Source organism: Lysinibacillus sp. UBA5994 (assembly GCF_002429725.1).
GTDB lineage: Bacteria > Bacillota > Bacilli > Bacillales_A > Planococcaceae > Lysinibacillus > Lysinibacillus capsici.
The window spans coordinates 57,672-115,342 of record NZ_DJAU01000061.1; the positions used below are offsets into that span (position 1 = coordinate 57,672).

General features: G+C 38.2%; 55 protein-coding genes and 3 other annotated features (2 of these 58 cut by a window edge). Of the genes, 5 read left to right on the forward strand and 50 right to left on the reverse strand.

Annotated elements, in window-relative coordinates; all coding sequences use genetic code 11:
* Together trpD and B3D98_RS21005 are read right to left on the reverse strand one after the other, a co-directional pair.
* A protein-coding gene (trpD, locus tag B3D98_RS21000; RefSeq protein ID WP_288585887.1) for an anthranilate phosphoribosyltransferase crosses the window boundary here: on the reverse strand, positions 1-323 show its beginning. It extends 706 nt beyond the left edge of the window; only the first 323 of its 1,029 coding nucleotides appear in the window; the start codon lies at positions 321-323; the stop codon falls past the left edge of the window.
* Positions 323-1,651 (reverse strand): chorismate-binding protein, encoded by a 1,329-nt coding sequence (locus B3D98_RS21005; RefSeq protein ID WP_288585889.1) that lies wholly within the window; start codon positions 1,649-1,651, stop codon positions 323-325. The genes trpD and B3D98_RS21005 overlap by 1 nt, the downstream gene beginning before the upstream one ends.
* 98 nt (positions 1,652-1,749) lie before the next feature.
* Positions 1,750-1,991 (reverse strand) — a binding site (T-box leader).
* A gap of 320 nt (positions 1,992-2,311) precedes the next feature.
* On the opposite strand from B3D98_RS21005, the gene B3D98_RS21010 reads away from it, so the two are divergent.
* Positions 2,312-4,000, forward strand: a complete 1,689-nt coding sequence (locus B3D98_RS21010; protein WP_288585891.1) for a methyl-accepting chemotaxis protein — start codon at positions 2,312-2,314, stop codon at positions 3,998-4,000.
* Positions 4,001-4,105: 105 nt separating this feature from the next.
* On the opposite strand, the gene secDF is transcribed toward B3D98_RS21010, so the two are convergent.
* Positions 4,106-6,373 (reverse strand): protein translocase subunit SecDF, encoded by a 2,268-nt coding sequence (gene secDF / locus B3D98_RS21015; RefSeq protein ID WP_054550034.1) that lies wholly within the window; start codon positions 6,371-6,373, stop codon positions 4,106-4,108.
* 346 nt (positions 6,374-6,719) lie between these two features.
* A complete protein-coding gene (locus B3D98_RS21020; protein WP_004226703.1) occupies positions 6,720-7,028 on the reverse strand; it encodes a post-transcriptional regulator in 309 nt (102 codons plus the stop codon).
* 93 nt (positions 7,029-7,121) lie between these two features.
* Here B3D98_RS21020 and B3D98_RS21025 point away from each other — a divergent pair, with 93 nt between their 5' ends.
* Positions 7,122-8,639, forward strand: a complete 1,518-nt coding sequence (locus B3D98_RS21025) for a putative polysaccharide biosynthesis protein (protein WP_048395180.1) — start codon at positions 7,122-7,124, stop codon at positions 8,637-8,639.
* Here the strand turns inward: B3D98_RS21025 and B3D98_RS21030 are convergent.
* Complete coding sequence (locus tag B3D98_RS21030; RefSeq protein WP_066036504.1) at positions 8,636-9,271, reverse strand: DUF421 domain-containing protein; 636 nt, start codon at positions 9,269-9,271, stop codon at positions 8,636-8,638. The two genes, B3D98_RS21025 and B3D98_RS21030, sit on opposite strands and share 4 nt — an antisense overlap.
* Before the next feature lie 138 nt (positions 9,272-9,409).
* On the opposite strand from B3D98_RS21030, the gene B3D98_RS21035 reads away from it, so the two are divergent.
* Positions 9,410-10,261 (forward strand): polysaccharide deacetylase family protein, encoded by an 852-nt coding sequence (locus tag B3D98_RS21035; RefSeq protein WP_048395178.1) that lies wholly within the window; start codon positions 9,410-9,412, stop codon positions 10,259-10,261.
* A 73-nt stretch (positions 10,262-10,334) separates the two neighbouring features.
* Here the strand turns inward: B3D98_RS21035 and yajC are convergent, their stop codons facing one another.
* The 7 genes from yajC to B3D98_RS21070 all read right to left on the reverse strand — a co-directional run bounded on the left by yajC (position 10,335) and on the right by B3D98_RS21070 (position 16,785).
* Positions 10,335-10,601, reverse strand: coding sequence for a preprotein translocase subunit YajC (gene yajC / locus B3D98_RS21040; protein WP_004226696.1), 267 nt, complete (start codon positions 10,599-10,601; stop codon positions 10,335-10,337).
* Positions 10,602-10,854: 253 nt separating this feature from the next.
* Entirely contained in the window at positions 10,855-12,000 is a 1,146-nt protein-coding gene (gene tgt, locus B3D98_RS21045; protein WP_016991901.1) for a tRNA guanosine(34) transglycosylase Tgt, read from the reverse strand.
* A 57-nt stretch (positions 12,001-12,057) separates the two neighbouring features.
* A complete protein-coding gene (queA, locus tag B3D98_RS21050) occupies positions 12,058-13,098 on the reverse strand; it encodes a tRNA preQ1(34) S-adenosylmethionine ribosyltransferase-isomerase QueA (protein WP_054550032.1) in 1,041 nt (346 codons plus the stop codon).
* 17 nt (positions 13,099-13,115) lie between these two features.
* Positions 13,116-14,120 (reverse strand): Holliday junction branch migration DNA helicase RuvB, encoded by a 1,005-nt coding sequence (ruvB, locus tag B3D98_RS21055; protein WP_288585908.1) that lies wholly within the window; start codon positions 14,118-14,120, stop codon positions 13,116-13,118.
* Positions 14,121-14,138: 18 nt separating this feature from the next.
* Positions 14,139-14,759 carry a Holliday junction branch migration protein RuvA gene (gene ruvA / locus B3D98_RS21060; protein WP_048395174.1) on the reverse strand — a complete coding sequence of 207 codons (621 nt, stop codon included), beginning with the start codon at positions 14,757-14,759 and terminating at the stop codon, positions 14,139-14,141.
* A gap of 111 nt (positions 14,760-14,870) precedes the next feature.
* Positions 14,871-15,749, reverse strand: coding sequence for a phosphotransferase (locus B3D98_RS21065; protein WP_310794744.1), 879 nt, complete (start codon positions 15,747-15,749; stop codon positions 14,871-14,873).
* Positions 15,739-16,785 carry a LysM peptidoglycan-binding domain-containing protein gene (locus B3D98_RS21070; protein WP_048395169.1) on the reverse strand — a complete coding sequence of 349 codons (1,047 nt, stop codon included), beginning with the start codon at positions 16,783-16,785 and terminating at the stop codon, positions 15,739-15,741. Before B3D98_RS21070 ends, B3D98_RS21065 begins: the two co-directional genes overlap by 11 nt.
* Before the next feature lie 141 nt (positions 16,786-16,926).
* Between B3D98_RS21070 and B3D98_RS21075 the strand changes: the two genes are divergently transcribed.
* A complete protein-coding gene (locus B3D98_RS21075) occupies positions 16,927-17,460 on the forward strand; it encodes a transcription repressor NadR (protein WP_054550028.1) in 534 nt (177 codons plus the stop codon).
* 132 nt (positions 17,461-17,592) lie between these two features.
* Here the strand turns inward: B3D98_RS21075 and B3D98_RS21080 are convergent, their stop codons facing one another.
* The 22 genes from B3D98_RS21080 to B3D98_RS21185 form a co-directional block, all read right to left on the reverse strand.
* Positions 17,593-17,985, reverse strand: a complete 393-nt coding sequence (locus tag B3D98_RS21080) for a thiol-disulfide oxidoreductase DCC family protein (RefSeq protein ID WP_048395166.1) — start codon at positions 17,983-17,985, stop codon at positions 17,593-17,595.
* Positions 17,986-18,011: 26 nt separating this feature from the next.
* Positions 18,012-18,890, reverse strand: coding sequence for a prephenate dehydratase (gene pheA / locus B3D98_RS21085; protein WP_048395164.1), 879 nt, complete (start codon positions 18,888-18,890; stop codon positions 18,012-18,014).
* 165 nt (positions 18,891-19,055) lie between these two features.
* The gene (locus B3D98_RS21090; RefSeq protein WP_004226679.1) at positions 19,056-19,511 is read right to left on the reverse strand and encodes an ACT domain-containing protein; all 456 of its coding nucleotides are present in this window, start codon (positions 19,509-19,511) and stop codon (positions 19,056-19,058) included.
* A 24-nt stretch (positions 19,512-19,535) separates the two neighbouring features.
* Entirely contained in the window at positions 19,536-20,825 is a 1,290-nt protein-coding gene (gene obgE / locus B3D98_RS21095; protein WP_066036507.1) for a GTPase ObgE, read from the reverse strand.
* A gap of 5 nt (positions 20,826-20,830) precedes the next feature.
* Entirely contained in the window at positions 20,831-21,358 is a 528-nt protein-coding gene (locus tag B3D98_RS21100; protein ID WP_048395160.1) for a Spo0B domain-containing protein, read from the reverse strand.
* A gap of 177 nt (positions 21,359-21,535) precedes the next feature.
* On the reverse strand, positions 21,536-21,835 hold the full coding sequence (rpmA, locus tag B3D98_RS21105; protein ID WP_016991892.1) for a 50S ribosomal protein L27: 300 nt from the start codon (positions 21,833-21,835) through the stop codon (positions 21,536-21,538).
* The gene (locus B3D98_RS21110; RefSeq protein WP_016991891.1) at positions 21,832-22,188 is read right to left on the reverse strand and encodes a ribosomal-processing cysteine protease Prp; all 357 of its coding nucleotides are present in this window, start codon (positions 22,186-22,188) and stop codon (positions 21,832-21,834) included. Before B3D98_RS21110 ends, rpmA begins: the two co-directional genes overlap by 4 nt.
* A 16-nt stretch (positions 22,189-22,204) precedes the next feature.
* Positions 22,205-22,513: a 50S ribosomal protein L21 gene (gene rplU / locus B3D98_RS21115; RefSeq protein WP_004226667.1), complete on the reverse strand. Its 309-nt coding sequence runs from the start codon at positions 22,511-22,513 to the stop codon at positions 22,205-22,207.
* A 14-nt stretch (positions 22,514-22,527) separates the two neighbouring features.
* Positions 22,528-22,605: a sequence feature (ribosomal protein L21 leader region), on the reverse strand.
* A 45-nt stretch (positions 22,606-22,650) separates the two neighbouring features.
* On the reverse strand, positions 22,651-23,262 hold the full coding sequence (locus B3D98_RS21120) for a stage IV sporulation protein FB (RefSeq protein ID WP_048395158.1): 612 nt from the start codon (positions 23,260-23,262) through the stop codon (positions 22,651-22,653).
* Positions 23,252-23,806, reverse strand: coding sequence for a peptidoglycan DD-metalloendopeptidase family protein (locus B3D98_RS21125; RefSeq protein ID WP_016991889.1), 555 nt, complete (start codon positions 23,804-23,806; stop codon positions 23,252-23,254). The genes B3D98_RS21120 and B3D98_RS21125 overlap by 11 nt, the downstream gene beginning before the upstream one ends.
* 93 nt (positions 23,807-23,899) lie before the next feature.
* Entirely contained in the window at positions 23,900-24,697 is a 798-nt protein-coding gene (gene minD / locus B3D98_RS21130) for a septum site-determining protein MinD (RefSeq protein ID WP_004226660.1), read from the reverse strand.
* 1 nt (position 24,698) lies between these two features.
* Positions 24,699-25,367 carry a septum site-determining protein MinC gene (gene minC / locus B3D98_RS21135; RefSeq protein ID WP_004226657.1) on the reverse strand — a complete coding sequence of 223 codons (669 nt, stop codon included), beginning with the start codon at positions 25,365-25,367 and terminating at the stop codon, positions 24,699-24,701.
* A 27-nt stretch (positions 25,368-25,394) separates the two neighbouring features.
* Complete coding sequence (gene mreD / locus B3D98_RS21140; RefSeq protein WP_054550026.1) at positions 25,395-25,919, reverse strand: rod shape-determining protein MreD; 525 nt, start codon at positions 25,917-25,919, stop codon at positions 25,395-25,397.
* Positions 25,919-26,833 carry a rod shape-determining protein MreC gene (gene mreC / locus B3D98_RS21145; protein WP_048395155.1) on the reverse strand — a complete coding sequence of 305 codons (915 nt, stop codon included), beginning with the start codon at positions 26,831-26,833 and terminating at the stop codon, positions 25,919-25,921. The genes mreD and mreC overlap by 1 nt, the downstream gene beginning before the upstream one ends.
* A gap of 13 nt (positions 26,834-26,846) precedes the next feature.
* On the reverse strand, positions 26,847-27,866 hold the full coding sequence (locus B3D98_RS21150) for a rod shape-determining protein (protein ID WP_048395153.1): 1,020 nt from the start codon (positions 27,864-27,866) through the stop codon (positions 26,847-26,849).
* 580 nt (positions 27,867-28,446) lie between these two features.
* A complete protein-coding gene (radC, locus tag B3D98_RS21155) occupies positions 28,447-29,118 on the reverse strand; it encodes a RadC family protein (RefSeq protein WP_175400705.1) in 672 nt (223 codons plus the stop codon).
* A gap of 33 nt (positions 29,119-29,151) precedes the next feature.
* Complete coding sequence (locus B3D98_RS21160) at positions 29,152-29,745, reverse strand: Maf family protein (protein ID WP_066036508.1); 594 nt, start codon at positions 29,743-29,745, stop codon at positions 29,152-29,154.
* A gap of 98 nt (positions 29,746-29,843) precedes the next feature.
* On the reverse strand, positions 29,844-30,488 hold the full coding sequence (locus B3D98_RS21165) for a hypothetical protein (RefSeq protein ID WP_004226648.1): 645 nt from the start codon (positions 30,486-30,488) through the stop codon (positions 29,844-29,846).
* A gap of 168 nt (positions 30,489-30,656) precedes the next feature.
* Entirely contained in the window at positions 30,657-31,907 is a 1,251-nt protein-coding gene (locus B3D98_RS21170; RefSeq protein WP_115674147.1) for a bifunctional folylpolyglutamate synthase/dihydrofolate synthase, read from the reverse strand.
* The gene (locus B3D98_RS21175; RefSeq protein ID WP_208644739.1) at positions 31,904-33,184 is read right to left on the reverse strand and encodes a bifunctional folylpolyglutamate synthase/dihydrofolate synthase; all 1,281 of its coding nucleotides are present in this window, start codon (positions 33,182-33,184) and stop codon (positions 31,904-31,906) included. The genes B3D98_RS21170 and B3D98_RS21175 overlap by 4 nt, the downstream gene beginning before the upstream one ends.
* 134 nt (positions 33,185-33,318) lie before the next feature.
* The gene (locus B3D98_RS21180; RefSeq protein WP_048395144.1) at positions 33,319-33,717 is read right to left on the reverse strand and encodes a hypothetical protein; all 399 of its coding nucleotides are present in this window, start codon (positions 33,715-33,717) and stop codon (positions 33,319-33,321) included.
* A 257-nt stretch (positions 33,718-33,974) separates the two neighbouring features.
* A complete protein-coding gene (locus B3D98_RS21185; protein WP_259419347.1) occupies positions 33,975-36,620 on the reverse strand; it encodes a valine--tRNA ligase in 2,646 nt (881 codons plus the stop codon).
* Positions 36,621-36,700: 80 nt separating this feature from the next.
* Positions 36,701-36,958, reverse strand: a binding site (T-box leader).
* Positions 36,959-37,060: 102 nt separating this feature from the next.
* Between B3D98_RS21185 and B3D98_RS21190 the strand changes: the two genes are divergently transcribed.
* The gene (locus tag B3D98_RS21190; RefSeq protein ID WP_036124009.1) at positions 37,061-37,255 is read left to right on the forward strand and encodes a hypothetical protein; all 195 of its coding nucleotides are present in this window, start codon (positions 37,061-37,063) and stop codon (positions 37,253-37,255) included.
* Here the strand turns inward: B3D98_RS21190 and B3D98_RS21195 are convergent.
* The 16 genes from B3D98_RS21195 to tig all read right to left on the reverse strand — a co-directional run.
* A complete protein-coding gene (locus tag B3D98_RS21195; protein WP_175400699.1) occupies positions 37,232-37,906 on the reverse strand; it encodes a valyl-tRNA synthetase in 675 nt (224 codons plus the stop codon). The two genes, B3D98_RS21190 and B3D98_RS21195, sit on opposite strands and share 24 nt — an antisense overlap.
* Before the next feature lie 170 nt (positions 37,907-38,076).
* Positions 38,077-38,523 (reverse strand): CoxG family protein, encoded by a 447-nt coding sequence (locus tag B3D98_RS21200; RefSeq protein ID WP_048395138.1) that lies wholly within the window; start codon positions 38,521-38,523, stop codon positions 38,077-38,079.
* Positions 38,524-39,070: 547 nt separating this feature from the next.
* The gene (hemL, locus tag B3D98_RS21205) at positions 39,071-40,363 is read right to left on the reverse strand and encodes a glutamate-1-semialdehyde 2,1-aminomutase (RefSeq protein WP_054550021.1); all 1,293 of its coding nucleotides are present in this window, start codon (positions 40,361-40,363) and stop codon (positions 39,071-39,073) included.
* A complete protein-coding gene (hemB, locus tag B3D98_RS21210) occupies positions 40,364-41,344 on the reverse strand; it encodes a porphobilinogen synthase (RefSeq protein ID WP_054550020.1) in 981 nt (326 codons plus the stop codon). It abuts the gene before it with no gap.
* Complete coding sequence (locus tag B3D98_RS21215) at positions 41,341-42,102, reverse strand: uroporphyrinogen-III synthase (RefSeq protein ID WP_288585936.1); 762 nt, start codon at positions 42,100-42,102, stop codon at positions 41,341-41,343. Before B3D98_RS21215 ends, hemB begins: the two co-directional genes overlap by 4 nt.
* Positions 42,092-43,024, reverse strand: a complete 933-nt coding sequence (gene hemC, locus B3D98_RS21220; protein WP_131520471.1) for a hydroxymethylbilane synthase — start codon at positions 43,022-43,024, stop codon at positions 42,092-42,094. The genes B3D98_RS21215 and hemC overlap by 11 nt, the downstream gene beginning before the upstream one ends.
* A gap of 18 nt (positions 43,025-43,042) precedes the next feature.
* The gene (locus B3D98_RS21225) at positions 43,043-43,870 is read right to left on the reverse strand and encodes a cytochrome C assembly family protein (protein WP_004226624.1); all 828 of its coding nucleotides are present in this window, start codon (positions 43,868-43,870) and stop codon (positions 43,043-43,045) included.
* Positions 43,871-44,052: 182 nt separating this feature from the next.
* A complete protein-coding gene (gene hemA, locus B3D98_RS21230) occupies positions 44,053-45,417 on the reverse strand; it encodes a glutamyl-tRNA reductase (RefSeq protein ID WP_288585941.1) in 1,365 nt (454 codons plus the stop codon).
* A 197-nt stretch (positions 45,418-45,614) separates the two neighbouring features.
* Entirely contained in the window at positions 45,615-48,533 is a 2,919-nt protein-coding gene (locus tag B3D98_RS21235; RefSeq protein ID WP_115674151.1) for a vWA domain-containing protein, read from the reverse strand.
* An 18-nt stretch (positions 48,534-48,551) separates the two neighbouring features.
* Positions 48,552-50,000 (reverse strand): S-layer homology domain-containing protein, encoded by a 1,449-nt coding sequence (locus tag B3D98_RS21240; protein ID WP_004226619.1) that lies wholly within the window; start codon positions 49,998-50,000, stop codon positions 48,552-48,554.
* A 183-nt stretch (positions 50,001-50,183) separates the two neighbouring features.
* Complete coding sequence (locus B3D98_RS21245) at positions 50,184-51,845, reverse strand: hypothetical protein (protein WP_066036515.1); 1,662 nt, start codon at positions 51,843-51,845, stop codon at positions 50,184-50,186.
* 143 nt (positions 51,846-51,988) lie between these two features.
* The gene (locus B3D98_RS21250) at positions 51,989-52,162 is read right to left on the reverse strand and encodes a YjfB family protein (RefSeq protein WP_081011007.1); all 174 of its coding nucleotides are present in this window, start codon (positions 52,160-52,162) and stop codon (positions 51,989-51,991) included.
* Positions 52,163-52,297: 135 nt separating this feature from the next.
* The gene (yihA, locus tag B3D98_RS21255) at positions 52,298-52,879 is read right to left on the reverse strand and encodes a ribosome biogenesis GTP-binding protein YihA/YsxC (RefSeq protein WP_048395121.1); all 582 of its coding nucleotides are present in this window, start codon (positions 52,877-52,879) and stop codon (positions 52,298-52,300) included.
* A gap of 4 nt (positions 52,880-52,883) precedes the next feature.
* Complete coding sequence (gene lon / locus B3D98_RS21260; protein ID WP_048395119.1) at positions 52,884-55,208, reverse strand: endopeptidase La; 2,325 nt, start codon at positions 55,206-55,208, stop codon at positions 52,884-52,886.
* A gap of 230 nt (positions 55,209-55,438) precedes the next feature.
* Positions 55,439-56,710: an ATP-dependent protease ATP-binding subunit ClpX gene (gene clpX / locus B3D98_RS21265; RefSeq protein WP_036075657.1), complete on the reverse strand. Its 1,272-nt coding sequence runs from the start codon at positions 56,708-56,710 to the stop codon at positions 55,439-55,441.
* A gap of 682 nt (positions 56,711-57,392) precedes the next feature.
* Positions 57,393-57,671 carry the final stretch of a trigger factor gene (gene tig, locus B3D98_RS21270; protein ID WP_048395116.1) on the reverse strand. The gene runs 1,011 nt beyond the window's last position, so 279 of the gene's 1,290 nt are visible here — the last part of the coding sequence; its start codon lies off the right edge, out of view — the gene reads right to left on this strand; its stop codon occupies positions 57,393-57,395.

Here is a 57,671-nt window from a genome sequence, read left to right on the forward strand (position 1 = left end):
TGCTTGGCAATTTTGACACCTGCCCCAGCTAACACGAAAGCAGAAGCTGTACTGATATTAAAAGTATGAAGACCGTCTCCACCTGTACCGCAATTATCCATATAGCTACCTTCTTTTACGGCTATATCAAGAGCAAAAGATCGCATAATAGTTGCTAATGCGGCTACTTCATGTGCAGTTTCTCCCTTCGCAGCTAAAGCTGTTAAAAAGCTTGCTATTTCTTCTTTAGGAGTATCATCCTGAAATAACCATTGCGCTGCCTGTAGCATTTCTTCGTACATGAGATGTGTTCCCTGCAGTACTTTCCTTTGTAATCGTTCCATTAGTTTTGCCCCCCATTGTTCACCAGTAACTGTAAAAATGCCTGTTCTTCCTCTTGCACTTGATGTAAAACGTTTTGCACATTTGTATATTTGGTAACAGTTATTGTTGCTTGCAAATGCATGGTATCCTGTTTAACTACAATAGATTGACCTGTTAAGGCAAAATCCAAATGGCCATTAAATCCAATAAAGCCGAGAGCACCAAAATAATCAGCTGCATACGGAAGCTCCGTTGCTGAAAGTGGGGATATGGTTGCTGCTAAAACATCCAGGGCATGAAGCATTGGTAAAAGCTTTCCTTCCACCCTAGTCGTCATGTGCAGTGCCTTTTTGGACCGCTGGATACGCATAGCCTCCATGACCTGAACAGAATCTCGGAAACAAACCGACTGTAATTCTTGCTGAATAGCCCTAACAAGAAGTGCATGTGATTGCCTAATGCTTTCATGGTTGTATAATTTACGTTCATTTTCTAGTTCTTCATTTTTTGTTTCTCCTCGCGGATATGTTCCCTCTGTAGGAGTCGCAATAACGCTTTCACCTTTTACTCGGATTAGACTTTCAGGAGAAGTACCTAACACAACATGATCCTCAAATTCAATATAATACATATAGGCTGCAGGCTTTTTTTTACGTAGCTGTCGATACAAAGCCAACGTATCACCTTGAAAATTGGCTACATTGCGGTTCGGCAAAACTACCCTTGTTATGTCATCATGTAGGTTGGCTTGCATTGTCTGTAAAACCGTTGCAAATGATTGGTTTGTTGTAGTATCAAGCGGTTGATAACGATAAGATGCTTCGTCACTGATATGCCCGTTTACTATTTGTTGAGCCAATTCTTCCAAATCAGGTTCCTGCTTTTCTGCATCTATATTTGTATGAATCAATGTCACTTCATCTGTTTGATGATCGAAGACAATAATCGTTTCATAGACATGGAAATAAGCATCAGGCAGTTCTATTTTTTTATCTACGAACATCGTTGTACCGCCAAAGCCTATATATCCAACGGCACCTCCTGAAAATGGAAATTGCGTCGTATTGGAAATACGTGGCATGAGGCGTTTAAGAAGAACAATAGGTTCCCCTTGATGCACGTATGTTTTTCCTGTTTTATAGGAAACCTCTTGGATTTCTTGGCCCACACCTTTATATGTTTTTCGTGGATTAGCACCAATGAAGGAAAATCTTCCAGCTCCTTCGTGTTGGGCAGAACTTTCCAATAAAAATTTATGTTTTCCCTGTAAACGCCTAAAAATCAAAATAGGTGTTAAAGAATCGCCATTGATTGTTTTCATTTTTGTTCTTGAACTCGTTATTTGCATAGCTATTTGCTCCTTTTTCAAAGATTCCTTTAGCTAATGTCTAGACGAATGCTGAATGAAAATAAAAAAGCCCTCTGCAAAAAGGATTATTCCTAATTGCAGAGGACGATTATGACCGCGTTGCCACCTCATATTAGAGCATATGCTCTCACTTTTGTGCTTTACATCATGGCTATGGTAAACCATACCTTGAAAGCACCCCTATAACGTGGGGAATCACGTTCGCTTTTTTATAAGCGACTCTCATAAGTCCATTCACATAAGCTGTAAATCAGTTTACACCAGCCACTGACTCTCTTTATTACACACTTAGGCTACTACTCTTATTCAACAATTTCTCAGCTATTCTCATCTAAACTCAGCTCATCTGTTCTGTGGCTGACCTCGCTCCCGAGATCTTCTACCTTGACCGAACAAAAAGTTAGCCTTAATTCTATGCCAATCCAATACTATTGTCAATCAATTCTGACGAAAAAAGTTGAAATTCCTATTTTATCAGAGGAATCAAAAGTAGGTATATTATCCTTCTATAAAAACTTATTGGAGAATAAGATTTCCTACGATTGAAAATTCCTTGACTATTGACCATGTAAATATATCAAGTTATATTAATTTCAGAACATCAATTTTTTCCATATAATAAAAGAAAGTAGGAAGTTTATGTCCGTTCGCAAAAAATTAAATATAGGATTCATTTCCTTAACATGTTTACTTTTTATCTCAAGCATCGTATCATTTATTCAATTTAAAACAACTCAGAATGATTTAGAAGAAGTATTAAAGCATCGGATGGTGCAAATCCAATTAACAGATAAAATCCAACAACAACTTGCTTCTCAAGGTTTATTTTTACGCTCCTATATTTTAAATAAGAAGGACGAAACAGCTAAGGCCAATTTAGATCGCTATGAAAAGTTGTTACCTGAAACAGTTCATGAACTTTCTACTATTGTTCGATCAGATTATACAAAAAATATTATGCAGCAAATCACGGAATTGCAAAAAGAGTTATTGTCAAATTCACAGAAGGCTTTACAAGCGTTTAATAGTGGCAACACGGATCTAGCACTCTCAATCATCAATAATGATGTTACAAAATACAATAAGGACATTTTTAAGTTAACAACTGAATTATTAGCTTATCACGATGAACAGCTTCAAAATGTTGACCAATCTGTTAATCAAACCGTTTCACGCGCTATTATCATTGCTATTAGCCTTCTCCTTGCAAGTATTATTATTGGTTTATATTTTATGCATATGGTCAAAGCCTCCATTGTCCTGCCCCTACGCAAGGTTATTGGAGCAGCAGATACATTAGCACAAGGTGATTTAACAATTGCTGAGCTTGACCATCAATCAAAAGATGAGATAGGTACACTTGCCAATGCAGTCAATACATTAAAACAAAATCTAGCTGGTTTAATGACTAACATTCAAGATAGTGCATCCCATTTATCGGCTGTTTCAGAAGAGCTTTCTGCTAGCACTGAAGAAGTAACTGCAACTTCCGATAATATTGCTCAACGAATTCAAAATAATGTAACACATATCACTTCTTCTGCTAGTGCCTCTCAGCAAAGTGCTGTGGCAATGGATGAAACTGCATCAGGTGTCCAACGCATTGCGGAGGCGACTCAAAGTCTTCATCACAATGCAGAAAATCTGACTCAGCTTGCCCATACAGGTGGTGCAACGATTGCAACAGCAAAAGAACAGATGAATATGATCGCACTAGCAACTTCTGATATTGCAACATTAACGCAAAAACTAAGTAAGCAATCAGAAGAAATTGGGCAAATTACAACAGTGATTACAGCAATTTCAGAACAAACAAATTTACTGGCACTAAATGCAGCTATTGAAGCAGCAAGAGCAGGAGAACATGGAAAAGGCTTTGCAGTCGTAGCGGATGAGGTACGAAAACTTGCTGAGGAATCGAATCAATCTGCCAATCAAATCGTTGCTATTACAAAAGAAATTCTAACAGATACACAAAATGTTGCAGCATCAGTAAATAATGGTTTAGCTTCTGTAAAGGATGGTGTAGCCAAAATTCATGAGGCTGGAGATGCTTTCTACTCCATCACCTCTGCTGTTGCTGCATTCACAGAGCAAATTGAAGAAATTTCTGCCACATCTGAAGAAATCTCTGCTAGTGCAGAGCAGGTTGCAGCTTCTGTCACGGAAATTGCCAATGTTTCTAACGAATCAGCAACGAATTCTCATATGATTGCAGAATCTGTTGACGAGCAAGTTGCGACCATGCAGCAGGTAAATACTGTCGCAGAAGAATTAAGTGAAAATGCGCAACAGCTACAAGGCTTAATCCAGCAATTTAAATTGTAAATACTATATGAAAAATCTGCTGCTTTTTATAAAAGGCAGCAGTTTTTTTGCATGAAAAAAGCAGAGATTAGAAAACCATATGTTTTCCATTCTCTGCTCATTATATTATACAGTAGGCTCGTCTGTACCCCATTGTTTCTTCTCTTTTTTACGTAGCTTCCCATCTGATTTTTTCATTTCACGAATTTTTAATGAGTACCAGATTTGAGCTGCGATACAGATTGAAGAATACATACCTGTAATCAAACCAATCAATAACGCGATAGAGAAGTTTTGAATAGATGGTGCACCAAAAATTAATAGGGCTACAACAACGATAATTACAGTTAATACTGTATTAACCGAACGACCCATTGTTTGGCGTAGCGATTTATTCACGATATTCGCCAATACTTCACGGTCATTAATTGTATCATAACGATCTAAGTTTTCCCGCATACGGTCAAAGGTAACAATCGTATCATTGATGGAATACCCAACAATTGTTAATACAGCCGCAATAAACGTAATATCTACTTCTAAACGCATGAAGCTAAAGACGGCAACGATTAAGAATACATCATGCAATAATGAAACAATTGCACCAATACCCATGCGCCATTCAAAACGAACTGCTACATAAATGATAATCCCTATTGCTGCAAGAGATAAAGCCTTAATCGCATTTTTTACAAGTTCCTTACCAACTGTAGGCGATACAGTACTTACAGCTGGTTCATGACCATATTTTTCGCCAGCTTCTTTTTTAAATTCTAAAATTTCTGCTTGTGTAAGGTCATCTTTATAGCGAATGACTGCTGTATTACTTTTCTCACCAGAGAGTATGATATCTTCTGATGAAAAATCAATACTATCTAGATATTTGGACACTTCTTCTTTTGTTAATGTTTGATTCGATTCAATTTGGACACGAGTACCGCTTGAGAAATCGATACCTAGGTTAAGGCGGAAGATGCCAAGAACCACTAAACCAGCCACTAGAATGGCTAATGAGAACGTATAGAATTTCTTACGGTTGTGAACAAAGTCAAATCGATCGAATTTCGTTGATAAATCTAATGTACCAATATTTTCATCTAGACTATGCTGTTTAGATTTTGCAATACCAAACCATGCAGGACTGTTGAAATAGCCACTGTTTACAAGTAGTCCTAATAGGACACGTGAGCCCCAAACTGCTGTTAAGAAGCTCAATAAAATACTAATAATTAATGTTGTAGCAAATCCTTTAACAGAGCTTGTTCCCCATTGGAACAATACTGCTGCAGCTAATAAAGTTGTCAACTGCGCATCGACAATGGCTGATAAAGATTGTTTAGAACCAATTTGGAAGGCTTGTTTAGCGGAATAACCCACTCGTAGCTCTTCACGTATACGTTCTGCCGCTAAAATATTGGCATCTACTGCCATCCCTATACCCAGGACAATGGCCGCAATACCTGGGAGTGTTAATACCGCATTAATCCAGTCAAAGACCACTAATACTAGGAATGTAAACACAACCAGTGTAATGATGGAAATAAAGCCTGGTAAACGATAGTAGAATAGCATAAATAAGAAAATAACTACTACGCCGACAATACCAGCAAAAATCGTACTTTTCAGTGCTGCATCACCAAATTGAGCACCAACAGAAGTTGAATAAATTTCATCTAGCTTTACAGGCAATGCCCCAGCATTTAAAATATCTGCTAAATTTTTTGTTTCTTCAACAGAGAAATTACCGCTAATCATAACATCTGTTGTATTTAATGTTTGACTAACTGTTGCTGCAGATGCATAGCGAGGCTTTGCTTTTTGTGATTCCGCTTTATAGGAATCGACACCCTCTTCAAAGTCTAACCATACAACCAGTAAATTTTGACCTGCGGGTTTTGCTGCAATTTTACTTGTTATATCAGCAAATTTTTTCGCATCTTTTAAAGTTAAGGATACAATCGGACGATTTTGTTGGTCAAAAGAGCCTTTAGCACCGTTAGCTTTCAAATCGTCTCCATCTAATAATAAATTATCATCAACATCACGGAATGTTAAATTCGCAGAAGTAGACAATAACTTACGTGCCGATTCCTGATCCTCAACACCAGCTAATTGCACACGAATACGATTTTTGTCCTCAACCTGAATACTCGGTTCACTAACCCCCATCGTATTTACACGTTCACCAAGTGCAGTGGATGTTGCTGTGACAATTTCTGGTGTAATTTTTTGTCCTTCTTTTAATTCATTTACCTCGTAAAGCACTTCAAACCCGCCTTGTAAGTCAAGACCAAGCTTGATGTCCTTTAAGACGCCGTTTACAGTCGTACTAATACCTGCTGCCAATAGCACGATAATCAGTAGGAATGCAACTATACGACTTTTTAGTTTCATCAATAAATCCTCCTCGAATTGGTGTAAGGGCTGTCCTTACACGCCAAACAAGTAACTAGCAATACCTTTTGAAACGTTTAATCCTCCTTTTCATCTAGAATCGTGTTACCTGTGCTTCAAAAAGGTTGCTATACTTATTTCAATCGTTCATAACGCGCAAGTTTATCTTAGTATTATTAGGTACTAGCCTTCTAAATGTCAATAAAAGCAATGAAGACTTATGTAAGTAAGAACTTATTCAAAATAAAAAAAGCGCAACACACTTATTATGAAACAGGTTGCGCTTGGTGTCAATTCAACACGTATAGGATTCTTAGAATTATTGTAAAATTTGACACATCATTGATTACGTTCTGACTGGACCAAGCAGTAATTGTAACTCGTCTGTATTGACTTCTTCAAACCAATTATTACTTTGTAAAAACTCTACTTGATTAAATGAGACGATATCAGATGGTGATACCGAAAAAATGGTAGAAATGACTTCATGTAAACGTAGTTGCTCAACTTTCTTTTTACGCCATTTTTTTTCAATACAGTAGCGCCAGAGTTCTTCGGCTGTAATAGCATTATATTGATAATGCTGGAACTCTGCTATCTTACTATCAATTGCCGGACGAATCTTTTCAAATAGTTGCTCATATTGCATACTCATTTTGAATCATCTCCAATCAAAGTCGTAACGTAAGACATGCTTGCATACAAATAGTGTAAATGAATTTTTGCGGCTTGAGAAGGGACGGATGGCATGAGTTCTTTTGTACGAGGTACATTATTTTTAATGTTTGTGATTTTTTTATCTAAACTTTTTGGCTTCTTTTATAGAATGCAATTTATGCGGATTGCTGGTGAAGAGGCTGTCGGTATTTATATGACCGTCTATCCAGCGTTTATTTTCTTCATCTCACTCATTCAACTAGGACTACCTATCGCTGTGGCTAAAATAGTGGCTGAATTACTAGCAAAAAATAAACGTGAGAACATCTTTGGTGTCATGCGTACAGCCATTCTTTGGTCATTCATTGGCATGATCATTTTTATGCCACTCGTTGCACTAACAATACCATATATTTCAACAACTCTATTACATAATGAACAGACAACATTTACACTATGGATTGCACTCTTTGCTGTACCAGTATCAGTTGGATCTGGCTTATTACGTGCCTATTTACAAGGTGTTGCAAAGATTACACCGACAGCATGGGCACAAATGATCGAACAAATTGTACGTATTAGCTTCATTACTTTAATGCTACCCTATGTGGCTAATTACAATAATGCTGCTGTCACGGCTGCGGCGGCAATGGGCATTACACTGCTAGCCGAAGTTGTAGCATTCTTGTATTTATGGCTACACTATATCGTTTCCAAAAAGAAATTATTGACACGAAAAACTAAAATTGAAGGGTATCCTGCATCACCAATGTTGCGTATTGCCCTTCCCTCTGCAGGCAGTAAGCTTTTTGGTTCTTTCACTTGGTTTTTAGAGCCGATTATCTTTTTAAAGGCTTTAACTGTGGCCGGTTTAACCGCTTCTGCTGCCACTATTTTATATGGTGTCATCTCCGGTGTTTTGGTGCCACTACTGTTATTTCCTGCGTTTGTATCAACAGCCTTATCGATTGTGCTCATTCCAGCTGTTAGTGATGCCGTCGCTCGTCAGCACACCCCGCTATTACAGGAACGAATTTCGGTGTCCCTTAGATTGTCTTCGCTAGTGGGGTGCTTTGCTGCTACGTATTTCTTTGTGCATGGAGATGAATTAGCGATGAAGCTTTTCCATTTAGAAGAAAATCGTGGGTACGTTAAAATTTTAGCACCTATTTTTTATTTTTATTATATTCAAAGTCCTCTACACTCCATCTTACAGGCAATTGGTGAGGCAAGAGCTGCCATGATGAACTCCATCTATGGTGGGCTAGGTAAACTTTTCGTGATGTTTGTACTTGCCTCTCAACCAGGTATCCAAGAAAAAGGAGCCGTTGTAGCTATTGGCTTTGGGGTATTACTAACGTCATTCTTGCATATAGCAACAGTTAGACAACGTAAAAACCTGCGTGCTGGCTTTAGAATGTTTGTCGTGCCTTATAGTTGTTTTATTGCTGTTTGCGTCGCCCAGTATTTCCTTATTCCAATACTATCACTACCATTTATTTTAAGTAGTGGTGTGACATTATTTTTGCTATTTACCTTTTTATTATTTACCAATCAGTTGCGTATTACAGATTTCCGTTACATTAAAAAATTGGCGAAGAAAGTTTAGGATTCCTTTAATTGGATATGCAGCTTATTGTCTTCCCAAATACAAAAAAATACCGTTTCACTGTCAGTAATATTATTTTTTGCTAGCTCACCCATTAGCCAATCCACATCTTTATGCATGGTAAATAAATGTCTCTCTTGGATATCACCGTCGATAATCAATGGATACACAAAGGCTTTTTCATCTTTTTTATAGACAGAAAGATTGCCTGAAGGCTCTAAATACGCAAAGGCTACATCTGTCACAGATGCAATTCCGTTTTCTCGTAATTGCTGACATAAATCATCTAAATTATAGCGGTGTTTTCTCATCTCACTCTCTAAAATAACACCGTCTTTTACTAATAAAGCAGGGTCACCATCCACTAGGTCACGTATTTTTTTGAACTTTAATGACAAAAAGGCACTTAATATTTGAATAAAGAGCAAAATAATGATAGGTAGTATGGCATTAAAGAGAGGATTTTTATAATCGTCTAGCGCAAAGGCCGCTACTTCTGCAATTAATACAAATACGACCAAATCGATGACTGATAATTCACCTACTTCTCGTTTACCCATTAAACGGAAAACGATGATGATAAACACATACAAAAAGCAAGTTCTAAAAATAATATGGTAATATTCTTCCATATAAACACCCCCATACTATCAAGGTGACCTTACTTATTGTTTTTTATACAGTTTTCAAGGAATAGTCCCTACTTGTTCGTACACACTAACATAGAGCTTAGATGCTTATCACAATAAACATGCAAACAAGGTGAGGACATGACAAAAAAAATAATCGTTTTCGTTTTTGTTTATATCCTTTTTCTTATTAGACCTTATCCTATTTACGGGTATCAAGAACAGGAAATACCTATTCTTATGTACCATCATTTAGAGGACAATATAAACAATACTACAGTTATTTCACCCAAAAGCTTCGAAAATCAAATGAAATTACTTAAAATGGAAGGCTATCAGGCCATTTCTGCTCAGCAATTATATGATTACTTAAACGACCAAGCGCCGTTACCTCAAAAGCCCGTGTTAATTACTTTTGACGATGGGTATTTTAGTAATTATGAAAAAGCTTACCCGATATTGAAAAAATATGATATGCATGCAGAAATCTTTGTGATTGCAAGCCGAATCTTAGAGATGAATGGAAACAATTACCATCCAAATGAAACAGCAAAGATGAGTTGGGATCAATTAAAGGAAATGAAGGATTATATTACAATCCAGAGTCATACTTGGGACTTACATTATAAATTACCTTCAAAAAATGGTAAACTAAATGGCGCAGTATTTGGTCCTAGTATTGTAAATGGGCAACTAGAGAGTCAGGTTGAATATGAAGAAAGAGTAAGAAATGATTTTATTCATTCAAGAAAAATAATCAAAGAAAAGTTAGGATATGAACCAATAGCAATAAGCTATCCTTATGGGATTTACTCACCCTCCACCATCAAATTAGCCAAGGAAGCTGGCTTTAAGATGGCCTTTGTCATACAAAATAAACATGTGAAAAAAGGCGATTCCCTATTTACGTTAAGCCGAATAACGATTAATGGCAATGATACTGGTGAGGCATTCATTCATAAATTAAAAACTACAACTGCAAAAAACATCTAAACACTGCCTTCTAATATTGTATAAAAAAGACTTACAATATAGCTATCGCCTATTGTAAGCCTTTTCTTCTTTGTTACTGATTGTCATTGACAATTCGTCCAATTGCTTGACGGTCAAATTTCACTCGTACATTGTCAGCAATTTTTAATGTCACTGCTGTGTCTTCAATTGCATCAATAACACCGTGTAAACCACCAATCGTAATGACTTTATCTCCACGTTGCAAACTACTTTGCATATTTTGTGTTTCCTGCTGTCTTTTTTTAGCTGGACGGATTAAGATAAACCACATTGCAACGAACATTAATAATATTGGTGCTAATCCTAATAATTGATCCATAATAGCATCTTGCCCCCTTTCCAAATCTCACTTTTTTAGTATAGACTATTCCACCATTAAAAAGCGATGGACAAGCCCAAAAATTTTCTCAATTACTAATATTTTTTCTATGATTGACAATATTTTGCTAGAAATATTCACTTTTTACAAAGTTTTGAATGATTTGCAAAACTATTGCTATTGATTATGGACATTAGGGGATGCCTAATGCCCTTTTTTTAATTTAGCGCATGAATGATCCTATTCGTCTAGTTTAAAAGTTTTTTGCATCTGGCCCATTAAAGCCGTATTTTTCAAAGAACTCTTCACGGAAATCACCAAGGCGATCTTGACGAATTGCCTCACGTACTTGCTCCATCAATTTTAATAGGAAGTGTAGATTATGATAGGATGTTAAACGAATACCGAACGTTTCTTCCGTGCGAATAAGGTGACGAACATAGGCACGAGAATAATTTTTACATGTATAGCAGTCACAGTTCGGATCAATCGGCCCAAAGTCACGTGCATATTTTGCATTTTTCACTACTAGACGTCCTTCTGATGTCATCAGTGTTCCATTACGTGCAATACGTGTTGGCAGTACACAGTCAAACATATCGATCCCACGAATTGCCCCATCAATTAAAGAATCTGGTGAGCCAACACCCATTAAATAACGAGGTTTATTTTCAGGCATCATTGGCGTAGTAAATTCTAAAACACGGTTCATCACATCTTTCGGTTCTCCAACGGATAATCCACCAATTGCATAGCCTGGGAAATCTAGTTCTACTAACGCTTCTGCTGAGCGGCGGCGTAAATCTTCGTACTCTCCACCTTGAATAATGCCAAATAAACCTTGCTCCTCTGGACGCTGATGTGCTTCCTTACAGCGTTTTGCCCAACGAGTTGTTCGATCAACTGATTTCAGCATATAGTCATGTGTCGCAGGATATGGTGGACATTCATCAAAGGCCATCATTATATCAGAGCCTAAATCATTTTGAATTTCCATTGCCTTTTCTGGGCTCAAAAATAATTTATCTCCATTGAGGTGATTACGGAAATGAACTCCTTCCTCCTCAATTTTCCGGAATTGACTAAGTGAAAATACTTGGAAACCACCTGAATCCGTTAAAATTGGACGATCCCAGTTCATAAATTTATGAAGTCCGCCTGCTTCTTTGACAATATCATTACCTGGACGAAGCCATAAATGGTACGTATTGGACAGAATAATACCGGCATTCATCTCTTTTAATTCTTCTGGTGACATGGTCTTCACCGTTGCTTGTGTGCCAACAGGCATAAATGCTGGTGTTTCAAAGGAGCCGTGTGGTGTATGGACGATGCCAAGACGTGCTCCTGTTTGTTTACATGTATGAAGTAGTTCATATCGAATTGCTGGTTGTGTCATAAAATAAATAATCCTTTCTTATCTGAAGTAAAAACAGTACTCCGATTTTATCCACTATTATTTTTTGGGACGTATAAACATAGCATCACCAAAACTAAAGAAGCGATATCTTTCTCCTACAGCTTGCTGATAAGCACTTAAAATGGTCTCACGAGTGGCTAGCGTACTAACAAGCATGACTAGTGTTGATTTTGGTAAATGGAAGTTTGTGATTAACCCATCCACCACCGTAAAATTGTAGCCTGGATAGATGAAAATAGACGTCCAACCTTGTTCTGCTCGCACTTCTCCCTCATATTTAGAACCAATTGTCTCTAATGTACGAGTAGAGGTTGTCCCAACAGCTATTACCTTGCCACCGTTACGCTTTACGCGATTAATTGTATCTGCTGCTTGTTCTGTAACACTATAGAATTCCGCATGCATTTCATGGTTCTCAATCGAGTCTACACTAACGGGACGGAAAGTGCCAAGACCGACATGTAGCGTAATAAAGACAACCTCTACTCCTTTAGCCTTCACTTGAGCTAATAGCTCCTCTGTAAAATGCAGCCCAGCTGTAGGCGCTGCAGCAGAACCACGCTCTTTGGCATAAACGGTTTGATAACGATCTTTATCCTCTAGTTTTTCACGAATATAGGGAGGTAATGGCATTTCACCAAGTTGCTCTAATATTTCATAAAAAATACCATCATACTGAAATTCAAATGTACGTCCGCCATGTTCAAGCTCACCTGTACATGTAGCTGTTAATAAACCGTCACCAAATGTGATGACTGTTCCTACTTTTACACGCTTTGCTGGTTTTACAAGTGTTTCCCACTCATCTGTACCAGCCATTTGCTTCAGTAGCAATACTTCTATATGTGCACCTGTTTCTTCTTTTACACCCATTAAACGAGCAGGTAAAACTCTTGTATCATTTAGTACAAGACAGTCTCCAGCATGTAGCTCGTCTAATACATGGGCAAAATGGTGGTGCTCCACTTTATTTGAGCCCGGTGTCACGACCATTAATCTACTTGCTGTACGATCAACTAATGGTGTTTGGGCAATAAGCTCCTCTGGTAATTCAAAATCAAAATCTTCTACACGCATGAAAATAACTTCCTTCTTTATGTTTGTTGGGGATACTCATATCCAAAATGTTCGTAGGCTAAATGTGTGGCTACTCTTCCTCTCGGGGTACGTTGAATAAGGCCAATTTGCATCAAATAAGGCTCGTATACATCTTCTATCGTAACCCGTTCCTCACCAATTGATGCAGCAAGAGTATCTAAGCCTACTGGGCCTCCTCGGAATCGCTCAATCATATTGGTTACAAGTTTATGGTCAATATGATCAAGCCCTCTAGGATCTACTTGTAACAGCTCTAATGCTTGCTGTGCAAGACCCTCCGTTATCATACCATCTCCAAGCACTTGTGCATAATCTCGCACTCGTTTCAATAAACGATTGGCAATTCGAGGTGTTCCACGTGAGCGTCTCGCCATTTCCATTGCTGCTACTTGCTCTATTTCTACCTCAAATAAATGTGCACTTCTCACAACAATTTCAGCAAGCGATCGGTCATCATAATATTCTAGGCGCAGCAACACACCAAAGCGATCTCTTAGAGGAGCTGATAAAGCACCCGCTCTTGTTGTTGCACCTACAAGGGTAAAGGGAGGTAAATCAAGTCGTACAGTACGTGCTTCAGGACCTTTTCCTACCACAATATCTAAGCAGAAGTCTTCCATTGCTGGATATAATACTTCTTCAATAGCACGGGGCAGTCGATGAATTTCATCAATAAATAAAACGTCCCCAGGCTCTAGTGAACTTAAAATAGCTGCCAAATCTCCTGGACGCTCAATCGCAGGGCCACTTGTCATGCGTACGTTAACATTCATCTCATTTGCGATAACAGCCGCTAAGGTCGTTTTACCAAGTCCTGGAGGTCCATATAACAACACATGATCTAAACTTTCTTGGCGAAGCTTTGCCGCTTCAATGAATATTTGTAAGTTTTCCTTTACTTTATGTTGCCCAATATACTGTGCTAATTTTTGAGGACGTAAAGATAACTCAAACTGCTCATCATAGCTCCCTGCTTCACTTGCCATCATACGTTCAGACATGCACCTTTCCTCCTTTCCTTATTTTAATTTTAGCAGTAGTTGCAATGCTTGTTTCATAAAGGCATCTGTCGTTTCAAGTTTATCGTTATCCTCTAGCTGTGGTTTAATTTTTTCTAGCTCTTTTTCAGAATAGCCAAGAGCCATTAAGGCAAGTAGGGCTTCTTCTAATTCATGTTTATAGGCATGCACACCAAACAAAGGTAATTCATCTTCTGCACTAGGTAATTCAAGTGTATCTAATAATGAACCAAGTTTACCCTTCAAGTCGAGGATCATTTGACGTGCTGTTTTTTTACCAACTCCAGGGAACTTCACTAAAAACGCTTCGTCCTCCCGCTCAATTGCGCTAATAACCTGTTGTGGATTACCTGTAGCTAAAATCGCTAAAGCGCCCTTTGGTCCTATTCCTGACACTAAAATAAGCTTACGGAATAACTCACGCTGATCTAGGTTAGGGAAGCCATATAAAACTTGCGCATCCTCTCGCACATGCAAATGAACATATATCTGTTGCTCAAGGGCAGATGTTCGAAAAGCAAATGGATTGGGCGTATTAAGTTGCCACCCAATCCCCTGTTGTTCCAGCACAATAAATTCAGGTGTAATACGAGTAATTTGTCCTTTTAAATAATCATACATCTATAATCCCTCACAATCATCGTCTTCGATTATAGCATATAGCGAACGAATGCTCGACAAAAAGTAGCGTCTAAACTCCGTTCGCAGACAAAAATGACCGCCAATTGACGGTCATTTCTTGACAAATCTATCAATATCGTACCACAGTTTTGGCCAATAGGTGAGGGCTCGTTTTGTAAATGGTACTAAATAATCTAAAAATACTAGCTGTTGCTCTAGTGGTAAATCTATAGCAAACAGCCATTCTCGTAATAACTCATTCGGGTATTTCAAGCGATGAAGCTTTCTTTTATCCAGTCGTTTCAGCTCAGGTAACTCTGCAAAAATCTTTCCAAGATCATAATCTACAGCAGGTAACACACGATGTAACCATAAAATATACTCGTCATCCGCTTCACCAAGGTGTGCTAAATCAAAATCAATTAAACGTAATTGTCCATCGGAGCACCATAAAAAATTATGATGAACTACATCCCCATGCAATAGCGTAATCTCTTTTTCAGGTGCATCTTCCAATGCAATCAATTGTAATGACTTATCACTATAATGCAATATTTGATCAATTTCTTCTTTCGTTAAAAATGTTCGAAACTCATTTCTTCTACTTTTAAAACGCATATGACGCATTTGCCATTTTAAAAGCTGTGAGTAGGTATGCAAGCCTGGCACGCGCTGCCAAGCAATCTTTTTATGTGTGTCATGTAAAGCGATTAATAGTCTAAGAGATTCATTACGATCTTTTTTATGCGCAAAGTTAGCCCCGTGGCTTCCTTCTTGCCACATTTGCACAATTAACTGCTCATCATCGCTCTGAACTAATGGTAGGATCAAAGAAGGTTCCATACGTCCTAATTGGCGATGAATGGTTCTTACCTTCTCCGCAATTTCCACTTGCTTTGCACGTTTGACAAAATAATTTTTCGATCGATATTTATATTTCCAAATATTTGGCTTTACTTCTTCTACAATATACGCTTTTTCACCATCGATAAGGCGTCATCCCGCCTGGGAAATAATGCGGAGACATCCAAGGACCTGCTGCTGATGGGCATGGTGGTGGACAATGTGTCGGACATGGTGGTGGCGGGCAATGACAAGGGTCCATTTGCCAATTTGGCATCATCATTGGTTGTGTGCCACAGCCACAAGATTGACCCATGTTCATATCAGGCATCATCATTGGTTGTGTGCCACAACCACAGGATTGCCCCATATTCATATCGGGCATCATATCCATTTGTGGCTTTTGGTGATCTTGCGTATGGAAGAATGGTGATGTGGACTCTAAAAAGTCTTCCATTCCACCTACTTTATGATCTGGCATGTCATAGGACATTGGCTGCTGTGGCATCGTATAATGCTCGACCTGCGGCTGCATTGGCATCGGCCACCACATCTGATGATAGATTGGCTGATGGCAACTTGAACAATGTGGTACGGCAGGCATTTGTGGCATGATATGCATTGGTGGATGTGGTGCTGGTTGTGGCATTGGCATTGGCTTTGGTTTAGCTACAGGCGGTGGTGGCGGTGTAGGTGCTGGCGGTGGTGGTGGCTGTATTTGTACAGGTGGTGTTGTAACATTTTGCTCCATTTGTGGCATCACCAATTGCTGGTGCCAATTCATTTCCACAGGCTGCGGTACCCACATCGGCTGTTGTGGCATCTGCATTGGCATTGGCATCGGTATTGGTATCGGTATCATTTGTGGTTCTGGCATTGGCATAGGAGCTGGTGGTGGCGGTACAATTGGCGGTGGTGGTGGCATTGGTCGCTGTACCTCTTTTTTAGGACTTTCCTTTGGTGTCTCCTTATGCACTTGTGTTTCCTTTTTCGGCATTTCTTTATGTGAATCTCTATGCGGCTCTTTGTTTATTTTTTCAGGCAATATAATTTCCATGCCTGGAACAATATAATCTGGGTTGGCAAGATGGACATTGAGCCGCTTCAAATCTTCAAACGAAATGCCGTACTCTTTCGCAATCTTCCACAATGTATCTCCCTTTTGAACAATATGAATACGCAATTTTTTCCTCCCTTCCTCTCTACGTATCATATGTTCAATGTTTCATTTGGATACAAAAATTTCAGCAAGTTAGAAAAGCTTCATGGTACACTAATTCATAAGGAACGCTGATTCCTTTATTACGAGCAGGGGTGATCTCTTATGAAAAAAATGTTAGGCGAAGAACGCCGACTGCAACTATTAGCGCAATTAAAAAAAAATAAAGCACCTATAACTGGGACAGACTTAGCAAAGTTCGCCAATGTTTCTAGACAAGTAATCGTCAATGATATGACTTTATTAAAGGCAAGAAATGAGCCCATTATTGCCACAAGCCAAGGTTATCTTTATATGCATCAAGAACAAATACAGCAAACCGTTGAACGAACATTCCCTTGCTTGCATACATCAGAGCAGACGGAAGATGAATTAATGACGATTGTAGACTGTGGCGGAACCGTCAAAAATGTCATTGTCGAACATCCAATATATGGTGAACTGACAGCCTCTATCATGGTATCCAACCGCCATGAGGTGAAACAATTTATCGAACGTGTGAATGCCACACAGGCCAACTATTTATCTGCTCTCACTGGCGGCATCCATCTACATGTCATCACAGCACCCTCTGTTGAAGTTTTAACATTAATTGAGCGAGCTTTACAAAAAAAGGGCTACTTAGTGTCAGATCAATGAATAGTAAAAGCACCGTCTGAAAAATTGATTTCAAACGGTGCTTTCTGTTTTTTAATGCTGGTATTGTCTCGTTAAGCGCGGGCTTCTGTCCGCAGCTATTGTATTGTTCCCTTAAAGGCGAGTATTTCCCTATCAGGAAAGAAATCTTTGACGTTGAGCAGGCGTAGGCAATAAGCATTCACTTTTTTTTCCAAACAAACGATAGCGTTGCTTTGCAAATAATCGATATAATGCATTGCGAATAAATGGTGGTACAAGAATGAAGGCGTAGAAACAAGGCCACAATCCATCAAATTTACGGCAAATGTTTAACGCAGCGGTAGATTCAACAGACACTTTCCCTTGTTCAATAAGAATTACACTATCTATATTCTTTGGTATATGATATTGAGTGAGAAGCGATTGACCAGCCTCGCTTTGCAGCGATGCAAATTGAAAATAGCCAGCTTGATCATGTTTGATGATAAATTGAACAGTGCTATCACAAAAATTACAGACACCATCGAATAAAATAATCCCACCCATCTCTTTCCTCCTCCTCCTTCACATTACTATGCTTCGTCTGATGTTACATAAGTAAAATAGGTACCCAGAGACTTTACTTTGCAACCTAGCGCAGCTAATTCTTCCATTGCCCCACGCATCATCGGTTCCTTTTCATCTGCTAATACATCAATCATAAAGAAATAATCACCTAATCCAGTTTTTAATGGACGTGATTCGATTTTACTTAAATTTAGCTGACGCCATGCAAAAACAGAAAGCACCTGATGTAATGCACCTGAACGATCTGTTGGTAAGGTAATCATAAATGTTGTTTTTGCTTGCCCATCTGATAGCTCTTGTGGCAATCGTTTATTTTGCTTAGACAGTACAAAGAATCGTGTATGATTAAAATGAAAATCATGGATATTCTGCTCCACTATTTCAAGACCATATTTTTCAGCTGCTGCTGCATTTCCGACTGCCGCTATACACTCTTGTGGATTCTCTGATACATATTTTGCTGCTGCTGCAGTTGAAGTTGTTTGATGTAATGGTACATGACTAAAACGATAAAATAAATATTTATGACATTGAGCTAGTGCATGCGGATGAGAATAAACACCTTCAATTGACTGCCAATCATCCTTCTGCGCTTTGTTGACCATTAAATGCTGCTGAATTTTCAGCAATAACTCTCCAGTTACATAAAGTGTTGCCTCATGGAATAAGTAATCTAATGTTAATGATACAGAGCCCTCTAGAGCATTTTCTAGCGGCACGACAGCTAAATCTACCTTTCCCTCTGCAACAGCCTCTATACATTCTGGAATCGTGGCACACGGTACGAGCCACTCATTTGGAAAAGTAGCCTTTGTTGCTAAGTATGTAAATGATGCTTCTGGTCCTAGATAGGCGATTCGATTTTCCCATTGTTGCTTTGTCATTGCAAATACCTCCTTTATGGCACAATAAGGAGCAGTCCCTCGTGATGAAAAACGCTTGGGACAGCTCCTTATTTGAGCTTTGTTATCGTATCTTTACCCATTGGGGTTATTCAACACGATGTTTGTCATTTTGTCAAAAATTAAAGGATTGAACACTCTCTGTGCTTATAATGCTCCAGAACTAATCACTTCCGCTGATTCCACAAAATCTAAGCGTTTTAATTGCTGGATAAGATCATCAAGATCACAAGTCATGCTTGTTACATCTAATGACAATGTAACATTCGCACGTCCCTGAATAGGGATTGTTTGATGAATCGTTAAGACATTACAATGTGTAATTGTCACAGTTTCTAAAAGCTTGGCAAGTGTTCCTTTTCTATCTTGAAGCTGTAAAAAGACTGTTAAAATGCGTTCCTGCACAATTGAATGAAAAGGAAAAACCGCATCACGATATTTGTAAAACGCACTTCGCGATAAATCCACCTGCTTTACCGCATCCCATATGGAAGATACTGAACCACTTGATAATAAGTGTTTCGCCTCCAAAGTTTTTTGCATTGCATCCGTTAAAACATCCTCACGAACTAAATAATATCGCTGATTCGCAACATTCTTCATACGCTTCCCCCTAAAACTCATGTCTTAATCGACAAATTCAAATTCAAACTCTTGTAGGCGTACTGTATCGCCATCTTGTGCTCCACGCTCACGCAGAGCCTCGTCCACACCCATTGCACGCAATTGACGAGCAAAACGACGTATACCATCCTCACGGCTAAAGTCTGTCATTTTAAATAAACGCTCAATTGCATAACCACTAATAATAAATGTACCATCATCATCACGTGTGATTTCGAAATCTTCACCTTTTGCCTCATGCTTGTACATTACGGTTGCGTCTGATTGCTCCTCTAGATCATCATATAGTGGGAATTCAGGCGTTACTTCTAATAGATCAGCAATGGCAAAAAGTAGCTCTTTTAAACCTTGACGTGAAACAGCAGAAATTGGGAAAATTTGAACGTCTTCTCCAACCTTTTGACGGAATGCTGTTAAATTCTCTTCTGCATCTGGCATATCCATTTTATTGGCTACGATAATTTGTGGACGCTCTGTTAAACGAAGATTATATTGTTTTAGCTCTTCATTAATTGTTAAATAATCTTCATATGGATCGCGGCCTTCCATCCCTGACATATCAATGACATGTACGATAACGCGTGTACGTTCGATATGTCGTAAAAATTGATGACCTAATCCAACTCCTTGATGTGCTCCTTCAATAAGCCCTGGTAAATCAGCCATCGCAAAGCTTCGATGGTCATCCGTTTCAATCATGCCTAAATTCGGTACAATTGTTGTGAAATGATAAGCACCAATTTTTGGCTTAGCCGCGGAAACAACAGATAAAAGTGTTGATTTACCAACACTTGGGAAACCAACTAACCCTACATCTGCTAAAACTTTTAACTCTAATATAACATTTAATTCTTGTCCTGGCTCACCTTTTTCAGAAAGTTCTGGCGCCGGGTTGGCAGGTGTAGCAAAGCGAGAATTACCTCGTCCACCTCTGCCTGCTTTCGCAATAACTGCTCTTTGCCCATGCTCGACTAAGTCAGCAATAACGGCATTTGTTTCTTCATTCATAACCACTGTGCCTGGTGGTACTTTAACAATTAAATCCTCCGCATTTTTACCATGCATGCCTTTACTCATCCCATGCTCGCCGCGAGGTGCTTTAAAATGGCGTTTATAGCGGAAATCCATTAATGTTCGTAAGCCCTCTTCTACTTCAAATACAACGTTACCACCGTGTCCACCATCTCCACCAGCTGGACCACCATTTGGTACATATTTTTCACGGCGAAAGGCTACCATACCATCTCCGCCATCGCCACCTTTAACATAAATCTTTACGTGATCGACAAACATTTAGTTCACTCCCTATTTGCACTCAAGACATATTGCCAGCGTGTAGTTGTCTGCTCAATTGTTTGAATGTCGAATTGTTTCAAACCTTTTTCGGTGAATGCATCAGCACTCCATAACCCATTTAGCGTGAATGTCACGGCAAATGTATGATCGTCAACACGTACATCAAGCGTTAGGATCTGCTCTGTAAATGGATCTAATGTATCATAAACATGCATAACTGTTTTGTTTAAATAATCTACAACTTCCTGATCAATATCATTGGTCACAGGCTTTTTTATCTCACCGCTTAGCTTCCAAGCTAATGATGGGTAACGCCATCCTGCTGTTTGAAGCCATTCAATTGTTTGTGGTAATTGTAGTCGATTGAGGATAGAAAATACTCGTAATTGTTCTGAATAATGTTGAATAAGTTTTTTCGATTCCTCGATTCTACCTAAATCTAAATTCATGCGAATCAGTTGCAGTTGATTCACATAATCATGATTTGCAAAACGTAATACTTCACTAATGGTTAGTGATTGATTGTTCATCCCATTCACTCCAATAAAGTTATCCTTACTAGTATAACAAGTTTTGCTGTATTTTTCCCTTAATTCTTTAATCAATTATACCTTGGTGTCATTGCATCCAATCGGCTTTTTTGAAATTTAGCCAAAAAAAGGACTGCAATAAATGCAGTCCTCCGCTTTATGTTATCTTATAAAAGATTAAGCTTCTTGTGTTGTTGGATAAACAGATACTTGTTTGCGATCGCGACCTAAACGTTCAAATTTAACAACGCCGTCAACTTTAGCAAATAGTGTATCGTCACCACCACGACCTACGTTTGTACCTGGGTAAATTTTTGTACCGCGTTGACGGTAAAGAATTGAACCACCTGTTACGAATTGGCCATCAGCACGTTTTGCACCAAGTCGTTTAGACTCAGAGTCACGTCCGTTTTTAGTAGAACCTACCCCTTTTTTCGATGCAAAAAGTTGAAGGTCTAATGCTAATAATAATTTCATCGAGTTCCACCTCCTACTTGGTTGTAGTTGATTTGGATGTATTGTCCGTAATTTTGCACCATAGAATACACTTGGGCAGTCATTACTTGAACAATTAACTGTAGTTTTGCATCTACTTCAGGCTCTATGTCTGATGGTAAATCTACCTTGAGATAGCCTCCACCTTCAGCAGCTTGTTCGATTTCTGGCTGAATTTGTAATAATGCATAAATAGCATTCACTGTACCAATGGCTATAGTTGATGCTCCTGCACATACTAAATCCTTACCAGATTCATCATAACCAGCATGTCCTGAAAATTCGAATGCTGACACATGTCTATTTTCATCGTGATGAATCGTAACTTGTATCATTCGCTATACCTCACAATTAAGCGTTGATTGCTTCAACAACTAATTTTGTGTAAGGTTGACGGTGACCTTGTTTACGACGGTAGTTCTTTTTAGCTTTCAATTTGAAAACAACGATTTTTTTCGCACGGCCTTCTTTAACAACTTTAGCTGTTACAGTAGCGCCTTCTACGAATGGAGCGCCAACTTTAACGTTTTCGCCACCTACGAATAAAACTTTATCAAAAGTTACAACCTCATCAGCTTCTACGCCTAACTTTTCAACATAGATTTCTTGACCAGCTTCTACTTTGACTTGTTTACCACCAGTTTCAATAATTGCGTACATTTTACTGCACCTCCTCTTAGACTCAGACTCGCCTGTTTCATAAGGTGATCTTACTAGACACTTAAACCTTTACAGAGCGGTTGTAGTAGCACGGGTGCTACAAACAATAACATTAAAATATTACCACACGAATTTTTTCAAGTCAATCTATTCATAACATATTTTTCAAAAGCAACTCGATATTTTCGATAACGCCATTCTTTCAACACTTGCAACCAAATGAATAAATTTATGATGGCTAAAAAAATAGATTGTGGCAAGAACTTGAAAGTGACAAGTAATAGTATAGTAGCTACGATGAATGATAACCAATAATATAGCTCTATCACGTGAGCTCTTGGATATTTTAAAAATAGGCAGGCTAACAATATCCTTCCACCATCTAACGGTATGATGGGTACAATATTTACAGCCAATAACACGAGTTGTACATTTATAAGCTTAGTAGCGAGTAAATCAGGCATAAAAAAAGCGAGGCCAATCCCAATAATCGTAGCGATTGGCCCTCCTAATGCAATCCATAGGAGTGACGAAGCTTGCACAACCGCTGGATTTTCAAATTGAATTTCTCCCCCGTATGGTGTAATTACGCAGGATTTCACCTTCACTCCACACATTACTGCCGCAACTAAGTGACCAGCCTCATGCCACAGTAAGGAAAACAGAATGATCGCGTAATAGGCTAACTGGCCACTAAAAATCATGACAAATACGAGAGGGATACACAGAAGATGTAATTTAATCCTCATTGGTCTCCGTCGTTTCAAGCCATTGTACAATTTGCTCTAAATCATAATGGGCATCTCCCTTTTCGATGGACACATAAAGTTGACCCGCTTCTTTCATGCCAATTAAATCATTTGCTTGAATAGATGTGTATGGTAGTTGAGCTAAACTATCTAACATACCATAGGAAACGGTTGTACCATCTTCATAGCTGATGGTCATGGTCTTACCTGTGTACTTTGTATGGCCAGTAAAAACGACTAATCCATTTTGACCAGCATAGATAGGTAAGCCAACATCATACTGCAATAGATAGCCTTCTTTAAATACTTGGGCATTCGCAAATGTTAAAAGATCTGCTTGCCCTACATCACTAGAAACCATGATGGTCTCTTTTTCTTTTTCGAACCAGCTTTGCCCGAGCTCACTTAAATACGTTAAATCAGCAGAGGTTGTAACAAGCTTCCGAACAGGTGTATCCACTACACCCTGGTCCTCTAAACGAATTACAAGCATGATCGCCGCCACAAGAAGTATCGTGACAAACCATTTCCATTTTTTAAACAAGCCCTCATCCTTTTTTCCTCACTATATGTGATTGCATGTCCAAACATGCACAAGAAAAAACCTTCCCGTACAATTGCACGAAAAGGTTTTAATTTATTTTGAGAAAAGGGCTTTAAGTTTTGAAAACATCCCTCTTTGCTCATCTTGTATAGCCATTAATGGCACTGATTCACCAAGAATACGACGGGCAATATTTCGATAGCCTAATGACGCTTTATTTGAGGGGTCCATTACAATTGGTTCACCTTTATTAGAAGATGAAATGACACCTTCACTGTCTATAATAATGCCTAATAAATCAATAGATAAATGAGTTGTAATTTCATTAACATCCAGTGTGTCACCACTCTTCATCATATGTTGTCGAATACGATTTATGATGAGTTTAGGTGCTGTTATCTCTTCCTGCTCCAGTAAACCAATAATACGATCTGCATCACGAACAGCAGAAATTTCAGGTGTTGTGACAACAATCGCATGATCTGCACCAGCAACAGCGTTACGGTAGCCTTGCTCAATTCCCGCTGGGCAATCGATTAATACATAATCATAGTCTCTTTTCAATTCCTCTACTAAGCTCTTCATTTGCTCAGGGGTAACAGCATTTTTATCTGTTGTTTGAGCAGCAGGTAATAAAAATAGTTTCTCATCTACGCGTTTATCCTTAATCAATGCTTGATGAATTTTACAGCGTCCTTCCACCACATCGACTAGGTCATAAATAATACGATTTTCAAGGCCTAAAATCACATCTAAATTACGTAGGCCAATATCTGTATCCACTAAACATACTTTTTTACCTTGTAGAGCCAATGCAGTCCCAAGGTTAGCCGTTGTCGTTGTTTTACCGACACCGCCTTTACCTGAAGTTATGACGATCGCTTCTCCCACACTAGCTTCCTCCCTTAGACACATTTAACAATGGTCGAATATTTTTTAAGGCATGAATTTGATCGTACGTAATGCGTCCATCGTAGCCAATAAATGCACAAGTCATTTCTACTTGATTAATCGCTTTTACATGTTCATCTGACATTACCTGAACTTGATCGGCAATCATGATATGCGTGGCTTCAAATCGAGATGCTGCAATGATTGCTTCTTTATTACCTTGCATACCAGCATGTGCAATCCCTTTAAGTCTACCTAGGACATATACATTACCTCCAGCCTCAACACGACCGTTTGGATTGACATTTCCTATGATGGTAATATCCCCGGATGAACGCAGAATTTGTCCTGATCTGACCACTCCTATATATGTATCTTGTTGGCTTTCAAACATCTTCTGGTTGCTTTCGTGGACAGTCAGTACTTCACTTTGCACCTTTGATACAATAAGCTGTTCTGTTTCTTCTATAATTTTTATAAGTTCATTTAATTGTTCTTCAGTACAGTATCGATAGCCTAAGTATAATTGTACATCAACTTTACCATCGATACCGCCCTCTAAAACCTTATTCTTTAATTCTTCCACTAGTTCACCATACGCACATTGGTCGTCTAGGCGTAGTACAAAACCGTCCTTCGTTCCCTTCATATTAACTAACTGTTTTTTCATGAATGCCTCACCTCACGTTGTTCTTTGTTAAGAAACCTCACGTGCTCTCTGTAAGACACGCGCATTAATTAGATACTTGAAGGCCCACCCAAGAATCATTAAAAATAAAGCATTCGCAATGATTGTTGGTAGTAGTCGTGAACGTAAGAAATCCGCTAAAGGAATTGCTGTAAAATCGATTAGGAAAAAGAATTGATAGAGAATAAATTCTAAAATCGCTACTAGTATAACTGAAATTGTAGTTGTTACAACTAAGTGCTGATGTATAACTTTCACGATAGACCCTGCCAAAAAACATATAAGTGGATAAAGTACTGAATATAATCCAATAATATCAATGTAAAACACATCATACAAGACACCAAAAAAAAGTCCATACATTACCGCACGTTGACGGCTGTAATAGATGGATATAAAAATAAGGTATAAGATTAAAAAACGCGGTACCAGAAAATAGACTTCCCCTTTAATTTCAATCGGGGAAAGCATAGCAAATTCTGGTTCTAACAGGAATAGTAAAACCGCTACAGAGGGGATGAGAAATCGAACCATCACTCCGCCTCCTCTTCACTTGCCTCTTGCGGATTCGATAAATCCTCATTCGTTGCATTGCCATCTGATCCATCAATACTTGTGGATGTTCGCTTGGCAATCACAACATGCTCTAAAATTGAAAAATCAGCAGATGGTTTGACATACGCCATTTTCGTTAAACCAAAGTCATCTGTACTAACTTCCGTAATTTCTCCTATCGGCACTCCCTTAGGGAAAATACCACCAAGACCTGAAGAAACTACTTGCTCGCCTTCTTTCACCTTCATGCTAGAATCGATTCGCTTCATAATGAGTTCATTACGTTCTTCATCAAAGCCCTCGATTAAACCGTATGCTTCTTTTTCTCCTAGCACCATCGCGGAAACACGATAGTTTGGATTATTTGTATTTAAAAGCTCTACCTCAGATGTGAAAGGTGTAACTAGGGTAATTTTCCCCACTAACCCTTTCGCGGTCATAACTGCCATATTTTTTTTGACTCCATGAGAAGACCCTTTATCTAAAATAATTTTCTCTTCCCACTGGTCAGGATTTCTAGCAATCACTGTTGCTTGAATTGGATTAAATGCCTTTAAGCTCTCAGTTTTATCCAAAAGCTCTCGAAGCTTGTTATTCTCTGATTTTAAATCCGTAGCCTCAGCTTGTACAACTGCAAAATCTTCTAAGCGTGCTTTTAAACGTTTATTTTCTTCGTACGTGTTTAAGAGGGAGTCAATACTATTAAAAACACCATTAATATAATTCGCCGGCTTCGCAACAAGCGATTGTGCGAAACCGACAGTATCTTTAATAATTTGCTCTGGTAAAGTTGCATTCGTCCGATCACGTAATGAGAAGCTAATCAATGCCACAAGAAAAACCATGCCTATGAGCAGCAAAATTACTTTCTTATTGAAAAAAAAGTGTGGCATTGCCTAAACCTCCTTACCCTTTAACTTGTTGTTGACGAATTAAGTCGATATGATCTAATGCCTTACCTGTACCAATCGCTACACAGTCTAAAGGATCTTCTGCAATGAATACTGGCATATTTGTCTCTTGACTGATTACTTTGTCTAAGTTTGTTAGCAGTGCCCCACCACCAGTTAATACAATACCGCGCTCCATTACATCAGCAGATAATTCTGGAGGTGTTTGTTCTAATGTTTTACGAACACCGTCAATAATAGAGGAAACCGCTTCACGTAATGATTCAGAAATTTCCTGTGAAGAAATTTCAATTGTTTTCGGTAAACCTGTTAACAGGTCACGTCCTCTAATATCCATTCGTGCTTCTGGTCCTTCTGCCAATGCCGTACCAATTTCCATTTTTACGGCTTCTGCTGTACGTTCACCAATTGTTAAATTATACGTTTTACGGATATACGAAATGATGGATTGATCCATTGCATCACCACCAACACGTACAGATTCACTCGTTACAATACCACCTAATGAAATAACGGCAACTTCTGTTGTACCTCCACCGATATCAACAACCATTGACCCTGTAGGATCCCATACAGGAAGATTTGAACCGATTGCTGCTGCAAATGGCTCTTCGATTGTGAACGCCTCTTTTGCACCTGCTTGTCGTGCAGCATCAATAACAGCACGCTGCTCCACTGAAGTAATACCATAAGGTACACAAATCATAACATTTGGTTTTTTCCAGTTGCCTCCAGAGTTTTTACATGCTTCTTTTAAATAATACTCAATCATTGCTGTTGTAATATCGAAGTCAGCAATAACGCCATCTTTCATTGGACGAATCGCTACGATTGAGCCAGGTGTTCGACCAATCATATTTTTCGCATCATTACCAACGGCAACAATATCCCCTGTTTTTGTATTTTTTGCTACAACTGAAGGTTCACGTAATACGATTCCCTTTCCTTTAATAAACACTAATGTATTCGCTGTGCCGAGGTCAATCCCGACATCTTTGCTTCCTAGTCCAAACAAATTGTGTACTCCCTTTCTATATAAGCCATACTTTCGTTGACATCCAATATATTTGACGACAATGTATAGGAAATTGAATTGTGTAAATACACAATTGACTCCTTTCAACGTCCATAACACCTGTCAAATTTTTTTATCTCCATCAGTTGGTAGTTTACACCTATGAAAAAACTACACACTCATTCACCTCACCACCAATTTTGATGGGAGTCCTCCCTGAATAAAGATAAAATTCATACCGTTCATTATAACGGAAAAACGCAAGAATTTGTAGTATCACATACTTCATCTCACAGAAAAGATACTATTTTAATTCCCTCTTAAACTAAAAATAGTACGTATAGATTAGCATATAATTTTTATTCCCATAAGACAATGTGTATCAGGCTACCAATTTTTGTGAAGATAATTGCTTTTCTATGAATACATTAACGTTATGTAAGAAAAAAGGTTCGCCAATATACCACAAAAAAATACAAAAATTTTATGACTGGTTATAATTAAGGTCATTTATAGTAATAGAATCTTCTATACAACAAAATGGATTCATCATAAAAAACTCTGCATATTGTATGCAGAGTTAAAAATATCCTTTTTCCTTTAAACTAATATATTGATGGTCGCCGATGATGACGTGATCAATTAACTCTATCCCTATAATATAGCCTGCTTCAACAATTCGCTTTGTTACTTCAATGTCCTCCGTGCTCGGTGTTGGCACCCCACTTGGATGGTTGTGGGCACATATAATAGAAGCGGCAGACCTTTTGACAGCTTCTCGAAATATTTCTCTAGGATGAACGATGGATGCATTTAAACTGCCAATGAAAATCGTTTGCTTATGAATAATTTGATTTTTTATATTTAAAAAAAGCACAACAAAATGCTCCTGATTAAGCGAGGTCATATCAGGCATTAAGTAAGTTGCTGCATCTTGTGGAGAACGTATTGTGAATTTCTCATCATTATGTTTTTGAGCCAGTCTTCTACCAAGTTCAACAGCAGCCATTAATTGAATGGCTTTCACCTCGCCTATTCCTTTAATAGCCATCATTTCTTCGATGGTTGCATGCTTCAAATGATGGAGTCGTTCAAAAACATTTAACACCCTATTTGCAAGAACAAGCACAGATTCTTCCTTTGTGCCTGTCCTCAATAAAATAGCGAGTAGCTCTTGATTCGATAAACTCTCAGCTCCTTGTCGTAATAGCCGTTCACGGGGACGATCCTCTATATTGACATCTCGTATCATCAAAGTTGGTAAAGCGTCTTCTAGCAAAAATATTCACTCCTTCGCAAATTGGACTATCTGTAGATCCACCAATTGCGAAAACAAAGTTGCAAGTGGTAAACCTACAACATTGTTATAATCTCCTTCAATTCTTTTAACTAATAGTGTACCAATCGTTTGAATGCCATAACCACCCGCTTTATCAAAAGGATCTCCTGAATCTACATAAGCTTCGATTAATTCCTGCGATAGACGGTGGAAAACAACTGTAGTCTCTTCCACAAAGGTCGTTTCCTTTCCATTCGGTTCGATTATAGCGACCGCAGTCATCACACTATGTTTGTTATTTGACAAACGTAATAAGTGAGAAATAGCTTCCTCACGCGTTTTAGGTTTATGTAGTAGCTCTTGATTGTAAACAACGATTGTATCTGCACCAATAATCGTGGCATTAGCTGCTTTTTTGGCTACATCACGCGTCTTCAATAAAGCTACTCCTTTTACATAATCCTGCATTGTATGAGCTTGTACACTTGTTTCTTCCACTTCACTTGTCAAGACTTCAAACGGGAGTGCTAGCATGTTAAGCAATTCCTTGCGCCTAGGGGAAGCAGAAGCAAGGACAAGCTTATGATTTGTTTTTAACATTATCTGATCATTCCTCCTTATCCTTATGATACAGAAGAATGCACAATTTGAAAATTTTCAAAAAAACAAGATAATGAAGATTTCATTATTATTTATTGTTAAAACTTCACTTGAAGACACGTATTTTTAGATTGGTAATGTGCAAAAACATGCAGACGAATGATGTTGATATCGTTGGAAATAGTAGAGGCCGCTGCGCCAATGGACTGCCAATCCTCAGGTAGCGTTGAGTCCTTGCCATTTTCCTTAAAATTTAATTTTGCGGCATTTTTATCTGCTAATGCAGTTGGTAGTTCTGCCAAGGTAGGTTCTTTACAGCTTTCACCACTGACGCTAAATGCCTTTTTAAAGGTTGCGGGGTCCTGTAAAAATTTTAGCTGACTTTCCTCCGTCACCATGCTTGTCCACACATAAAACTTGTCATCAACTTGAACGATCGCGCTCTCTTTTAAGGCAGGATACTCAGCAACAAATGAACTTGCGCTCTCATAGTTTGAATACACGCCAGCTTGGCTTGCATAAAACATCGATGCATTAGATGTATTGGTTGTCTCCCCGGCAGTTGGAATCGTTTCTGTTTGTGATTGATTATTTGCCACTTCACTACCATTTTTCTTTAAAGGTAACTGTGTGCTGGCTTGTAAAACGCCCAGAAAAATTGCTACACCTAATAGACCAACAAATCCACCAATAATCATTGCTCGAAATATTTGTTTTTTCATCACATGACTTACAATTTTCATTCAACTATCACCTCATCCTTCCACCTATCTATGCCAACATCATATGATATTATATGTACATTCCAAAGGGTAAATGCGAATTTATTATTTTTTGATACGGAACTCATTGCAATCCTAAATTTGCAGCCATAAAAAAACTAGGACTCACTATTAAGAGCCCTAGTTATTTCATTGTTTTAATCTATGACGAACCTCTGTTAATAAATATAACGAGCCTGCTACAATGGTTCTCTGCTGTCTATGTGATTGTGCCTGTATAAAGGATGCATAGTCAAGCAAGGTTGTTTTCGATGTTGCATGAGAAAGTTTGACCATTTGATGTGCTGGCATTGCTCGTGAATTAGCAAAATCGACGAAGTAAAAGTCATCACTCACCTGCTCTAGAATTCCGAGAATCTGCTCAACATCTTTATCTGCTAGTATGCCAACGACAAATGTTATCTGCTCATTTGGATATTCACACTGAATCGTTTCTATTAATTTTTCAGCACTTGCAGGATTATGCGCACCATCCAATATAACGAAAGGCATTATTTCTTCAAAGCGTCCCAAAATAGAGGCCTTTTGCACAGCTTGACGAATAGCTGTTTGATCAATAGACACGTCTAATTCTGACGCCACTTCAAAAAATGCTGTAATGGCGAGAGCCATATTGTTTCCCTGATGTGTCCCCTTCATAGAACGATTCAGGTTCGCAATTTGGAACTGCTGTACGTCATTCATATAGCTTTCTCCATCAGTTGTTTGCTTAATGGCAAAATGCTGACCTAATGCAAATAGAGTGGCTTTTTTTCGAACGGCTGCTGCATCCACAACTCGCTTCGCCTCATCAGGCAAATCACCAATAATAACTGGACGTTGTTGTTTAATAATACCTGCTTTATGGTGTGCAATGCTTTCAAGCGTATCCCCTAAAAACTTTGTGTGCTCTAAAGCAATACTTGGGATAATAGAGACAATAGGTGTTACCACATTTGTACTATCCAATAAACCACCCATTCCCGCTTCAATCAGCGCAATATCCACCTGCCCATTGACAAAATGTAAAAATGCCACCACCGTCAGCAATTCAAAATCGGTTAGTTTGCCACTCAGCCCAGCATCATGCATCTGTTGGAAAACTTGATCCATTTCAGCCTCTGTTATAGGTTGACCAGCTATTTGAATTTGGTCATGAACATCAACGATACATGGTGACATAAATTTGCCCACGCGTAAGCCATGTTCTTGTGCAATTGCCTCTAGAAATGTTAACGTAGAGCCTTTGCCATTTGTGCCCGCTAAGTGGACAACACGCAAAGTTTGCTCAGGATTACCTAAATATGATAAAGCCTCTTCAATCGCTGTAAGACCTGGTTTAATGATATCCTCACTTTTAACCTGCCATTTCTCTTTATAATGATCAAAGTTTGGGATCATCGTCCTTCCTCCTGTAGCCACTGTCGAGCTTGTGCTATAAAATATAATGAGCCTGTAATGACAACAATATCCTCTTTTTGGCGTTCTTGTAATACTGTTTGAAGGCTTTTTAGCCATTCTATATGAACCGTTTTATTTGCATGAGTCGACAACATCGCTAAGCTTTCAGCAGGCATTGCATTCGGTAGATCTATTTGTGTAAAAGTGATCGAGGTGGCAACAGCATCCATTAGTTCTATACTGTTACCATGATCCTTATCTGCTAATGCCGCATAAATAAAGTGATAATTGTTTCTTGGATAGACATTTTTTAGTGTTTGGATCAGAGCAGCTGTACCCTCTGAATTATGAGCACCATCTAGCACAATTTGATTCGGCCATTGCTCAAAGCGGCCTGCCCATTGCGCACATTGTAGACCTTGACAAATAGAATCATCAGTAATGACAATTGCCCCCTGCTCACGTAATGTTAGTATGGCTGTGATTGCCAAACTTGCATTATTTATTTGATGTTGACCAGCCATTTTTAATGGTACATCCTTCATCAAGACAGGGTCCTTTTCATATGTAAAATGCTGATAGTCAGTACTTTGCCAACTATTTGTCACCATGAAGTCTTGACCTAAAACATAGCACGTCGCATGTCGTTCCTCTGCCGTGGCTTTAATGACAGCCAATGCCTCCTCATTATGAACACCTACAACAACTGGTATGCCTTCCTTGATGATGCCAGCTTTTTCAGCGGCAACCTTTGCGAAAGTGTCGCCTAAAAAGGCTGTATGCTCTAACGAGATCGTTGTAATAATAGCTAAAAGCGGTGTTACGACATTTGTCGCATCCAAACGCCCTCCAAGCCCTGTCTCAATAAGCGCTATATCTACACCTTCATGTGCAAAATACTGAAACATAATGAGTGTAACTACCTCAAAAAAGCTTGGAAATTCACCATTGTAGTGTTCTTCTATAATTTTCGCAAGTTTATTGAAATAGTAGAGAAATTGCTCATCCGAAATTTGGTGGCCGTTAATGGTCATACGTTCATTAACTCGCTCTAAATGTGGAGACGTAAATGCCCCTACAGTGTAGCCTGCATGTTGAAGCATTTCTCTTAATGCGTTCACCGTAGAACCTTTACCATTTGAACCTGCTACATGGATTACTCTTAGCTTGTTGTGAGGTTCATCTAAATGTCCTAGTACTTCCCGCATAAGGACAAGTGGCGCACGTTTATGATCAACTGCTTTTAATGTAAAAATAAATTTTGTACATTCGTTCATTGTGTTAAACAAAAGAAACACTCCTTCTTACTGCAATATCTTTATTTTAGTACAAGTAACGTTTAATAACATAGCAAAATGACAAAATACAAAAAACACGCAGCTAGCAACTGCGTGTTCGTATTAATATTATTTTAGTGTACTTTGTGAGCACCTAATAAAGCACCCATATTATTTAAAATGGTTTTTGCATCACTATTTAATAATGGATGAACATCTGGGCGTTGCACTAAGTCAAAAGCATTTTTTAACGTTCTTTTTAGCATCGATATATCAAAATCTGAGCAATATTCATTAATTTTTTGGATCGTTAATAAATCTGTTCGTGATAATTTAGTGCTATCCTGTTGGGGATTACTATTTGCTAATATGTGCTTAATCAGGACACGGCCACTTGTATTCAATAAACGATAATACTTTGCTTCGGATAATTTTAAGAGATTCGTTTCGATCAATACTCTCGCGCTTACAAAGTCTAATTCATCACATGCTTTGTTGACTTTTGTAATAATGGTTGCAATATTTCCTGACATTCTCAACACCTCCATTGGCTCTTATTTTCTTTACTAATAAAGACTGTCTATCTAAAAAACCATCTATTTAGATTTGGTTTTTCACGGCTAAATAACATGAAATTAGGTTTTGTTTCCTATTAGTTCAGCGCTGCACATCATCTATTAGACCAATTTATTTAAAATAATACTATATATTTTTTCCTAATTCAATGTATATCTTTAGCTCTACATAAAAAAAGCAATGGATGACTTTTTCGTCATCCATTGCTTCGTCTTTACATATTTTTTAATTCTTCTAAACGTTTTAACACAACTGCATGCTTGCTTTCGTAATCTGCTAATTTCTCACGTTCTGCGTTGACTAACGCTTCCGGTGCTTTCGATACAAACTTCTCATTCGATAATTTACCTGTAACAAGCTTTACTTCTTTTGCCCATTTCTCTAATTCTTTTTCAAGACGGGCAATTTCTTCCTCAAGATTGATCAGTCCAACAAGAGGCAGGAATACCTGTGCTCCTGTCACAACAGCAGTCATTGATTGTCCTGGGGCCTCTAAACCTTCACCAATTGTTAAAGTGTCAGGATTACAGAATTTTTCTAGATATGCTTGATTATCTTTAAGTACAGCTGCTGTTGCTGCATCTTTCGCTGAAATAAACAACGGTACTTTTTTGCTCATCGGTGTATTTACTTCCGCACGAATATTACGTACTGAACGTATAATATCCATTAGGAGCTTCATATTATCTGCTTCATCAGCAAAATGAAGATCTGTGCGTACTGTTGGCCATGCTGCCACTGTAATAGATTCACCTTCGTGTGGTAAGTGCTGCCAGATTTCTTCTGTAATGAAAGGCATAAATGGATGTAAAAGACGCATTGTTTGATCTAGTACGTAAGCTAAAATAGATCGAGTTGTCTTTTTAGCTGCTTCATCTTCACCGTAAAGTGGTAATTTTGCCATTTCAATATACCAAGAACAGAAATCATCCCAAATGAAATTGTATAATTCACGGCCAACTTCGCCGAATTCATAACGCTCTGCAAGAGAGGTTACACGTTCAATCGTTTCATTTAAGCGCGTTAAAATCCATTTGTCAGCTACAGATTTTTCACCAGTTAAATCGATCTCATCATATCTCATACCATCCATATTCATAAGCGCAAAACGTGATGCATTCCAAATCTTATTGGCAAAGTTCCATACTGCTTCAACTTTTTCAGTTGTATAGCGTAAATCTTGACCAGGTGATGAACCAGTAGCTAAGAAGTAGCGTAATGAATCTGCACCGTATTGTTCAATGACATCCATTGGATCAACACCATTGCCAAGTGATTTACTCATTTTACGCCCTTCACCATCACGTACTAAACCATGAATTAGCACATCTTTAAATGGACGTTGATCTGTAAACTCAAGGCCTTGGAAAATCATTCGAGAAACCCAGAAGAAAATAATATCATAGCCTGTTACTAATGTATTTGTTGGATAGTAACGTTTATATTCTTCATTTGCTTCATCTGGCCAACCCATAGTAGAAAACGGCCATAGTGCTGAAGAGAACCATGTATCTAGTACATCTTCATCTTGCGTCCAGTTTTCTGCATCTGCTGGGGCTTCTTTACCTACGTATATTTCGCCTGTTTCATTATGGTACCAGGCTGGGATTTGATGGCCCCACCATAATTGACGAGAAATACACCAATCGCGTATATTCTCCATCCAGCGGGAATATGTGTTTTCAAAACGAGCAGGAACAAAGTTTACTTTCCCTTCTTCGTCCTTTTGCAGCTCTAGGGAAGCATCAGCAAGTGGTTGCATTTTAACGAACCATTGTGCTGAAAGATATGGCTCAACAACAGCACCAGAACGTTCAGAGTGTCCTACTGAATGCATATGCTCTTCAATGCGAATTAACACACCTGCTTCTTGTAAATCAGCAACAATTTGCTTGCGGCATTCGAAGCGATCCATTCCTTTATATTTGCCAGCAAGATCATTCATTGTGCCGTCTTCATTCATTACTAGAATGCGCTCTAGATTATGACGATTACCAACTTCAAAGTCGTTCGGATCATGGGCTGGTGTCATTTTTACAACCCCAGTACCAAATTCCATATCAACGTACTCATCAGCAACAATTGGAATTTCGCGACCTACAATCGGTAAAATAACGTTTTTACCAATTAAGTGCTGATAACGCTCATCGTTCGGGTGAACAGCTACCCCAGAGTCACCAAGCATTGTTTCGGGACGTGTTGTAGCAACTTCTACATAGCCAGAGCCATCAGCTAATGGATATTTCATATGATAGAAGGCACCTTGCACATCCTGATAAATTACCTCGATATCAGATAATGCTGTTTTTGCTGCTGGGTCCCAGTTGATAATACGTTCACCACGATAAATTAAACCTTTTTCATATAACTGAACAAAAACTGTTTTTACGGCATCTGAAAGACCTTTGTCTAATGTGAAACGTTCACGTGTATAATCTAATCCAAGACCAAGCTTTGCCCATTGATCACGAATATGTCCAGCATACTCTTCTTTCCATTCCCATGTTTTTTCGAGGAATTTTTCACGTCCTAAATCATAACGTGTAATATTATCCTCACGCAGCTTGGCTTCTACTTTTGCCTGTGTTGCTATACCAGCATGGTCCATACCTGGCAACCATAGGGCATCATAGCCTTGCATGCGTTTCATACGAATGAGAATATCTTGTAATGTTGTATCCCAAGCATGACCAAGGTGTAATTTACCTGTTACGTTCGGTGGTGGAATAACGATTGAATAGGGCTTTTTCCCACTTTCAGGCTGTGCCTCGAAGAACTTCCCTTGTAACCACCATTCATAGCGACCAGCTTCAATGGACTGTGGGTCATATTTAGTTGGCATTGAAATGTTTTCTGTCATATTGACTCCTCCTATTGTTTGAAAACTGTTGGTAAAGAAATACTATTTATTTTTTACCCAATAAAAAAACTCCTCTCGTCTAAAAGGACGAAGGAGTTTTAGTTCGCGGTACCACCTTTAATTCCAGCAGGGTTAAGATAAATATTAAATAACATATTTTCTCAGCCTATTCTACTGGCTCTCAATTCGGTAACGGTGTTTAACCGGCTTTAACTACTATTATTTCACTAAAGCTGCTCAAGGGCTACCTTCAATTTCGTACAAATAGAAACTTCTCAGCTACCGTTTCCTCTCTGAAAATGTAGTCAAAATTTACTCTTCCCTATCATAGCATCTGTATTTGATTTTCCTTATTGTACCGCAGGATCGTGTCATTTTTCAAGTGATTTAGTCATCTTTTAGTAAGAGGAAAGTAAATAGAAAAGGAAGTGACAATTCAAATGCGACGACGCAAGTATAACCCTTGGCTTTTACCACCTTGGCTACGACAAGTTCGTTTTTATTGCAGAACCATCATCGTGCCGATTTGTGCTTTTCAGTTTATCCGTGTCATTATTGTGCCAACATCAGGTGATTTAGTCTTCTTATTACTCCTGCTACTTCTCTGCTATTTACTTTTGAAAGACATCATTTGAAACACGAACTTTAAGCGGTGTATATTCTTCTGTTAGATCCCAAATCATAGAAGGCACTTCATGCCAAGTACTGGATTCGCGTACAACAATATGGCTTGAGGATTCTCTTAATACAGCTTTTTGGTCAACTGTTGTAGAATTCTCTTGGCGTGAAGCTGCTGCTACTGCGGCAGGTTGTTTCACTTGAACACTTTCTTCAATTGCAGCCAATGTCTCCTCTTGTTCGAAAGCATGTGTTGATAGGTGCGGATTGTCTAACACATCTTTTTCAACAACAGGTTCATACTCATTGAAAGCGCTTGTGACTGTCCACTCAAGCTGACACATCTGATTTGTTAGACTAGGGCGAATATCCTTGACCATTAAATCTTTGACATCTGATTCTTTTGGTAAATCCACATGTAAAGGAACGGCATACTCAAAATAACCAGTATCTCCTTGAATATCAAGGGCATCAATTGTAATTAAATCTTCATTTTCCGCAAATGCTTGCATATCTTGAAAATCAAAGCGAACGTGTGCGGTGATATGATAGATGCCCATAAGTCGCAAAGAATCCTCTAACTGCATTGCCTGCCACTGTGGCTTAATTTGAACAGCTGCTATTTCAGTTGGGCAGCCATATCCAGGAAAACAAAATGTTTCGCGCATATTCCAAGTTTTGTGTTCGATAATAATCCCTCCCTTTGCATCATATGACGATTTGAAGGATAGTATGCTAGGATGTTGCCATTTGAACAGAGTTAAAAATAGATACTACTAAAAAAATGGCATGCTAGAAGTAATAGTCTAGCATGCCATTCCCATGGATGTTCGTATCATTAAACATTTACTAATTTAATTTTATTAGCTACACGATCAGTTAGCATTTGTGTTGCCTTTGGTACGATCGGTTTAAAAATCGGATTGAGAACAGGGCCAGCTAACCCGCCTGCAATGACTTCTAAGAATCCAGTCATTTTAGTATTTTCAGCGTCGATACTTTCTGCGAGGAAATAGCCATTTCCTGTGAAGTTATCAGAAAGCCCCTTTAATTCAAATGTAACTTTTGATGGTGCTATCCATTCTAAGATTGTAATTTCTACTTCAACTGTTTTTTTCAAAACGCCAACATTGCCTTTAAAAGTCCAAGTGGAGTGTTTCTCATCAATCATTTCATGTGCATTATAACCAGGGACAAGCTTTGCCCATTTTTCCATATCACTAACGAAATCCCATACATGTTCAATCCCTACGGGTACTTCGACCGTGTGTGTGCCTGTTGCCATATCAATTCACTACTTTCTTTTATGAATAGCTATATTATAAACGATATCGCCCACAATTTGGCTATGCTGAAAGATGTAATTTTGACAAAAGCAGGTCCTTCATCCAGTATAGTTGAGCGTACTTACTAGTAAATATATGCTATTGTTCCTTTTTACTCATGTATTCCTCAAGCACTATAATGCCTTCTGCTTAATCCATTAAAAAAGGTAATGTCAATGGGATATAAAGCAATTTTACAAAGCAAGGGTTTATTCCGTTCCGCTAGCATCCTTTCCAGGGGGGGGCGTTCGTGAGTGACAACACCTCTACATAAAATGAGTAGTGAACACTTTTACTTTATTTGAAAACCTTGCTATTAAGAATCATTTTTATGGGGTGAAGTGGAAGGTGCTTGAATCCCGTGGGATAGCTAAAGAGGTGAGCCACAGGAAAGCAAGTAGCCTACAACGGAAACCCTTTTCACCTTTCGCAAAAATTCTAGAGATGGTTTTGTTTTCAACAGCAGAAGAGCATGCTAGAAATAATTCTAGCATGCTCTATCAAATTTTATTGCGCTAATTGCGCAAATACTTTATGGAATGCTGCCACTGTTGTCGCAATGTGCTCTTCCGTGTGAGCTGTTGAGATGAATAGTCCCTCGAATTGAGAAGGAGGTAAGAAAATACCTTCCTCTGCCATTAGACGGAAATATTCAGCGAATAATTGTAAATCTGATGTTTTAGCAGAAGCAAAATCAATGACATCTTCATTCGTGAAGAAGAAGCCAATCATAGAGCCTGCACGATTAACAGTGTGCGGGATATTATACTTAGTTGCTGCTTCACGGAAACCAGCCTCAAGCTGATCCCCTAATTTTTTAAAGTAATCATACGTACCATGGTCTAAACGGGATAACGTTTCATAACCAGCTGTCATCGCTAACGGATTCCCCGATAATGTTCCTGCTTGATAAATTGGTCCAGCTGGTGCTACTTGCTCCATAATTTCTTTTTTCCCAGCGAATGCGCCTACAGGGAGGCCACCTCCGATGACTTTACCTAAAGTAGTCATATCAGGCGTTACCCCAAAATACCCTTGTGCACAGCCATAATCTACGCGGAAACCTGTCATGACTTCGTCAAAGATTAATAATGCACCGTGCTCTGAAGTAAGTGCACGCAAACCTTCTAGGAAACCTGGTTGTGGAGGTACAACACCCATATTTCCTGCTACTGGCTCCACAATTACTGCAGCTAACTCTGCGCCAAATTTCTCAAAAATCACTTTTGCCCCTTCTAAATCATTATAGGCAACTGTCAACGTATTGCGGGCGATATCTGCAGGTACGCCAGGGCTATCAGGTAGGCCTAATGTGGCAACACCAGAACCAGCTTTAATCAATAAGGAGTCACCGTGACCATGATAAGACCCTTCAAACTTTAAGATCTTATCACGTCCTGTCACACCACGTGCTACACGTAATGCAGACATAGTAGCCTCTGTTCCAGAAGAAACAAAGCGAATCATTTCCATTCCTGGTAAACGGTCTAATACTAATTGAGCTAAGCGATTTTCTGTATAGCTTGGAGCACCGAAGGAAGAACCCTTCGCAGCTGTATCTGCAATTGCTTTCACTACCTCTGGATGTGTATGTCCTAAAATTAACGGACCCCAAGACAATACATAATCAATATATTCATTGCCATCAATGTCTTTAATGATTGCCCCATGGCCAGATTCCATGAAAATCGGGTCCATATTTACTGATTTAAATGCACGTACTGGGCTACTTACACCGCCCGGCATTAATTGAACAGCTTCAGCATAGGCTTGTTTTGATTTTTCGTAAGAACGTGTCATTTATTTCTCCTCCAACCAACGTGCAACATCTTTTGCATGATACGTAATGATTAAATCAGAGCCTGCACGTTTCATGCCTAATAATGTTTCAAGCACAACTTTTTTCTCTTCAATCCAACCATTTATAGCAGCCGCTTTAATCATTGCATATTCACCTGAAACGTTATACGCAACAAGCGGTAATGGATAGTTATTTTTCATGTCTCGAATAATATCTAAATAGCTAAGGGCAGGCTTGACAATTAGGAAATCTGCGCCCTCTTCGATATCTGACTCTGCTTCACGGAATGCCTCTAGACGATTTGATGGATCCATTTGGTAGGATTTACGATCACCAAATTGCGGAGCACCATCTGCAGCATCACGGAAAGGTCCATAGTAACTGGATGCATATTTGACTGCATAGGACATAATCGGGATATGTTCAAAACCAGCTTCATCCAGACCAGCGCGAATTGCCGTTACAAAGCCATCCATCATATTTGATGGAGCAATGATATCAGCGCCAGCTTTTGCTTGTGATATTGCCGTGCGGGCTAAAACATCTAATGAAGGATCATTCAAAATTTGATCGCCCTCAATTAAGCCACAATGTCCATGATCCGTAAATTCACATAAGCATGTATCCGCGATGACTAACAACTCAGGATGACGTGTTTTAATGAGTCGAGTCGCTTCTTGCACAATGCCATGATCATGAAATGCACCTGTTCCAACCGCATCCTTTTCAGCTGGCAAGCCAAATAAAATAACTGCAGGAATACCTAATGCTACAACCTCATCCACCTCTGCCTCTAGTTTATCTAATGAAAATTGAAAAACGCCAGGCATTGAATGTACTTCATTTTTAATATTTTCGCCTTCTATTACAAAAATAGGATAGATCAGGTCCTCTTTATGTAAGTATGTTTCTTTTACCATTGATCTCATCGTTGCATTGGCACGCAAACGACGGTGTCTTTGAAATTGTAGTTTTGTCATGATTTGTCCCCTACTTTCATAATTTCTTCGATGACTGCTTGCATTGTATAAACGCTTGGCATAATATCCACAGTAGCACCGTATTGTTCAAGAGCTGCTTCCGTAATATGGCCGATGGCTGCAATGTGAGCTGCTTCCCAGCCAATATGTGGCACAACTTCCATTGCATACACGTCAACTGCTGAAGGACTAGCAAAAATCACTGTAACATTTTGATATTGCTGGATGCAACTGACAATAACAGATGTTTGATCATGTCGTTCTATCGTTTCATAGACTGTCCATTCTTTTAATTCAAAAGGCAATCCATCCTTCAGCGTACTTTTCGCCTTTTCTCCTCGAATAAACAGACATTTCGGTTGATCACCCGCTACACTCGGAAATTCTTTAACGAAAGTATCAGCACTAAATATGGAAGGCATAAAGCTCACTTGAAATCCTAGATTTTCTAATGCTGTTGTTGTTTTAGTTCCAATGGAAGCTATTTTTCCTTTGAAATGACTTGCATTAAATTGATGTCGAAGCATTTTACTAGCAAAAGCTTCTACAGCATTTTGACTAGTAAAAATCAACCAATCGTATTGCTTAGCGTGGTTCAATAGTTCAGGATCCTTGCTATCTAATCGTTCACAAGTTTCAATTAATGGGGCTACGATGGCATGTCCACCTAAAGCTGTTATATTTTCGACAATGGTTGTTGTCTTAGATGTGCCTGTTAAAAGTATGGTTTTACCCTTTAGAGGTAAATTACTGGGCATCTTGCTCTGCCTTTACACGCTGAATTAAATCGAAAGCTCCTTGTTTTGTTAAACTAGCAGCTAGCTCTTCTCCAATTTTTTGTGCATCTGTGCCAACTACTGTTTCCTTATATACAACAGATGCATCTGGAGCAGCAACAAGGCCTGTTAATGTAATTTCTTCCCCATTTGAAGTGGCATAACCAGCAATCGGAACTTGACAACCACCATCCATTGCAGCTAAAAATGCACGTTCTGCATGTGCTTCTTGCCAAGTGAATGAATCAGTCAACTTACCTAATTCGGCTAAAAGCTCCGCATCATCGGCACGACATTCAATGCCAAGAGAGCCTTGCGCTACAGCTGGTAGACATTGTTCGACAGGTAAAAGCTCAGTGACTACATCATCACTCCACCCAAGGCGTTTCAAACCAGCCGCTGCTAAAATAATGGCATCATATTCTTCTGTTTCAAGCTTAGCTAAGCGTGTATCAACATTTCCACGAATCCATTTAATTTCGATATCAGGACGTACTGTTAAAAGCTGAGCACTACGACGTAAAGAACTTGTCCCAACGACTGCTCCCGCAGGAAGGTCAGCAAATTTAACATGCCCTTTCGAAATAAATGCATCACGAGCATCTTCACGTGGTGGAATACAACCAATCACTAGCCCATCTGGCAATACAGCAGGCATATCTTTCATAGAATGAACAGCAAAGTCAATTTCTTTATCGTAAAGGGCTTGTTCAATTTCTTTTACAAACAACCCTTTCCCACCTACTTTTGAAAGCTGTACATCTAAAATTTGGTCACCTTTTGTTACAATCTCTTTTACTTCAAATTCGAATGGTGCACCAGCCGCTTTTAATTCATTAATGAACCAATTTGTTTGCGTTAGCGCTAATTTACTTCTCCTAGAACCTACAATAATTTTTCTCAACAGTCTCCAACCTTTCTTCTAATACCATAAATGGAATCGCGATAAACTACTACCTAAGAAGAAGTTTACAACAACTAATAGATAGGCATAAATATGTACCCATGCATAAGTTGTACCTGTCAGCTTGCTTTTGCGATTCACATATAGGATAAAACAATACAAAATTAAAATAATGAAGGACCCTATGATTTTCGCATCGAAAATCGAAAGACTCTCTAATGTTAATAGTGCCCATTCAAACCCTAATATTAAACTTATAAATAACATCGGAATTCCAATGAAAAATGAAATATTCATCCAGCTGCTTGTCTGCTGCAAGGAAGGCAATCTAGTCCATAAATGCGACCACTTTTTCTTTTTCAGCAATCGATATAGAACGAGATACAAAATGGCAAACACAAATGTTAATGTAAACGCTGCATAAGACAATATTGCAAATGATATATGAATAAAAAGCATCTCTGAAATTAAAGTATCCCCGACAGCTCCTGTAGGACGTTTCGGCATAAAAGTAAATATACTAGCGAATAAAAATCCTAGTATATTAATAATAAACACAGGTAAATCCACCCTTGCTATGCAATGAAGGATAATGGATAACGTCACGAGTAACCAGGAATAAAAAAGTATTCCCTCAGACAAGGATAAAATCGGAAAACGCTTCGTTTCCACAAACGTTAAAATGATAATGGCACTTTGAATCATCCATACAAATGAAACAAGCCAAAAAGCAATGCGTCTTGCACGTACTTGCTTATAAAAATAATCAGTAAAGTAAAAAACTAGACTGATCGCATACAAGACGATCATCACTTCATAGAGCCTCGTCATGGTCAAATCAGCCAATAGACATCCCTTCTTTGTCGTGAAATTAATAAACTATTTTAGCATAGAAAACAAAAAAACGTTTTCGTATCCTTAGTTTACCATACAGATACGAAAACGCCTCATGTAATATCAGTAGAAAATCCAATTGCGCGTAACACCCATGTACAATCACAGCTTTCTACGTGAGCGCAATAGATAATTTAGAAAGAGTACTTTGGTTCAGCAGAAGTCTGAGAAACCTGTGCGCGTTCTTTGCGCTCAAGCTCTTGCTTTGTCATCTCATGAACTTCAGCTTCCACAGCATCCTCTATACCAAAAATTTGTTGGAATAAACGTAACTGTTCATTTGCTTTTGGAGAATTAGCCATTTCTTTAGCTTGCAAGATTGGCTCTTTTAACAATTGATTGATAATAGATTTTGTATGTTTGCTTAAAATTTTACGTTCACGTTCCGTTAAATCTGGCATTTTATTTTCGATACTTGTCATAGTCTCTTGTTGAATACGATTTGCTTTTTTACGTAATGCTGAGATGACTGGCACTACCCCAAGAGTAGCTACCCAGTCTTTAAATTGCACAACTTCTTCGCCAATCATATTAGTAATATCAGCAGCAGCACGTTCACGCTCTGCTAAGTTCGCTTCGACAATACCTTGTAAATCATCAATATCATATAGGAATACATTTGGTAGGTCGCCAACTCGTGGGTCAATATCACGAGGAACCGCTATATCTACCATGAATAATGGTTTTCCTTTACGTAAACGTTCCACAAATTGCATTAGCTCGTAATCAATAACATAATCAGTAGCACCTGTTGAAGTAATTAAAATATCCGCTTCTAACAAAGAACATTGTAATTCCTTCATTGATTTAGCTTCACCATGGAATTTAGCTGCTAAGCTTTCTGCTTTTTCAAATGTACGGTTAATGACAGTAACTTTCCCTACCCCACTACCGTAAAGGTTCTCAATTGCAAGTTCCCCCATTTTTCCTGCACCTAAAATAGCTACATGCTTGCGTTGTAAAGAGCCAAAAATTTTCTTTGCTAATTCTACGGCCGCATAGGAAACGGATACCGCATTCTCACCAATCGCTGTTTCATTATGAGCACGCTTTGCAAATGTTACTGCTTGTTTAAATAGCTGATTGTATACCGTTCCTGTTGTGCCAATCTCTTGTCCACTTAAAAAGCTTTTTTTTACTTGCCCTAAAATTTGCGTTTCACCTAGAACCATTGAATCGATTCCAGCTGTCACTTTAAATAAATGTTCGACTGCCTCATCTTCTTCACGAATCGTTAAATACGAAGAAAATGTCTCCACAGGCAAATCAAACCAGTTGGCTAAAAATTGTTTCACAAAATGACGTCCAGTATGCAATTGATCCACAACAGCATATATTTCTGTACGATTACATGTCGAAACAATTACGTTCTCTAATATACTTTTTTGCTTTTGCAGCGCTTCCATTGCTTGTGGCAGTTCACTCTCAATGAATGATAACTTCTCACGTATTTCAACAGGCGCTGTTTTATAATTCAAGCCTACTACGATGGTATGCATGAATAACACCTCACACGTTCTAATTCACAAATCTCATTATAGCACAGTTCGACAAGAGTTCATCAATAATTTGTGAACATGTCATGAAGAACTGCATTTCGTCATCTACATTAGAATTATTATAAACTAAGTGTAACAAATTATACGTGTTGTTTCAAATTAAAAAACTGCCCCCATTATCGGAGGCAGTTTTCTCATTAATTTGTTATTGTAACAGTCTTTATTGCAATCATATTTCCATCTTTATCGTATGCTATAAACTCAATCTCATCATTGACTTTAAAGTCCTGCATAGTTTGAACAGTTTTTGTTAACATATACACTTGATCACTACGCTTTTGCAAATCAAACTGGACATCTCCACTGATTGAATTAAAACGTACATTCATCTTCGCAACGTTTTGACAGTTACCATCAACTCGAGCACTCATTGTAATATAACCTTTTCGTAGCGAAACACTTGTCTCTTCAAATAAATCTTCTGGGTTGATACAGCTTGAAGCTTGCGTTTTACATAAAATTGTATCAATTAACTTCTGGAAGACTTGATGCAATTGCAAATTATCAATTGCATGGAAGTACGTTCCGCCCGTTTCTGAAGATAATTGCATTAAAGTAGCGTCATTTACTTGTGATTTTTTGCCCATACTTACTGTGTATACTTTGACACCTTGCTTTTTCGCTTCATTTATAACTTTTGTCATTTTTGATTTACTCGTTTTACCATCAGATACAACGACAATAGCTTTGGATGTTTTCGAATCGTTCGAGAATTTTGTTAAAGCAATATCGATGCCTGCAAAAATATCGGTTGCACCCTTATCTTTCGATGCTTTATAAAGATCTTTTTTCAACACATTTTCTGTTGTACCTTCTCCAAGTACTGTCGCTTTTGTATTGGTTTCAATGACTATGTTATTTTTAGCCTTTAATTGATTGATTAGTTCAATCATTTTCTTCCCACGATAATTTGTTGGATCAACAGCCTTCATGGAAGAAGAATAATCCACTACATAGGCAATTTCTGTTGCTAAAGAACAAGAGTTTTTACTGAAGTATGGATTCGTAAAAATATCTTTCGTCACTGTTTTATCTTTTAAACCCTTCAAGGACGTTGCATAGCGAGGGTCTATTGGATTGACAAGTCTTGCTTCCACTTTAGATTTGCCATATATAACTGAATCAAAGTAGGCTACAGCAGTACCTGGATTCCCTGTGTTATTTAATGGATCAGAAGTGTTCGTAATGAATGAAGCTGTTTTTTCTACTCCGTCATACTTAATTTTGACTGTTCCTTGATAATCTGTAATAGGCTCTCCACCAGGACGCACTAAAGTCACCATTACTTTTGTATAACGATCTTTTCCTGAAGGTCTTGATGCAGCATCCGCACTTTCCTTTAGGGCCTCTACTCGTTTTTTAAACGCCTCTACTTGTCCAAGTAATTTTCCGCCTTGGTATTTTAATAATACCGTGCGGTCATAGTTACTTAAGTTAGTGAAGATCGAATAAATCTTCATAACACTGTCATAATGTTCTAATGTTAAATCTTTTTCGTCTGGCATTTCTTTCATAAGCTGAATAATGGCGCCTACTGGATTAATGTTTTCTACCTGTGAGGCAATATCATCATCAATGCCCTGAACGCGATAAATAGGACGACCATCGTCAGCAATTAAATACATTATTTCCGTTTTAGCTGGCGTTGTAACAGAGTTCTCAAAACGTGTCTTTAAAAGTTCCTCAAATAAGTGAACAGAAATATCATAGTTTTCAAATTGAAGAATAGCATTTTCATAACCTAATGCCGGATATTTAGGATCAGATCCACCGTAACGCAAATAGATGTTTTGCACATTCCCTAAAACGTCCTTCACATTTGTTTGCTGCCCAATACTAAATAATTTTTTATCTGAATTAGAATCTAGAGGAACTGGGCTATAAACATCAATTAAATTTTGCGTAAAGAACTCTGGAATATCTTCACTTTTTGGAAATTCAGGAATCACGCTCCCATTATCATCTGTATTTGCTGGGTCGTATACTTGGTAATCAATACGCAATTCAGGCTGTGGTGCATAACGCACTTCTGCGTTTAGTTTCTCTCCAACTAGACACTTCATTGCTGGGTCCGTATTATTAATCAGCTCAAAAGTTATTGTATCACGTACTGATTTAGTTAATTTTGGTGCTACCACTATAGCAGATACCGTTGAACCATCCGATTGGACAATGTCAACTGCTTCACCTGCAGTATCAACAATATTTCCGTAGGATGCCTTCACGCGGAATGAATAAGATTTATCATCAGCGATAGGATCACCATTACAAGCCTTTAAAGACACTGTAACTAGTGTGGTATCTACATTATTTGCAATTAAATCCGGTTTTTCCACCACGATACTCTGCAATGCATTATTAACATTATTTGGTCCAGTAAAATCATTTGAATTATCCTTTGGCTCTTCAAAATCAGCACTACTAGATCCCATAAAACCAGGTGGTAACGTAATGCTATCATTATCACGACCAGCTGGACTACGTTTTAATCCTTGTACTGCGAAAGTGCTATTTTGAACAGCACGATAGAAAAATACAGCAACATCACCCCGTGTTAGTTTTGTGGATGGATTAAAGCTAGCGAATGTGTTTTTGCCTGTAGAGCTTGTAGATAAATCATTTGAATATAAATATTGAACTGCCTGTGGCTCATCTAAATCCAAGCCTTTAAAAGCCGCGTAAATTTGGGCAAATTGGCCACGTGTTACAGCTTTTGTTCGATTCGTATTTACATGTGTACCATTAAATGGTAAATAAAAATCACTGTAGAAATTATAAGCAACACTATCAATATAAGATAAAGCATAGTTACGATCTAGTTTGGCAAACATCAGAACAAGATCGCGATCTGTCACTTGATCATTTGGTAAAAAGTTACTTGCACTATTTAAGGACATCAGGTCATTATCGACCGCCCATGAAATAGCTTTATAATTATTGCTATTTGTTGGAACATCTCTAATTGTTGTAGCTGCTTGCGTAACAGTAGGTGTAGCTGTCATCAGTAGAAGCATGAAGCAAAGCATAGCAAGCAATGCTTTTTTTACATATGTCATTTTTGTTCCATCCTTTCTTTAGTTAAAGAACAATATGTCATCACGATAGTTTTGTTTTAAGTCATCCTCTAAATATTTCAAGAATCGTTCTAAAACAACTGACGCCTCTGCACGCGTTAGCGGTTTATTTGGATTAAAACGACCAGCAGCATCACCAATCATTAAGCCAAGTTCATTCGCTATATAGATGCCATCTCTCGCATAATTTGGAATCTGTTTGTCATCTGTAAATTTAGTTAAGTAACCAGGATCAGGTGCTCTATTTTCAAGTCCTAAGGCACGGACAAAGATAGTTGCAGCCTGTGCGCGATTAATAGCATTATCTGGCTTAAAGTAGTCAGCTGATACACCTTTGATTATCCCTTTATTTAACGCTGATTCAATATAACCGTAATCTTTGATAGAACGCTTCAAGTCTTTAAAAACACTTGTAGTAGGTGTCTTTTTTGATTTCTTTTCTTCAAACACACGTAAATCAACCGCTTTACCAATAGCCGTCGTAAAATCAATACGTTTCATTGGTGTATTAGGAGAAAAGAAGTTACTTGAATCTGAGTAAATACCTAGAGAATAAAGTTTTTCAATTGCTTCTTTCGCATAATGGGTTGTTAAATCTCTGAATTTAGGAATGATAAGACGTTCAATTGTCGGCATGTACTCTGTATCTAAATCAAGTGTACCTTTTTGTCCTGAAGATAGGTCGTATGTATATTCAGAAATAACATCCTTTTCACTTACGACTGCATATCCACCTTCAAAACTCCCTAAGCTACCGAGATTTTCCTCATAATTTAAAACACGTGATTTACTTGTAGATAAACGATTTTTCACATGACTTGTTTTACCATCACTATAAGAATAAACAGATTCCGTGATTTGAGTTTCTGTCGCACCCCAGAAGTTCTCATAGCCTGCATGTCGACTATCTGTTTCAATTGTTACTGTGTTTTGAACAGCATTTTTTCCTTTTCCTGTTTCAAAAGCATAGGTTTTTCTAGAAATAATATTTCCTGAGTAATAATCAGAGGCTGCACGATTATCAGTAACTGTTCCTTGTGAAAATTGATAATCGACTAAGGAATAAGTAATGGCGCCAATTGTGATTTTTTCAGTGTATTTCTTCACTTCACCATTGGATGTTTTTTGACCAAGAACTGCATAATCCACTACATCTGATTCATAGGCAATATTTCTTGTCAATGTTGCGCCATTGCTTGCTGTTAACTTCATGCTATACGTTTCAGTTAATTTACCTTTTGATTCTTTTTGAGCAATTTTAATATCTTTACTTGTCCCTTTAAAAATAACAGGTGTCCCTGAAAGGAACACAGCTTCTTCATATGTATATTCGTTTTTTACAGCACCTGTTGTTTCTAATGAAGCGGCTGATGCATTGAATGGAATAGTTGTTCCAATCAAAAAGACAGCAAGGACTAGAAACATTATTTTAGATAATTTTTTTTGCATTCGCTTTTCCTCTCTTTCACTGTGCATTTGCGTGCATAATGAAGCTTGTTTCTAATATAACTAAAAAATCTGCTCGTCTTGCGAATATATACACAATTTAGCCTATTCGAAGTAACTTCTTCATCTTTCGATTATGAAACATATTCGCATGGGACTCGCAGATTTTTTAGTTTAATATTTATACTAATCTACCAAAATAAAATGAGCTTTAACAAATCGATCTGATAATACAACTAAACGATCAGATGGCTGTAAGTCAGAAGCTTGAATCACCTTACCTGCTTTAATCAGTGTCGCTTGGTCAATATTCATATTAACCATTTCACCCGCTTCATACCAACGACCATTTTGCCATTGACTAACACTCTTGACATTAATGACTGCAGGATACGTAGATTTTACAGACTGTAGTTTCCCTGCAAGCATTAGAGGGGCAACAGGTTTAGCCTTGTCTAAAATATGAAGAGCTTGTACATGGCCTTCCTTCACATAGAAATAACCATAGTCTCCCTCAGATAAGTAAAGTTCAATATCTGGCATGACACTATATGTTTTATTGCCGTCATCTACCATAGCTTTCGTTGTATTACTAACTGACAGTACAGTACGATCTGCTTTCTTGAAAACATTTGATTCAATCTTCATCGCATCGTCAATTTCAATTACATATCCATCTGCTTGAGATAAGCGTCCATAATATAATTCATGACCTGCAAGATTAGGTGACATGAAGCTATCACTTGTAACTTGTATTACTTGGGCATAGTGATCACGAGTAGCACCATCAGCCACGACAAAAGCAGTACCATATGCCATAAGACCAGTAGGTTCAATTAATCGTCCATTTCGAATTAAAATAGTTCCATTATGGAAATACATTGTTCCTGCTGTTTTCAGTTTTAATAGTTGATAATCTGTATCAACAGACAGCATTGGTTCGTAATATGTTCTTTCATTATTTTTTAATACGACAATTTTCTCGATTACTTCCTTACCAAATTGTTTAACGGTCGCATAGTATGCTTCGCTACCTATATAATTTTTCAGCTGACCTTTCTCGACTTTCGTATTCCCAACATAGATTGGTACTTTGGATGTAAAAGGCATAGTTGAAAGATCATTTGTTGTTTGAGAGCCAAATTGCCAGTTTACAAAGGCATGCTGATTTTTCACGGTAAGCTTGTTGGCATTAGGATTGACCGCTTGTATCTCGCCTTTATATAAGTTTTCAACGAGCGTACCTGTTTCACTGATAGCTACCTTTGATATGATTGAGGAAGTTTTATTTTTGAAACTTAATTTAACTCGATCCCCAACGTATAATGCACTAATATCTGTTGCAGAAGAACCTTTTTGATAATTGGTTTCTTTGTTTAAATAGTATGTCGTTTCTGCGCCAACATCTGGTTTTACCATGATAAATAAACCATTTGGATCAATACTCGTGACGACACCAGCAGTTGTTTTACCGTTACTGCTTCCTGTTGATGGTACATTTGTTTCTGTTGGTGTATGAGAGGTACCGCGAAGTTCAACAACACTTCTAAGAGAAATTTCAGCCTCGACTTCCATCCCCATCTTAAAACCCTCAATCGTTGTAGACGTATTATTAATATATAATCTAGTATTTTTATTAATATTAAACGTTACTGTTCGTCCACGATCATTTTCCAATGTAATTTTACTAAGTTGCTTTTCTATCGTACCATCAGGCTTCGTATATTCTGAAAACGTTACATCAACAAATGTCCCTGTCACTAGTTGGGCTGCTTTAGCAGATTGATTAAAGGAAAAACCAACTATCATCAGTAACGTAATCATCAGTATGTATAAATATTTTTTCAAAAAACCTGCCTCCTTACTAATTATTAGTATATCGTATTATTGGTAGTTTTTCTTATTCGAAAAGTTACATTTTAGGCCTTCTTGAATTTATTTCTAAAAACAAAAGTTGAGGTAGCTTTTAGCATCAAGCTACCTTGCCTACTTCATACTTGAATATCAATTGTATGTCCGGCTGTTGGATGTGGAGCATCTAACATTTCAACTAACTGTTCTGTATTTTGCTGTTGCATTTCCATTGCCTGTTTCGTAACAGCTAAAGATACATTTTGCATAAGTGTTGCTTGGTTCATTGCCATCGATAAAGCTGCGATATCCATCTAGTCCACCTCCTATCTAATTTATCGGACAAATAGTTTCATCATCAAGTATTTTCCCTAATTTTCTACACCACTCGATTGAAAATACAAAAACATCTATTGTCCTAACGGTTTAGATACAATAGATGTTTTTTATTACATTTTATTTTCGATTGTTTTCCAAGCTTCCTCAAAGCCAAGACCCGTTTCTGATGAGAAGACAATAAGTGAATCACTTTTTTCCATCTCCAGTGTCTCTTTGACAATTTTCTTATGTTTATCCCACTTACCTTTTGGAATTTTATCTGCCTTTGTTGCGATGACAATGCAAGGAATATTGTAATGCTTTAAAAAATCATACATCATACGATCATCAGCTGTCGGAGGATGTCGCAAATCTATAATTTGTACGACTGCTTTTAACTCCTGGCGTCCTGTAAAATAGCGCTCGATCATTTTTCCCCATGCCTCACGCTCTGTTTTAGAAACCTTTGCATAACCATACCCTGGAACATCTACAAAAAATAGCTGTTCTTCAATCTTATAAAAGTTAAGGGTTTGTGTTTTACCAGGCTTAGATGAAATACGTGCTAAAGCTTTACGTCCGATCATTCGATTTATGAAGGAAGACTTTCCTACATTGGAACGACCTGCTAATGCAAATTCTGGCAGTCCATCTTCTGGATATTGGTCTGGTCGTACCGCACTAATGACCATTTCGACATTATGGACTTTCATTTTTTTAAAAACCTCCGTCCAGCGCATAGGCTAAAACTTCATCAGCCGATGTCACTAGTTTAAATGTTAGTTGCTCACGTACACTATCAGGAATATCCTCTATATCGCGTTCATTATCCTTTGGACAAATGATTGTCGTTAATCCTGCACGGTGAGCGCTTAATGTTTTTTCTTTTAAGCCGCCGATTGGCAATACACGGCCACGCAAGGTAATCTCACCTGTCATACCTACCTCGCGGCGAATCGGGCGATGTAAAATAGCCGAAACGATAGCTGTTGCCATTGTAATACCAGCTGAAGGTCCATCTTTAGGTACTGCACCCTCTGGCACATGGATATGAATATCATGTGTATCAAAAAATTCAGCATCCACATTAAGGTGTTCCATCTTCGTACGAACATAGGATAAGGCTGTTTGAGCAGATTCCTTCATTACCTCACCAAGCTTACCAGTTAGTTGTAACTTCCCTTTACCTGGTGTTAAAGAAACTTCAATTTGTAATGTATCTCCACCAACTGTTGTATAAGCAAGTCCAGTAGCGACACCCACTTGATTTTCCTTTTCAGCCTGTCCATAGCGGAAACGATGTTTACCAAGTAAATCTTGTAATGATTTTGAGCTAACCGTTACGCGTTTTTTCTCACCAGATACAATTACTTTGGCAATTTTACGGCAAAGCGTAGCAATTTGTCGTTCTAAACCGCGAACTCCTGCTTCCCGAGTATAATAACGTATAATATCAGTGACTGCTTCATCTTTGATTACCACTTGCGTTTTTTTCAAGCCATGCTCTTTAAGCTGCTTTGGTATAAGATGATTTTTTGTAATTTGAGCTTTCTCGATTTCAGTATAGCCTGCAATTGATATTACTTCCATACGATCTAATAATGGTCCTGGGATGCTACTTAAATCATTGGCAGTTGCAATAAATAACACATTAGATAGATCATATGGTTCCTCAATATAATGATCACTAAATGTATTATTTTGTGCAGGGTCTAAAACTTCAAGCATTGCTGCTGCAGGGTCACCTCTAAAATCATTCGACATTTTATCGATTTCATCTAATAAAAATACTGGATTAATGGTACCTGCTTTTTTCATTCCTTGAATAATACGTCCTGGCATTGCACCAACATACGTACGTCGATGTCCGCGAATTTCCGATTCATCTCGAACACCACCTAAAGAAATACGAATAAATTTTCGATCTAAACTTTCGGCAATGGAGCGAGCTAATGATGTTTTACCAACACCTGGAGGCCCTGCTAAGCATAAAATAGGTCCTCGCAGTGAATTTTTCAGCTGACGTACTGCTAAATATTCTAGAACACGTTCTTTGACTTTTTCTAATCCATCATGATCTCGGTTTAAAATATTTTCAGCATGGGCAATATTCATGCGATCCTCTGTAGCATTTGTCCACGGTAATGAAATAAGCCAATCAATATAATTGCGAATAACACCGCTCTCAGCACTAGCTCCAGGTATTTTTTCATAGCGATCTAATTCTTTCAGTGCTGCTTCCTTTGTTGTTTCTGGCATACCAGCTTCGTCGATACGCTTCCGTAATTCTGCAACTTCTCCAGTTTTCCCTTCGCGATCTCCCAGCTCCGTTTGGATAGCTTTCATTTGCTCACGTAAATAATATTCCTTTTGCGTACGCTCCATTGACTGCTTTACTTTGGAATTAATCTTCTTTTCTAGATCCAATACTTCCTGTTCATCATGCAAGCGAATAATTAAATGATCTAGTCGTTTTTTAACGCTTAGCATTTCCAATACTTCTTGCTTGTCGGCAATTTTAAACGGCAAATGAGAAGCAATAATATCAGCTAAACGGCCAGGCTCTTCAATATCCGTTACAGTATTGATCGTCTCAGTTGTAATTTTATTGGAGGATTTTGCATATTTTTCAAAATACGTCAACAATGTCCGCATCAATGCTTGTGTTTCTACATCTTTTTCCGTTGACTCCTCTTTAATTTCAATATCGACAACCGTATACTTTTCTAACGCACGATAGTTTTTCCACGTTGCACGAGCAACTCCTTCTACAAGGATACGTAACGTGCCATTTGGTAATTTAAGCATTTGTTTGACATAAGCAATTGTACCAACTGAATACAAATCTTGCTCTTCAGGTTGTTCATCGTGCATTTCTTTTTGCGTTACCAATAAAATCATTTGGTCCTCTAACATTGCCTGCTCAAGCGCCGCTACAGAACGATTTCTACCCACATCAATATGTAACACCATCGATGGGAATACTAAAAGTCCACGCAAAGGCAATAATGGTACATTTGTTGTTTTTTGTATTGTCACCATGCGGGCATTCACCTCCGTCAAAATTTTCATGTTAACATCCCGCGCTACTAGTATGTGTTTAAAAAGTTGATTCACACTAGATATTGAAGCGAGCCAAAAATTTCTTCAAGTTACAGCTGGCTTTATGTAGGAATGAATAAAAAGCTGACTGTCGATATGTGCGAATATTGCACAATCGAAGTCAGCTAATTACTCTCTATCTCACAACGGTAGACAGCCACGTCTATTCATTATGCTGAAGTTTTAGTGTCGCTACCTTCATCGAGTTCAGTGCCATCTTCAAGAAGCAATTTCGGTTTTTCTTTATCCGTAATTGTTTTTGCTGTAATGATACATTTTTTCACGTCTTCACGTGAAGGTAATTCGTACATTACATCAAGCATTGTTGACTCAATAATTGAACGAAGACCACGCGCACCTGTTTTACGTTCAATTGCTTCCTTAGCAATTGCCACAAGAGCATCTTCATCAAATTCAAGCTCAACGCCATCTAATTCAAGCATTTTTTGATATTGCTTGGCTAGTGCATTTTTCGGCTCTGTTAAAATTTGTACTAGTGCTGCTTCGTTTAATTGCTCCAGACTCGCAAGTACAGGTAATCGACCAATGAACTCTGGTATTAAACCAAATTTCAATAAATCCTCAGGAATCAGCTTGGACATGATAGAACCTTCATCTACATCTACTTTATTCGGATCTGAACCGAATCCTATTACTTTTTCACCCTGACGTCGTTTAATGATGGTTTCAATACCATCAAATGCACCGCCAACAATGAAAAGAATATTGGTTGTATCGATCTGTAAGAATTCTTGATGAGGATGTTTTCGTCCTCCTTGTGGTGGAACACTTGCAACTGTTCCTTCAAGAATTTTTAGGAGTGCCTGCTGAACACCTTCGCCGGAAACATCTCGTGTAATAGATGGATTTTCCGACTTACGTGCAACCTTGTCAATTTCATCAATATAGATAATCCCTTTTTCAGCGCGTTCGATATCATAATCAGCTGATTGGATTAACTTTAATAAAATATTTTCAACGTCCTCACCAACATAACCTGCTTCAGTTAAGGAGGTAGCATCCGCAATAGCGAATGGAACATTTAAAATACGTGCTAACGTTTGAGCTAATAAAGTTTTACCGCTACCAGTTGGGCCGATTAACACAATGTTCGATTTTGCTAATTCAATATCATCAATTTTACTATTCGTATTGATACGTTTATAGTGATTGTAAACTGCGACTGCCAATGCTTTTTTAGCACGCTCTTGTCCAATTACATACTCATCTAAAATCGTTAAGATTTCTTTCGGTTTTGGGATATCTTGGAATTCGATCTCCTCTTCTACACCTAGTTCCTCTACAACGATCTCTGAACAAAGCTCGATACATTCATCACAAATATAAACACCTGGACCTGCAACTAATTTACGCACTTGTTCTTGTGGTTTTCCACAGAATGAGCATTTTAAATTGCCTTTTTCATCATTAAATTTGAACAATATGTTTCACCCCTATTCAAGCAACAATCTTACAAGATTATTGAACCTTTATCAAATAAATTGTCTGCATCATTTACGCCTCAGTAATTATGCATGTGTAGATTATAACGCATCGTCATGTACTTTACTTCATTTGTCTTTCGAAGCATGCTATAGGAACCTGCTTACTTCGCCACCTTATACTGCTATAAAGTTACATTTATTCACTTCCGACACACTACAAACTACTGATCTCTATTTATAAATCTACTACATTCATCAACCAAGGGTATATCACTCAAAAAATAAATTTTATTTAGTTAGAACCTTTCTGAATGAAGTTAAGTTTAGCATCGTATCAATTTCGCCTTGACTCTAATAGCGCCAGGACTTCATCTAAATCCTTGCCGCCTGCCAGCAGGCACTATCTTCATTCAGTCGTGGTTTAAACACACACTAAAAAGGTTAAAAGGCTTACAGCTCGCCATCTATGTGAGATGGGAGTTTTTTGTACCTGACATAATACTTTGGATACAAAAACATCTGCTGAATGAAGATAAAAACTAAAACAATACTATGTATAAGTGAAGTATAAAGTGAATTAAATGTTAAGGGGACTGATTGCTAAGAGTTTATGTGATAAAACAAGGCACGGATGAATGCCGTACCTTGTTTTTTTTGGGCTATCTAATTACACAAAATCTTATTCAGTAATTTTAGCGTTTTCTACTAAAAATTCAACTGTTTTTTGGATTTTGATGTCATTTTCAAGTACTGCTGTTCCACCTAAAGCACTTGTGATTTGATCTTTTGTCATGTTAAATTGAGCAGCCATTTTTTCTAATTCTGCTTCAATATCAGCTTCAGATGCTTCAATTTTTTCAGCTTCAGCAATTGCTTCAAGTGTTAATGATACACGCACACGGCTTTCAGCTTCTTCTTTCATTTGGCCACGTAAGTCTTCTTCTGATTGACCAGAGAA

Coding starts and splice junctions, on each gene's coding strand:
- B3D98_RS21005 (WP_288585889.1), bottom strand. CDS start 1,651: ATGCAAATAACGAGTTCAAGAACAAAAATGAAAACAATCAATGGCGAT.
- B3D98_RS21010 (WP_288585891.1), top strand. CDS start 2,312: ATGTCCGTTCGCAAAAAATTAAATATAGGATTCATTTCCTTAACATGT.
- secDF (WP_054550034.1), bottom strand. CDS start 6,373: ATGAAACTAAAAAGTCGTATAGTTGCATTCCTACTGATTATCGTGCTA.
- B3D98_RS21020 (WP_004226703.1), bottom strand. CDS start 7,028: ATGAGTATGCAATATGAGCAACTATTTGAAAAGATTCGTCCGGCAATT.
- B3D98_RS21025 (WP_048395180.1), top strand. CDS start 7,122: ATGAGTTCTTTTGTACGAGGTACATTATTTTTAATGTTTGTGATTTTT.
- B3D98_RS21030 (WP_066036504.1), bottom strand. CDS start 9,271: ATGGAAGAATATTACCATATTATTTTTAGAACTTGCTTTTTGTATGTG.
- B3D98_RS21035 (WP_048395178.1), top strand. CDS start 9,410: ATGACAAAAAAAATAATCGTTTTCGTTTTTGTTTATATCCTTTTTCTT.
- yajC (WP_004226696.1), bottom strand. CDS start 10,601: ATGGATCAATTATTAGGATTAGCACCAATATTATTAATGTTCGTTGCA.
- tgt (WP_016991901.1), bottom strand. CDS start 12,000: ATGACACAACCAGCAATTCGATATGAACTACTTCATACATGTAAACAA.
- queA (WP_054550032.1), bottom strand. CDS start 13,098: ATGCGTGTAGAAGATTTTGATTTTGAATTACCAGAGGAGCTTATTGCC.
- ruvB (WP_288585908.1), bottom strand. CDS start 14,120: ATGTCTGAACGTATGATGGCAAGTGAAGCAGGGAGCTATGATGAGCAG.
- ruvA (WP_048395174.1), bottom strand. CDS start 14,759: ATGTATGATTATTTAAAAGGACAAATTACTCGTATTACACCTGAATTT.
- B3D98_RS21075 (WP_054550028.1), top strand. CDS start 16,927: ATGAAAAAAATGTTAGGCGAAGAACGCCGACTGCAACTATTAGCGCAA.
- B3D98_RS21080 (WP_048395166.1), bottom strand. CDS start 17,985: ATGGGTGGGATTATTTTATTCGATGGTGTCTGTAATTTTTGTGATAGC.
- pheA (WP_048395164.1), bottom strand. CDS start 18,890: ATGACAAAGCAACAATGGGAAAATCGAATCGCCTATCTAGGACCAGAA.
- B3D98_RS21090 (WP_004226679.1), bottom strand. CDS start 19,511: ATGAAGAATGTTGCGAATCAGCGATATTATTTAGTTCGTGAGGATGTT.
- obgE (WP_066036507.1), bottom strand. CDS start 20,825: ATGTTTGTCGATCACGTAAAGATTTATGTTAAAGGTGGCGATGGCGGA.
- B3D98_RS21100 (WP_048395160.1), bottom strand. CDS start 21,358: ATGAACAATCAATCACTAACCATTAGTGAAGTATTACGTTTTGCAAAT.
- rpmA (WP_016991892.1), bottom strand. CDS start 21,835: ATGAAATTATTATTAGCATTAGACCTTCAACTTTTTGCATCGAAAAAA.
- B3D98_RS21110 (WP_016991891.1), bottom strand. CDS start 22,188: ATGATACAAGTTACGATTCATCACGATGAAAATAGACATGTGTCAGCA.
- rplU (WP_004226667.1), bottom strand. CDS start 22,513: ATGTACGCAATTATTGAAACTGGTGGTAAACAAGTCAAAGTAGAAGCT.
- B3D98_RS21120 (WP_048395158.1), bottom strand. CDS start 23,262: ATGAGGATTAAATTACATCTTCTGTGTATCCCTCTCGTATTTGTCATG.
- minC (WP_004226657.1), bottom strand. CDS start 25,367: ATGAAAAAACAGTTAGTTAATATGAAGGGAACGAAGGACGGTTTTGTA.
- mreD (WP_054550026.1), bottom strand. CDS start 25,919: ATGGTTCGATTTCTCATCCCCTCTGTAGCGGTTTTACTATTCCTGTTA.
- mreC (WP_048395155.1), bottom strand. CDS start 26,833: ATGCCACACTTTTTTTTCAATAAGAAAGTAATTTTGCTGCTCATAGGC.
- radC (WP_175400705.1), bottom strand. CDS start 29,118: ATGATACGAGATGTCAATATAGAGGATCGTCCCCGTGAACGGCTATTA.
- B3D98_RS21160 (WP_066036508.1), bottom strand. CDS start 29,745: ATGTTAAAAACAAATCATAAGCTTGTCCTTGCTTCTGCTTCCCCTAGG.
- B3D98_RS21165 (WP_004226648.1), bottom strand. CDS start 30,488: ATGAAAATTGTAAGTCATGTGATGAAAAAACAAATATTTCGAGCAATG.
- B3D98_RS21170 (WP_115674147.1), bottom strand. CDS start 31,907: ATGATCCCAAACTTTGATCATTATAAAGAGAAATGGCAGGTTAAAAGT.
- B3D98_RS21175 (WP_208644739.1), bottom strand. CDS start 33,184: ATGAACGAATGTACAAAATTTATTTTTACATTAAAAGCAGTTGATCAT.
- B3D98_RS21180 (WP_048395144.1), bottom strand. CDS start 33,717: ATGTCAGGAAATATTGCAACCATTATTACAAAAGTCAACAAAGCATGT.
- B3D98_RS21185 (WP_259419347.1), bottom strand. CDS start 36,620: ATGACAGAAAACATTTCAATGCCAACTAAATATGACCCACAGTCCATT.
- B3D98_RS21190 (WP_036124009.1), top strand. CDS start 37,061: ATGCGACGACGCAAGTATAACCCTTGGCTTTTACCACCTTGGCTACGA.
- B3D98_RS21195 (WP_175400699.1), bottom strand. CDS start 37,906: ATGCGCGAAACATTTTGTTTTCCTGGATATGGCTGCCCAACTGAAATA.
- B3D98_RS21200 (WP_048395138.1), bottom strand. CDS start 38,523: ATGGCAACAGGCACACACACGGTCGAAGTACCCGTAGGGATTGAACAT.
- hemL (WP_054550021.1), bottom strand. CDS start 40,363: ATGACACGTTCTTACGAAAAATCAAAACAAGCCTATGCTGAAGCTGTT.
- hemB (WP_054550020.1), bottom strand. CDS start 41,344: ATGACAAAACTACAATTTCAAAGACACCGTCGTTTGCGTGCCAATGCA.
- B3D98_RS21215 (WP_288585936.1), bottom strand. CDS start 42,102: ATGCCCAGTAATTTACCTCTAAAGGGTAAAACCATACTTTTAACAGGC.
- hemA (WP_288585941.1), bottom strand. CDS start 45,417: ATGCATACCATCGTAGTAGGCTTGAATTATAAAACAGCGCCTGTTGAA.
- B3D98_RS21235 (WP_115674151.1), bottom strand. CDS start 48,533: ATGACATATGTAAAAAAAGCATTGCTTGCTATGCTTTGCTTCATGCTT.
- B3D98_RS21240 (WP_004226619.1), bottom strand. CDS start 50,000: ATGCAAAAAAAATTATCTAAAATAATGTTTCTAGTCCTTGCTGTCTTT.
- B3D98_RS21250 (WP_081011007.1), bottom strand. CDS start 52,162: ATGGATATCGCAGCTTTATCGATGGCAATGAACCAAGCAACACTTATG.
- yihA (WP_048395121.1), bottom strand. CDS start 52,879: ATGAAAGTCCATAATGTCGAAATGGTCATTAGTGCGGTACGACCAGAC.
- lon (WP_048395119.1), bottom strand. CDS start 55,208: ATGGTGACAATACAAAAAACAACAAATGTACCATTATTGCCTTTGCGT.